Consider the following 57,671-nt stretch of genomic DNA (forward strand, 5'->3'; position numbering starts at 1 on the left):
GGAGTCCTCGCTCGCGTACACCAGGTCGGCGGCCAGCGCGATGCCGACGCCGACGCCCGCCGCGGCGCCCCGGATGCGACGTGATCACCGGGACCGGCGCGCCTACGATGGCGCGCACCAGCCGGTTCGCCGCGTCCATGACCATGTCCGAGGTGATGCCGCGTTGCGCCTCGTCCGCGCTCGCCGACAGATCGGCACCGGTGCAGAAATCGCCGCCCTCCCCGGTGAGTACTATCGCCCGCACCGCGCGGTCCTCGGCCGCCGCGCGGAAGGTATCGCCGAGCGCGACCATGGTGTCGTAGTCGATGGCGTTCTTCCGCTTCGGGTTGGTGATCGTGACCCGGAGCACCTTGCCGGCCTGGACCGCCGTGAACTTGGCGGCGGCGGGGGCGGCTGGGGCCGCGGAATCGTTGTTGCTCATGTTCGCTCCTACGCTGCAATTCGGCGGACGCCAGGCCGTGAATAGTGGTTAACTTTGCGAATTGTGGTTAACTTAGGTTCCAGTGTCGGGCGCTGTCAACCAGCGCCGCCGGAGAACGGAGAGGTGCATGGTCGCGGATCGCAGCGAGGTCGACCTCGCTCCCGCGCGGCCCGAACCGGGCAGCAGGACCGGCGCCGAGGGCGCGCCGTCGGTGCGCCGGCGTCCGAAGGACCGCAAAGTCCAGATCATCCGGGCGGCCGCGCGCGCGTTCAGCGAACGCGGGTACTACCCGGTGGGCGTGGACGAGATCGCCGCGGAGGTCGGCATCTCCGGTCCCGCCCTCTACCGGCACTTCACGAACAAGTACGCGCTGTTGGTCGCGGCCGCCGAGGAGGGCGCGCGGCACCTGCTGACCGTCGCCGAGTCGGCCGACGACATCCGGCTGGACCCGGTGCGGCGCGCGGACGCGCTGATCCGCGCGATCAGTGAGCACACCGTCGAGATCCGCCGCGAGGCCGGCCTCTACCGCTGGGAACGGCGCTATCTCGAGCGCGATGACCGGATCCGGATCAGGAAGATCTACGACGACCTGAACAACACCCTCGCGGCGCCGATCGCGCTGCTGCGACCCGAGGCCCCGCCCGCGGACGTGGCGATGCTGGCCGCGGGCGTGCTCAGCGCGATCGCCAGCATCGCCGCGCACCGCACCGCGCTGTCCAGCGCTCGGCTGCTTCCGCTGCTGCACCAGATGTCCTGGGCCATCCTGCGCACCGAACTGCCTCCCGCCCCGGTCGAACCGGATCCCGGCCCGCCCGTGCGCGGCATCCCGGTCACCTCCAAGCGCGAACAGCTGCTCACCGAGGCCATCCGGATCTTCGGGCGGCAGGGCTACCACGAGGCGAGCATCGAGGAGATCGGCGCCGCCGTCGGCATCAACGCCTCCAGCGTGTATCGGTACTTCGCGAGCAAGGCCGACCTGCTCGCCGCGGCGTTCCATCGCACCGGCGATCGGCTGGCCATCGCGATCACCGAGGCGCTGGCCGAGGCGACGAGCCGGCCCGACGCCGCGCGGCGCGTGGCCGACCGCTACGCCAGATTGAGTTTCGCCATGCCGGAGATCATGGCGGTCTACTACGCCGAGTTCGGCAACCTGCCGCAGTCCGAGCAGCACAAGCTACGCGCCATTCAGCGGCAGAACGTGCTGGAGTGGGCCAACCTGCTCGACGGCGACTCGGTGGAGGCGCGCTTCCGTGTGCACGCCGCCATCAGTCAGGTGATCGATGTGGGCAGGCTGATCCGATTCGATTCCCGCCCCGCGCAATTGGCCCGGGTCACCGCGCTCATGGACGCGGTACTGCTCGACTAGCCGTCCGCGTCAGGGACGGCGGCCGTGCCGGATCCGGAAGATCGCCCTGGCCACGCGGAGATGGCGCGGATGCCGATCGAACGTGGACAGGTTCACCGGCGCCTGGTAGCGCTTGCGGGTGATGGCCAGGGTCCGGCTGAACTCCCGCAATCCCTGGTCGCCGTGGCTGTGGCCCTGGCCGTATTCGCCCACTCCCCCGAAGGGCAGTGCGGGAATGCCCGCGTAGGCGGTCGAGGAGTTGATGGTCACCACCCCGGCGCGCAGTTGCTCGGCGAACGCCTCGATCTCGTGCACGTCCCTGGTGAACACCGACACCGCGACATCGGTGCCCACCGCGTTGATCCGCTCGGCGGCTTCCTCCATGCTCGCCACCTTGTTCACGATGAGCACCGGGCCGATGCCCTCGCCCGTGATCGCGATGCTCTCCTCCGGCACCTCGGCCAGCACGATCGGCTCGATGTAGGGGTCGCGGATCGAGTCCAGACCGCCGACCACCGCGCGGCCGCCGCGGGCCACCGCGTCGCGCACCTGCCTGCGCACCACGTCGACCTGCGACTCCATGATCATCGGGCCGTAGGACGCCTTCCGGTCCGCACCCGGCCGCAGCTTGCGGGCCTGCTCCGCGACCAGGTCGAGGAAGCGGTCGTAGACCGACTGGGCGACGTAGGCCCGCTGGATGCCGGTGGCGTTCTGCCCGGCGTTGGCCATCGCGCCGAACACGGCGGCCTCGGCGGCGTCGTCCAGTTTGGCGTCGACGTGCACGACCATGCTGCCCTTGCCGCTGCGCTCCACCACGACCGGCGTCATGGTCTGCGCGCACACCGAGATCACCTCGCGCGCGTCCGCCTCCGAACCGGCGTAGGCGATCTTGTCGACCTTCGCCCGGCACAGCGCCGTACCGGTGGCGTTGTCTCCCGTGACCACTTGCAGCACCGGTTGGTTCGGCGCGAGCCGCGACCAGCTGTCGGCCAGCCACACGCCGACGCCGGTGGTCAGTTCGTGCGGCTTGAACACCACGGCGTTGCCCGCCGCCATCGCGTAGGCGATCGAGCCCATCGGGGTGAACACGGGGTTGTTCCACGGGCCGAGCACGCCGACCACGCCGAGCGGCAGATAGCCGACCGAGGCCCGCTGGTTGCGGGTGAGCCAGCTGGAACCGATGCGCCGTCGGTCCAGCGCGCGTCCTGCGTTGCGCGCGGCCCAGTCCAGGTTCTCCACCGCGAGCATCACCTCGATCGCGGCGTCCGCCTCCGGCTTCCCGGTTTCCTCGCACAGGAGGGAGACCAATTCGCCGGAGCGCCGGGCGATTTCGCGTTTCCAGTCCAGCAGCCACCGCTTCCGGTTGCCGAAACCTAGCTCCGCCCACCATTTTTCGGCCGAGCGAGCCGCGCGCACCGCGCGATTCAGCTCGGCCGCACCCATTACGGCGTAGTTGCCCACGACCTCGCCGGTGCGCGGATCATAGGACGTCAGCACGTTCGTTCGGCCCGTTCCTCCCGGACGCGCCGCCAATCGTGGCTGCGCGGACTCGGCCATGATCACCTCTCGCAGTGTCGAAACCGGCGTGCGGACCACTGAACGGGCCCACAGCCGCGGACGAGTGAGTGTTTTCCCCCGCAAAGCAGACTATGGTCTGGCGCGGCGGGCCGACAAGGCTCGGCCGTCGGCTCGCGGCCGCACCGGATCGCGCTCACCAGCGTGGATCCCTTGCGCGGCCGACGGGCAGCGAGAAATGTGAGTAAGGACACAATGGGCGCGCGCTGCTGCGGGTACCACGCGCGACGCGAAGCCCCGCGCGATCGGGCCGGTAACATCACGCCGAGCGCGACGGATCACCAATCCGAGCGTGCGCCTGCGCTCGGGCGACCTGGTCGCCGCACCGGCCGATAGTGGAGAGTTGATGCCGAGTTCCAACCAAGCAGATTCGCATGCGGGTGACCCAGCGGTCCGGGCAACGGACGTCCGCAAGTCGTTCGGCGATGTGCATGCACTGCAAGGCGTCAGCTTCGTCGCCGAACGCGCCTCCGTCCTCGGCATCCTCGGCCCCAACGGCGCGGGCAAGACGACCATGGTGAAGGTGCTCTCCACGCTGCTGCGCCCCGACTCCGGCACCGCCGTCGTCGCCGGGTACGACGTGCTGAAGGACCCGGCCGGCGTGCGCCGCTCGATCATGATGACCGGTCAGTACGCGGCGCTGGACGAGAACCTCTCCGGGCGGGAGAACCTCGAGCTGTTCGGCAGGCTGATGGGCTTGGGCAAGACCGCGGCCCGCAAGCGTGCCGACACCTTGCTGGAGGAATTCGACTTGGTGAGCGCGGGCCGCCGCGCCGTGCGCCACTACTCGGGCGGCATGCGCCGCCGCGTCGACATCGCGTGCGGACTGGTGGTGCGCCCCGAGGTGGTGTTCCTGGACGAACCGACCACCGGCCTCGACCCGCGCAGCAGGCAGGGCGTCTGGGACCTGGTGACCGCGCTGAAGACGCAGGGCATCACGGTGCTGCTGACCACGCAGTACCTGGAGGAGGCCGACGTCCTCAGCGACAACATCATCGTGATCGACAAGGGCACGGTCATCGCCGAGGGCACCGCCGACGAACTCAAGGAGAAGACCGGCGGCAGCTACTGCGAGGTCGTTCCGCTGGATCCGAAGAAGCTGCGCACCGCCGCGTACGCGCTGGGCGATCTGGTGCCGTCCGCGGTAATGGCCGACCTGAACGGCGGCGACCGCCTGTCCATCCCGGCGCCGGAGGGCGCCGCCACGCTGACCGAGGCGCTGCGCAGGCTCGACAGCGCCGGCGTCGACCTGGCCGACATCGCGCTGCGCCGCCCCTCGCTCGACGACGTGTTCCTGTCCATCACCGGCCACTCGGGCGGCCACGCGTGACCGCTGCCACAGCCCCGGAGCACGTCCAGGCCGATGTGAGGTTGTTCGCCGAACTCCCCGCGGCGCGGCTGTCGTCGTTCGCCCAGTGGCGCGCGCTGACCGGCCGCATCGTCCGCACCATGGCGACCAAGGGCGAGCTGATCGTCGCGATGATCACGCCGCTGATCTTCACCCTCGGTTTCTACCTGCCGCTGCGCTACGTGATGAAGATCCAGGGCGTCGACTACGCCCAGTACGTCATGCCGATCATCGTGTTGCAGACCATGGCCTTCACCATGATGTCCAACGCGCAACTGGCCGCCTTCGAGGCCATGACCGGCCTGAGCACCCGCCTGCAAACCATGCCGATCGGGATCCTGGTGCCCTTCACCTCCCGCATCTGCGCCGGTCTGGTCCGGTCGGTCACCTCGCTCACCGCGGCGGTGCTGTTCGGGCATCTGATCGGCTTCCGCTTCGTCGCGGGCGTCGGCCAGGCCGTGCTGTTCTGCGCGTTCTCCCTCGCGGTCGGCACGGTGCTCGCGATCGGCGCCGACGGGCTCGGCAGTCTGACCAAGAGTCCGGAATCGCTGAGCCAGGCGCTGACCCTGCCGACGCTGATCTTCGGCATGCTCTCCTGCGGGTTCGTGCCGGAACGCAACTTCCCGGAGTGGATTCGCCCGTTCGTGCGCAATCAGCCGATCTCCCAGTTCTCCTTCGCCTTGCGCGATATGGCGGCCGACGGGGTGACCTGGCAGGTGCTGTGGGTTCCGCTGGTGTGGTTGATCGGGCTGGCGGCGGCTTTCGTCCCGCTGGCGATCTGGGCGAGTGTGAGGCGGTCATGAGTTCGGTGGAATCGACCGTGGAGCGCACCGCCGACCGGGCCGAGGAGCCCGAGTCCCGCGCGACCGAACCGCTGCCCGTCGTCCGGGCGCGGCCGGAAGGGTCGCTGGTCACCTGGGTGGCGCAGAGCCTGATCCAGTGCAAGCGACTGCTGCTGGTCTGGGCGCGTGATCCGGCGACGACCATCCAGACGCTGGTGTATCCCGCGCTGACCTTGGTGATGTTCTACATCGTGCTGAACAAGCCCGTCTCCGGAGCCACCGGCATGCCCGCCGTGTACGGCACGGTCCCGCTGTTGACCTTGGTCGCGGCGATGTCCGGTGCGGTGGTCAGCGCCCTCGGATTCAAGACCGAGAAGATGACCGGGCTGCTCGGCCGGTTCTGGACGATGCCGGTGCACCGTGCGGCCGGATTCACCGGACGCCTGCTCGCCGAGGCCATCCGCGTCCTGGTGACCACGGCATTCGTCGTGGCGGTCGGCCTGCTGCTCGGTTTCCGGTTCGGTCAGGGGCCGGTCGCTGCGCTGGCGCTGATCGGCATCCCGGTGCTGTTCGGAGTCGCGTTCGCCGTGCTGGTCACCGCACTGGCCACCGTGTCCGAGGGCGTGATGCTGGTGAACATCATCGGCATGATCAGCACGCTGCTGATGTTCTTCAACTCGGGGTTCGTCCCGGTCTTCGCCTACCCGGTCTGGTTGCAGGACGTGGTGGCGAATCAGCCGATGAGTTGCGCGATCGACGCGATGCGTGGGTTGTCCTACGGCGGGGCGGTGGCCGAGCCGCTGCTCCAGACGCTCGCCTGGACGATCGGGATGATCGTCGTCTTCGCCTACCCCGCGGTCAGGGGATACCGGCGGGCCGCGGAGACGGGGCCCTAGCCACCGGTGTACCGCCCGCCGGCCCGGTCACCGGGTCCGGCGCTCGGCCTCTTCCCGCGGTTCGGCGAAGTCGTAGTCCAGCCAGCGGTCCCGATTCCGCCAGCCGACCAGGTCGTAGCGCCAACGGAACGGCCAGGTGTGCGCGACCGTGCCGAACAGCACCGCGCCCAGGGCGGCGTAGTCGTCGTGCGCGGTCAGCAGGGCGCGCTGCCCGCGCGGGGAGGCGCTGAAGAACGCGTCGAACATGGCGATGGACTGTTCGGTGGTGAGTCGGCCGAGGCCGTAGAGGCCGCGCATCCGCATCCAATACACCAGTCGCGCGCGCGGTGGCCAGAGCGCGGCGATCGGGTCGCGGCCCTGGCGCAGCGCGGTGATCGCGGTGTCGACCAGCGCCAGTGAGTCGGCGACGCTGTAGCCCGTGCACGGGTGCATCATGCCGCCGCGTGAACCGAATGGGATCGCGCGCGCCGCGCCGCGCCGTGGCGGCGGCTGGTCGAGCGGATAGTGCGCCGCCTCGCTCGGTTCGGCGCCGGTGAGCCGGATGCCGTGCGCGGCGAGCCGTTGGAGCGTGCGTTTGCGCAGTTCGTGCTGCGGCATGCCGCCCCGCAGGCCGAGGCTGGTCTCCTCGAAGATCACCGTTCCATCGCCGAGCGGCACCGCGTAGAGGAACGACGGCGGCTCCTGCGGCCCCGCGCCGTTCTCCGGCCGCCAATCCAGCAGCAAGCCCTCGCCCTCGCCGATCATCGGCGCGGCCGTCTCGGCGTCGACGAAGATGCCGTGCGCGCTCGCGGCCCGGCGGCGGCCGAGCGTGGGCAGCCCACGGGTGTCGAACACCGCGCTCGCCCGGTGCACCGTGCCGTCGGCGAGCTCGACCTCGCGCGCGTCCACCCGGGTGGCGCGGCCCGCGACGACCGTCGCGTCGTCGAGCGGAAGCGCCGCGTGCAAGCCCGGCTTGGACAGCACGCAGTAGGGCCGGTCGATGCGATGCTCGGTCTTCGTCCAGACCGTGGGCGCGGGAATGGTGGTCGCGATGACCGTGGACGGCAGCCACTCCGGCAGCTCGTCGACCCAGCAGGAGAAGGTGGGCGGCCACAACCGATCGGGGCGGGGGTCGATCGCGGTCACCGACAATCCGGCGCGCATGGCGCGGTGCGCGAGTGCCCGCCCGGTGGGGCCGAGCCCGACCACGCACACATCGACTTCCCGGCCCGCGCTGACACCCATACCGGCATTCAATCCGCTCGGCCGATGCGAGCGCAACTATTCGCGGCGTGCGAGACCGAGTAATTCGGGTCTCGCATTTTCCGGATCGAGCCGAGCCGGTGGGAATCGCGTTTTCGCGCATGCCCCCAGAATCGGTGGCCCAGCAACTTCAGTCGTGAATCGGCTCGACGCGCACCATAGCCTGGGCTCGGAACGCGACGCGTTCCGGTATTCGGGATAAGGGGAGTCATGAGAGGAAGCCACCTCCGCCGGCTGGTGTTGCCGGCGGCCGTCGTCGGCGCTGTCGCATCGGCAATGGTTTCGGTGTCGGCGCAAGCGACGCCCGCGAAGTCTTCCATCGTTTCCGTGCAGGAGCACGATGCGCGGAACCTGACATTGACGGTGCATTCCGCCGCCATGGATCTCGATATCCCGGTGGAAGTGCAGCGCGCCGCGGACACGAGTGTTCCCCGGCCCGTGTTGTATCTGCTGCTCGGTGCGGCCGGTGGCGTCGACGGCTCCACTTGGGCCACGAAGACCGATGCGATGCAATTCCTCGCGGACAAGAACGTGCACGCGGTCACGCCGATCGGCGGCATGTTCAGTTATTACGCGGACTGGCAGAAGGACGACGCCAGGCTGGGACGCCAGAAGTGGAAGACCTTCCTGAGCGGCGAACTGCCTCCGCTGATCGACTCGTACCTCGGGACCAGCGGGCGCAATGCCCTCGCGGGGTTCTCGATGTCGGGGACCACGACCCTCGCGCTCGCCGCGACCACGGGTGATCTGTTCTCCAGCGTGGCCGCCTACAGCGGTTGCGCGCAGACCAGCGATCCGGTCGGCCGCGAGTTCGTCCGGCTGACGGTCGAGGAATGGGGTCTCGCGGAAATGGACAACATGTGGGGACCCGCGGGCGACCAGCAATGGGTGGCCAACGATCCATACGTGCAGGCCGAGGGTCTGCGCGGAAAATCCATCTACATCGCCAGTGGGAATGGCATGCCCGGCGTCTACGACCAGTACGGCGGAAAATATTCGCTGAACGGTCCGTGGGGTTTCGCCAATCAACTGGTGGTCGGCGGCGTCATCGAGGCGGCCACCAATTATTGCTCGCACAATATGAAAGACCGGCTGGAGGGCCTCGGCATTCCGGCGCGATACAACTTCCGCCCGGAAGGTACTCATTCCTGGGGCTATTGGGAGGACGCGCTGAAGGACTCGTGGCCGACTCTCGCCGGTCCATTGGGAATCTGATTCGTCGGGAAAAAGAGATGCCTATTCGCTCCCGGGCCGCGCGAGTCGTCGGTCTGCTGTTGGTCGCGGCCTGCGCGGCACTGTCGCACGCGCCGAGCGCGGGCGCCGCACCGGAGACACCGGCGCTGGACGGCGCCAACGATTGGTCGTGCACGCCCACCGGGGCACGGCCGGAGCCGGTGGTGCTCGTGCACGGCTCGGGCACCGATATCGGCCGCAGTTTCCCCCTGCTCGCGCCCGCCATCCGGGCCGAGGGGCATTGTGTTTTCGCCGCGAATCTCGGTGCCGCTCCGGGTGTGGTCGACGCGGTGAGCGGGCAGACCGGCTCCAGTTCCACCGGCATCGGGCCGATCGGCGCGGCATTGCTGGGTCGGGCGGTCTACGGCGTGGCCGACATCGATCGGATGGCGGTCGAACTCGCCGAAGTCGTGCGGTCGGTGCGGGAGACCACGGGTGCGAGCCGGGTGGCGCTGGTCGGCCACTCCACCGGCGGCACCGTGATCCGGCAATACCTGCGCGCTCGCGGCGCGGAGGCGGTGTCGCGGGTGGTGACGCTCGGCACCCCGTACCGGGGCACGACCTGGGACGGACTGCGCGCGGGCTACCCGGATCTGGCCGCACTCGGCCTGGGCAACGCGCAGATCGCGGCCCAGGTCTTCGGAACTCCGGGGCAACAGCAGGTGGTCGGGTCACCGCTGCTGAACCGGCTGAACGCGGGAGGCGAGACCGTGCCCGGTGTCCGGTACACGGCCATCGCCTCCCGCGCCGACCGAGTGATCACGCCGCAGGACACCGCCGTGCTCGTCGCGCCCGCCGCCGCCGATCGCAACGTCTGGTTGCAGGACGGATGCCCTGGCGACACCGCCGACCACAGCGGCATGCTGGAAGACCCGCGCGCCGCCGCGGCCGTGCTCTCCGCACTCGCCGGAGACGAGCGAGCGTTGCCCTGCTGATCCAGACCCGGGCCGGACACGATCATTCGAGACGAAGATGGAGAACCGCGGTGGGTCTCGGCATTACCTGTAGGGGTCTGCGCCGCGAATTCGCGGGAGTCGTCGTGGTCGACGACGTGACATTCCGTGCTCCCGCGGGCCGAGTCACCGGCGTGGCCGGACCGAACGGCGCGGGAAAGACGACCCTGTTGTCGATGCTCGCCGGTCGATTGCGGCCGCACCGAGGACATTTGCGAGTGGAGGACGCCGATCCGAGCGTCGAACCATGGGTGGTCCGATCCAGGGTCGGCTGGGTTCCCGACGTGTACGAAGGCGCCGAGACCTGGTCGATCCGGGAAGTGGTGGAGTATTCCGCGAAAATCGCCGGTCACACCGGAGCCGCGGCCGGCGAATTGGTCGATCGGGCATTGCATCTCACACGTTTGACGGATTCGTCTTCGACGCCCGTTCTCCGTCTCTGCCGGAGCGAGAAGAAGTGGCTGGGGCTGGCGGTGGCGCTGGCCGCCGGTACCGCCGCGCTCGTGCTGGACAACCCGATGGCCGATTTGGACGACGAAGGTCGGCGCTATCTGTCCGGAACGCTGCGAGCCCTGGCCCAGCAGGGTATGACGATCGTCGTTTCGGCTTGTGCCGAAGAGGACCTCGCCGGATGCGCGGAGGAGATTCTGCGCATCGATCACGGTCGGGTCGTCGCTACCGCGTGACGGCTCGATCCCGGCGCATTCGCGGCTTTCGCGCGCCGACCGCGGGCTCGTGGCTACTTGGGCGTGACCCAGGTGGTGATATCGGCGTGCACGACCTCCAGGCCGTGCTTGTCGTAGATCGATACCGGCACCACGATCTCGCGGCCCTCGATGATGGTCGCGAAATCCGGGAGTTCCGGCAGCTTCGCGACGGCCCGCAGCGCGGTCTCGGCTTTGGCCAGGTACCGCACGTTCATCGCCTTGGGAATCCACCGGTGCGTCGAAGGCACCGTCGCCTCGCTGAGCATGCCCATGGCGACCTCGGCCAGATTGCACGCCGCGATGGCGTGAAAAGTGCCCAGATGATTGTGGATTCCGAACCACTTCGGCGAGGTCACCTCGCACAGCCCCGGTTCGAGCCGGACCACGTTCGGCAACACGGTGCCGAAGTAGGGCACCCGGGCCACCATCCCGAGCGAGAACAGGGCGTGCCCCAGCCGGTTGTCGGGCAGCTTCTTCCACCCGCGGTAGGTCGCGGTTTCGTTCGCCATACGCGTATCTTACTCAAAAGTAAGTTTCTCGACACCCCACCGATTTGAAGTGACTCCCGGGGGTCGTGCATACTGTTCGGGTTGCCCTGCACCGGGCCATGTCTGTTTCCCAGTGAAGCGGGTGGTCGGGCGGGGCGAGCAGTACCCCATCATGTACCTCGCCGGGTTTCCGGCGTGGGTACGTCCGGGACAGTGTTCCAGGTCTGAGACGCAGTGCGATCCGAGGCCGAGGAATGAGCGGACGGGCGACACGCCCGACCGCGTGGACCGGAGAACCATGACAGATGAACAGCGGCGAGATCGGGCGTGCCCGGTCATGAGTCTCCACTGAGACGTCTTCGTGTGTTCGGGCTGTGCAAATGAGGGTGGTCCAGTGGACCGGCGTAGCCGGCTTCCGGATCACGAAGGAAAGCGGAGAAAAGGACACTTAGCGTGGCGGGACAAAAGATCCGCATCAGGCTCAAGGCCTATGACCACGAGGCGATCGACGCATCGGCGCGCAAGATCGTGGAGACGGTGACCCGCACCGGGGCACGCGTCGTCGGCCCGGTGCCGTTGCCGACCGAGAAGAACGTGTACTGCGTCATCCGTTCGCCGCACAAGTACAAGGACTCGCGCGAACACTTCGAGATGCGTACGCACAAGCGCCTCATCGACATCCTCGACCCGACGCCGAAGACGGTGGACGCGCTCATGCGCATCGACCTGCCGGCCAGCGTCGACGTCAACATTCAGTGACGGGGACTCGAGACATGACTGACAACAAGAACAGGCCGGCCGCCGGCATCCTGGGCACCAAGCTCGGCATGACCCAGGTCTTCGACGACAAGAACCGCGTCGTTCCCGTGACCGTCATCAAGGCCGGGCCGAACGTCGTCACCCAGATCCGCACCGAGGAGCGCGACGGCTACAGCGCCGTCCAGGTCGCTTTCGGTGCCATCGACCCGCGCAAGGTGAACAAGCCGGTCTCCGGCCAGTTCGCCAAGGCAGGCGTCACCCCGCGCCGCCATGTCGCCGAGATCCGCGTCGCGGACGCCACCACCTTCGAGGTCGGCCAGGAGATCAGCGCCGACGTGTTCGAAGAGGGCAGCTACGTCGACGTCACCGGCACCAGCAAGGGCAAGGGCTTCGCGGGCACCATGAAGCGCCACGGCTTCCGTGGCCAGGGCGCCTCGCACGGTGCGCAGGCCGTGCACCGTCGTCCGGGTTCGATCGGTGGCTGCGCCACCCCCGGACGCGTGTTCAAGGGCATGCGCATGTCGGGCCGGATGGGTAACGACCGGGTCACCACGCAGAACCTCTCGGTGCACAAGGTCGACGCCGAGAACGGCCTGCTGCTGATCAAGGGAGCGATCCCGGGTCGCAAGGGCGGCGTCGTGATCGTCAAGAGCGCCGTGAAGGGTGGTGCGCACGCATGACCAGCCTCGAGAAGAAGGCCAACCTGACGCTGCCGGTCAAGGAGATCGGCGGCAAGACCAACGGCACCGTCGATCTCCCCGCGGAGATCTTCGACGTGACCGCCAACATCGCGCTGATGCACCAGGTCGTCGTGGCCCAGCAGGCCGCGGCCCGCCAGGGCACGCATGCGACCAAGACGCGTGGCCAGGTCTCCGGTGGTGGCAAGAAGCCGTACCGGCAGAAGGGCACCGGCCGCGCCCGCCAGGGTTCGACCCGCGCGCCGCAGTTCGCCGGTGGTGGCACCGTGCACGGCCCGCAGCCGCGCGACTACACCCAGCGCCTGCCCAAGAAGATGAAGGCCGCCGCCCTGCGTGGCGCCCTGTCCGATCGGGCTCGCAACGAGCGCATCCACGTGATCACCGAACTGGTGGCCGGCCAGACCCCGTCCACCAAGACCGCCAAGAGCTTCCTGGCCGAGTTGTCGGACCGCAAGAAGTTCCTGGTCGTGGTGGGCCGCGAGGACGTCGCCGCGTGGAAGAGCCTGGCGAACCTGCAGAACGTGCACCCGATCGCCCCCGACCAGCTCAATACCTACGACGTCCTCAACAGTGACGAAGTGGTGTTCAGCGTCGAGGCGCTCAACGCGTTCGTGCACGGCCCGGCCGAGGCTGCACAGGAGGAGAGCAAGTGACCACCATCGCCGACCCCCGCGACATTCTGCTGGCGCCGGTCATCTCCGAGAAGTCCTACGGACTGATCGAGGAAGGCACCTACACCTTCCTGGTGCACCCGGACTCGAACAAGACGCAGATCAAGATCGCCGTGGAGAAGGTCTTCGGTGTGAAGGTGACCAGCGTCAACACCGCCAACCGTCAGGGCAAGCGCAAGCGGACCCGCTTCGGTTACGGCAAGCGCAAGAACACCAAGCGCGCGCTCGTGACCATCTCGGCCGACAGCAAGCCCATCGAGATCTTCGGAGGCCCGGTCGCGTAAGCGCTCGGGAATCCAGAAAGTAGAGAAGAACTCATGGCAATCCGTAAGTACAAGCCGACTACGCCGGGCCGTCGTGGCGCCAGCGTCTCGGACTTCGCCGAGATCACCAGGTCGACCCCGGAGAAGTCGCTGCTGCGCCCGCTGTCCAAGTCCGGCGGCCGCAACGCCCACGGCCGGATCACCACCCGGCACCGCGGTGGCGGGCACAAGCGGGCCTACCGTCTGATCGACTTCCGTCGTTTGGACAAGGACGGCATCCCGGCCAAGGTCGCGCACATCGAGTACGACCCGAACCGCACCGCGAATATCGCGCTGCTGCACTTCGTGGACGGCGAGAAGCGCTACATCATCGCCCCCAAGGGCGTGACGCAGGGCACCCGCATCGAGTCCGGCCCGACGGCCGACATCAAGCCGGGCAACAACCTGCCGCTGCGCAACATCCCGACCGGTACCACCATCCACGCGGTGGAGCTGCGTCCGGGCGGCGGCGCCAAGCTGGCCCGCTCGGCCGGCATGAGCATCCAGCTGCTCGGTAAGGAAGGCCCCTACGCCACGCTGCGTATGCCCTCCGGTGAGATCCGCCGCGTCGACGTGCGCTGCCGCGCCACCGTCGGCGAGGTCGGCAATGCCGAGCAGTCGAACATCAACTGGGGTAAGGCCGGCCGTATGCGCTGGAAGGGTCGCCGCCCCACGGTCCGTGGTGTCGTCATGAACCCGGTCGACCACCCGCATGGTGGTGGTGAGGGCAAGACCTCCGGTGGTCGCCACCCGGTCTCGCCGTGGGGTCAGCCGGAAGGCCGCACCCGCAAGCCCAACCGTCCGAGCGACAAGCTCATCGTCCGCCGTCGCAAGACCGGCAAGAAGCGCTGAAGGAGGAGGTAAGAAATGCCACGCAGCCTCAAGAAAGGCCCGTTTGTCGACGACCACCTCCTCGCGAAGGTGGACGTGCAGAACGAGAAGGGCACCAAGCAGGTCATCAAGACCTGGTCGCGTCGTTCGACCATCATCCCCGATTTCATCGGGCACACGTTCGCGGTGCACGACGGCCGCAAGCACGTGCCGGTGTTCGTCTCGGACAACATGGTCGGGCACAAGCTCGGTGAGTTCGCGCCGACCAGGACGTTCAAGAGCCACGTCAAGGAAGACCGGAAGAGCAAGCGGCGATGACGACGACCGAGACTCAGAACCCGACTGCGCGCGCGACCGCCAAGCACGTTCGCGTGACCCCGATGAAGGCACGCCGTGTCGTGGACCTGGTCCGCGGCAAGCGCGTCGAGGACGCCCTCGCCCTGCTGAAGTTCGCGCCCCAGGCCGCGAGCGAGCCGGTCGCCAAGGTCGTCGCCAGTGCCGCCGCCAACGCCGAGAACAACCTCGGCCTGAACCCGGCCACGCTGGTCATCTCGACCGCCTACGTCGATGAGGGTACGACCCTGAAGCGGTTCCAGCCGCGTGCCCAGGGCCGTGCGTTCCGCATCCGCAAGCGCACCAGCCACATCACCATCGAGGTCGAGAGCATCCCCACCGCCGGTGGATCCACTCGTAACCGCCGGAAGGGAGGGGCAAAGTAAATGGGACAGAAGATCAATCCCCACGGCTTCCGCCTCGGTATCACCACCGACTGGAAGTCGCGCTGGTACGCGGACAAGCAGTACGCGGACTACGTGAAGGAAGACGTCGCGATCCGCAAGCTCCTGGCCACCGGCATGGAGCGGGCGGGCATCTCCAAGGTCGAGATCGAGCGCACCCGTGACCGCGTTCGGGTGGACATCCACACCGCGCGTCCCGGCATCGTGATCGGCCGCCGCGGCGCCGAGGCCGACCGCATCCGCGCCGAGCTGGAGAAGCTCACCGGCAAGCAGGTGCAGCTGAACATCCTCGAGGTCAAGAACCCCGAGTCGGATGCGCAGCTGGTCGCCCAGGCCGTCGCGGAGCAGCTGTCCAACCGTGTGGCGTTCCGTCGCGCGATGCGCAAGGCCATCCAGTCGGCCATGCGTTCGCCGAACGTCAAGGGCATCCGTGTGCAGTGCTCGGGCCGCCTCGGTGGCGCCGAGATGTCGCGCTCGGAGTTCTACCGCGAGGGTCGGGTGCCGCTGCACACGCTGCGCGCCGACATCGACTACGGCCTCTACGAGGCCAAGACCACCTTCGGTCGCATCGGCGTGAAGGTCTGGATCTACAAGGGCGACATCGTCGGTGGCAAGCGTGAGCTCGCCGCCGCTGCCGCCGCGCCCGAGCGTCCGCGCCGGGAGCGGCCGAGCCGTCCGCGTCGGTCCGGTTCCGCAGGCACCACCGCGACCAGCACCGAGGCCGGGCGCGCCGCCACCGCGGTGGCCGACGCGCCGGCAGAGACACAGGAGGGCTGACGCATGCTGATGCCTCGCAAGGTGAAGCACCGCAAGCAGCATCACCCGGGTCGTTCCGGCATGGCCAAGGGCGGCACCTCGGTGGCGTTCGGCGAGTTCGGCATCCAGGCGCTGGAGCCGGCGTACGTCACCAACCGGCAGATCGAGTCGGCGCGTATCGCGATGACTCGCCACATCCGCCGTGGCGGCAAGATCTGGATCAACATCTACCCGGATCGCCCGCTGACCAAGAAGCCCGCCGAGACCCGCATGGGTTCCGGTAAGGGTTCGCCGGAGTGGTGGGTCGCGAACGTCAAGCCCGGTCGCGTGATGTTCGAGATGAGCTACCCGAACGAGGAGACCGCTCGTGAGGCCCTGCGCCGCGCGATGCACAAGCTCCCGATGAAGTGCAGGATCGTGACCAGGGAGGAGCAGTTCTGATGGCTACCGGAACACCGGCCGCAGAGCTCCGCGAGCTCACCGAAGAGGAGTTGGTGGCCAAGCTGCGCGACTCCAAGGAAGAGCTGTTCAACCTGCGCTTCCAGATGGCGACGGGTCAGCTGGACAACAACCGTCGTCTGCGCGTCGTCCGTCACGAGATCGCGCGCATCTACACGGTCATGCGTGAGCGCGAGCTCGGTCTGGCCACCGGACCCGCTGGCAAGGGAGATGCCGCATGAGCGACAAAGTAGAAGGGCAGCGCGGCACCCGCAAGGTGCGTGTCGGCTACGTTGTCTCGGACAAGATGAACAAGACGATCGTCGTCGAGCTGGAAGACCGCCACCGGCACCCGCTCTACGGCAAGATCATTCGCACCACCTCGAAGGTGAAGGCGCACGACGAGAACGAGATCGCCGGCATCGGCGACCGCGTTCAGCTGATGGAGACCCGTCCGCTGTCGGCCACCAAGCGCTGGCGCCTGGTCGAGGTCCTGGAGAGGGCCAAGTAAGCCTTTCCACGGCGTGAAACCCGAAGGCCCGCTTCCTGTTCCGGGAGGCGGGCCTTCGCCGTATCCGGGCATGTCCGGATTTCACGGAAGCGCGATGGAGTACCCATCGATGGGTACTGTCGTGGTTGTGTTGTGTGCGGCGATCGAGCGCGCCGCAAGCAGGCTCGTAGCCTGACCGATACGGCGAGCGAAGGCCGATGTGGAGGTGTGCGCGGTGGCATATGGGACTCGACCCGGCCGGCCCGATGACCGAGCGCCGCTGCGGGAGCATCTGCTCAGGACGCGGATCGCGGGGGATGTCGCGACGCCTCGGGAGGGGAATCTCTCGAATTATCGCAAGATGGTGGACAAAGATCCGGGGTACCAGTTCGGCCTGACGCTGAAGGATTGGACGTTCGGCGAAACCCTGGAGATGATGGCGCGTCTGTGCGGGGTCGACCCGGACCCACGTCATCGGCGGGGTCCCGACACCATCGACGTCGACCTCACCCTGGACGCGCTCGACGCGATGGGGGCGCGGATCGGCCAGGCGGCCCGCCGTCGGGAAACCGTGATCCTGGCGACCGGGCATCCCCACACGCTCTTGGGCGTCTATCGTGCCGTCGAGGATGCGTTGCGTGCCGCGGGATGCGTGGTGCTCGCGCCCGCCGCCGGATGGTCCTACCGGGTCACTACCCGTTTCGGACCGCAGAATCGCGAAATCATCTACACCTCGGGTGTTGCCGCGCTCGGCACCGACGGCAGGCTGGAACACACGCATGACCCGCACCCGATGCGGGCGATGCTCCGGGAGTTGCGCGACACCGAGCCCGACCACTGGCCCGACCTGGTCGTCGCCGACCACGGGTGGGCCGGTGCGGCGGGGGAAGCGGGCATCGAAACCGTCGGTTTCGCCGACAGCAACGATCCCGCCCTGTTCGCCGGACACGCCGAGGGAAAGATCGCCGTCACGGTGCCCCTCGACGACGGCATCCGCCCCGACCACTACCAGCCGTTGACCACCTACCTGCTCGACCGGGCGGGTCTGGGCCGGTGACGTCAGCGTGAATTCCGCCGTTCGTGGTCGGAGATGTCGCGGACTATGCTCTCGAGCTCGGAATGCCTCGGATACCAGCCTAATTCGGCCGCCGCCTTGGCGGGGTCGCTGATCAATGCGGCCGGTTCGGGCGCCGGTGGACGATGGATCAGCTGGATTCGACGGCCGGTCTGCTGTTCGACGGCGGCGACGACGTCGAGGACGCTGCTGCCCCGCCCACTGCCGATGAGGTACCGCTCGAACCCGCCCGGCGGTGTTTGCTCGAGGCACGCGGCGAAAGCGGCTGCGGCATCGTCGATGTGCAGGTAATCGCGTACCGCGCTGCCGTCGCCGTTCACCTCCAATGCCGAACCGTTCAGGGCGGCGGCGAACGTGCGGGGAATCAGGCGCGTGGGGTCCGGGTCGGCGCCGCCTGCCACGTTCATCAAACGCAGTACGGCAGCCGACAAGCGTCCAGTGCCCGCCTGTGCGTGGAGCGCCCACTCGGCGGCCAGTTTGCTTGCCGCGTACGGGTGCGGCGGTGCGTCGGGCAGATTCTCCGTCATCGGTTGAATCTCCGGAGTCCCGTATATCGAGCCGGTCGAGGCGAAGACGATCCGCGATACTCCGGCCGCGGACATGGCCTCCAGTAATGCGACCGTCCCGCCCGTATTGACGCGAAAGTACCGCAAGGGTTCGGTTATCGACTCGCGCGCGCGAGTGAGCCCGGCGAGATGACACACCGCCTCCGCGCCCTCCAGCGCCTCGCGCAGTGCGGCGTCATCCATCAGGTCGGCGACTCGCGCCGCCGTCCGCGAGGGCGAAACGCGCTTGCGAACCATCGCGATCGGCTCGTGCCCGGCTCTGCTCAGCAGGCGAACGACCGCCCGGCCGAGATAGCCGTTCGCTCCTGTGACGAGAACGCGCACCACACGATCTTGTCATCGACCAGAACTAGCTATTGATATGAACCGGCCCGCATGATCGTCATCGCAGACACCTCGGGCATCCTCGCGCTTTTCAATCGTTCGGATCCTGAGCATTTCGCGGTGCGCCGAGCCGCAGATTCAGCGAGCGCCATTGTCGTCACTCTGCTGGCGCTGACCGAGGTGCATCATGTTGCAAGTGCTCGCGCCGGACGCAAGGTGGCCGATGGCATCCTCGGTTTGATAGCTGACCGAGTGGCGTCGACGCGGATCGTCATCTCAGGCGTCGATGCGGCACAGTTGCATACTGCGGTCGATGTCCGTGGAAAATACGGCAACCTGAATCTCGACCTGGTGGGTGCGGTGTGTGTGGCTCTGGCCGACGAGTTCGATACCGACACCATCCTCACGCTCGACCGCCGCGACTTCCGAACCTTGCGTCCGCTCGGTCGCTACTCGGCGTTCCGGATATTGCCGGACGATTGGCGGCCCGCTACCTAGATGTGCCACATGTTCGGCGACAGTGCGACTCCCGGTGCTGGACAACGTCCTGACCGCGGGTTCGGCGATTTGCGCGGGTAATGAACGTCGGGCGAGCGCGGTTGGCTGCGGGGGCTTTGTTCGTTCGCGGCGATGAAATTCTGCTTGTGCACAAGACGTATGGCGATGGGTGGGATCTGCCGGGCGGGTATGTGGAGCCGGGGGAGGCACCGGCGGCGGCCTGTCGGCGGGAGGTCGGTGAGGAACTCGGGATCGACCGGGTCGCTCGTCGGCTGCTGGTACACGATTGGGCGCCGAATCCTGGTGAGGGTGACAAGGTCCTGTACGTCTTCGATTGCGGCGAACTCGGCGCCGATGAGCGAGCGATCCGCTTGCAGGAATCGGAACTCGACGCCTGGCGGTGGGTGGCGATCGCCGACGTCGGTGCGGTCGTGATCCCGCGCTTGGCGCGGCGCGTGCGGCAGGCGCACCTGGCGCACATCGATGGCTTGCCTCGCTACCTCGAACACGGCCGTCCGCTCGGGCCGGTCGATTAGCTGCGCGCGGCCTCGGCGCGTTGGTGAACCAGGGCTTGCGCTATACGTATACATCTACTTATAGTGAGATGGCGGCTCGGTCAGTCTGGAAACGTGGATTTCGCGCTCGGAGAGGCGGATTCGGAACGGGCCGACCTGCGGTAGACGCATGCCTGGATGCGCACTGATCTATGAAACGGGGAACATCATGACGACCGATCCGAACGACCTGAGCGGGGCAGGCACTGTCGAGGAGCGGGAATCCGGCGTCACCATCGTGAAAGCGCCCACCGAACCGGGTGACCTCCGCCAGATCGTGTTGCGGGTGGGTCCGGGCGGCGGGCGCAGGCAGCGGTTCGTCGGCAGGCTGCTCGGTGAGTCGCGGGAGTACGACAAGGCCGGGATGAACGTGGTGCGCGTCTACGTGAGCCGTAAAGGCAAGTACGTGGTGCACCGGCGGGAATCGAACTGGCGCGAAATGTTCGGCGCGATCGACTGGACGGACTGGAAGAATTGGCGCGAGCTGCTGGGGGTCGGCGGCGGTGAGCGCGAATGGGGTGACTACACGGTGGAGATCGTGGATTCGCCCGCTGAACTGGACGGCCGGATTCCGGAGCACATCTACCGGACGGTCGTCGATATCGCCGAGAACCCGACCTCGCAAGACCTTCAGATCTGAGACACCGCCGCTTTCGGCGAATCCGGAAAGGATTTCTTCGCAGATGTTCGCACGACTGGGGGCCGTGGTCGTCCACAATCCGTGGAAGGTGATCGGCCTGTGGCTGCTGCTCACCATCGCGGTGGTGGCCGCGGCGCCGGAACTCAAATCAACGACAGACCAATCCGCCTTCCTGCCTTCCCATTACGAGTCCATTCAGGCATTGGAGCTACAGCAGAAAGCTTTCCCGGACAGCTCAGCCCCCGCGGCGATCATCGTGTTCGCCCGCGAGGACGGCACGCCGTTGACCGACGCGGACGCGGCTTCGGTCGTGTCGATCGGCAACGACCTGCGCAACGCGCAGATCAAGGACGTCATCGGCATGCAACCGACGCCGCCGTCGGAGAACCGCCTGATCCAGATCATCGCGGTGCAGATGACGAAGGTGACCAACCCGAACGACACCACCCAAGGCGAAGCGGTCAAGGCGCTGCGAGCGAAGCTGAAGGAGCGCGTCGGCGACACCGAACTGAAGGCGGGTATCACCGGCCAGGCGGCGCAGGTGCTGGACCAGCGCGAATCCGGCGACAAGGGCATGGCCATCATCGGCATCGCCACCGTCGTGCTGATCCTGGTGCTGTTGCTGATCATCTTCCGCAGCCCGGTGATCGCGTTGCTCCCGATCGTCGTGATCGGGGCGGTCTCCAGCATGGTCAACGGATTGATCGCCGTGGTGGCCAAGGCCTTCGACTTGGAGATCGACGCATCGATCAGTGCCATCCTGGTGGTCGTGCTGTTCGGTGTCGGCACCGACTACATCCTGTTTCTGATGTTCCGCTACCGCGAACGGCTGCGGGCGGGCGAGGATCCGAAGACCGCCATGGTCAGCGCCGTCACCCGGGTGGGTGAGGCGATCACGTCCGCGGCCGGCGCGGTGATCATCGCGTTCATGGCGCTGGTGCTGTCCACGCTCGGCATGTTCCGCGCCATGGGCCCGGCACTGGCGATCGCGGTGGCGATCGCGCTGGCGGCGGGGCTGACGCTGGTTCCCGCGGTGGTCTCGCTGCTGGGCACCAAGGTGTTCTGGCCGTCCAAGGCGTGGCGCACCGAACCGAAGGGCGCGCGGTTCACCGCCGTCGGCAACGCGCTCGGTCGCCGGCCCGCTGTGTTCGCCGTGGCCTCCGGCGGTGTGTTGGTGGTGCTGGGGATCTTCGCCCTCGGCTTCCACCCGACCTTCGATCTCAGCTCCGGATCGACCTCGGAGGCGTCGGAATCCGTCGTCTACAGCAAGGAATTGGTCAAGGGATTGCCCGCCGGGACGACCCAGCCTTCGGATGTCCTGTTGCGATCCGACGGTGCGTTGACCACCGAGCAGCTCACCGCCTACCGCAACGAGTTGGCCGGTGTGCCCGGTGTGGGACAGGTGGCCGAGCCGAAGTTGTCCGCGGACAAGACGATCGCCGACTTCGCGGTGACGCTGAATGCCGCGCCGGAGTCGGATGCCGCGCTGGACACCGTCAAGGGGCGGCTGCGCGACACCGCGCACTCCGCTGCGCCCGCAGGTACGACCGCCGCGGTCGGTGGTTTGACCTCGGTGTTCGTCGATTTCCAGGACGCGATGGCGCGGGATTACGCGATCGTCTTCCCGGTGGCGGCGATCCTGATCATGATCGTGCTCGGGTTGTTGCTGCGCAGTCTGGTCGCTCCGTGGTATCTGATGGCCTCGGTGTTCCTCGGCTTCGCCGCAACGCTCGGCGCCGCGGTGCTGGTCTTCCAGCATTTCCGGGGCGAGACCGGCCTGATCTTCACCCTGCCGGTGATCATGTACCTGTTCGTGGTCGCGCTGGGCACCGACTACAACATCCTCATGGTCGCCCGGCTGCGGGAAGAGGCGCGCGAGGGCAACGAGCCGAAACAGGCCGCGGCACTGGCTCTGCGGCACACCGGCCCCACCATCGCGGCGGCCGGCGTGATCCTGGCGGGAACGTTCGCGTCGATGATGCTGGCGGGTAACAACGTCCTCGCGCAGATGGGCTTCGCCATCTCGGTGGGTATCGCGATCGCGGCCTTCGTCATGGCCATGTTCTTCACACCCGCGCTGACGGCGATCATCGGGCACAAGGCGTGGTGGCCGGGTCATGGTGATCAGAAACCCGAAGGTTCGGGAACCGGCGCGCGCGTCGTGGAACCCGCCGTCGGCGTGAGCCGATCGGAATAGGAGCCGCTGGGCCCGGGTGCTCGACCCGGAACAGAGCTGTGCACCCGGATCCACCGGGTGCACAGCTTTTTCGGGCGAGGAACGGTGCCAGGTTGTCGGAGGAACTCGCTCGCGACTCCGGCGGGCCGAAGCGACCGGCCGACGGGCGGCGCTCAGCCGATGGCCGCGTAGGGGCGGTGGACTTTGAGCGCCGAGTCCAGCACGCGAGTGACCGCGGAGCGGGAGACACCCAGTTCGTTCGCGATGGCGGGGGTCGAACCGCCCTGATCGGCGAGCGTCAGGATCTCCCTGACCTCCTCGATCGGCAGGGCGGACAGGCGCCGGTCGGTGATGGCCCGCGCGATCGCGGAGATCTCGTCGTCGTCGGTGGCGGCTTCCTCCGGCTCGGTGGGGAATTCGTCGTCCTCGTCGTCGGCATCGAGGATCGGCATCGGTTCGACGCGCGGGTGCGTGGGCTGGGGGGTTTCCTCGAGGGCCAGTTGTTCACTCTCCGCGTCGGCGGAGCGGTCGTTCTGCTCGGCGGACGTCGACTTTCCGCGCTTCGCCGCGCGCGGGGCGGTGGCGTTCGGATGCACCTGTGCGGCAGTGCCGGCGGTCGTGGCGGGCGGCGTGCGGGTGGCTTCGGTGGAGCCCGGGTGCCGGGCCGCGTCGTCGCCACGAGGTGCGCGCTCGATCGAATGTTCGCTCGGATGAGGGTTCACGTGCGGTGATGTCGCGGTATTCGTCCGTGCCGACCGCTCATCGAAACCGAAGCCGTCGTGCAGATCATCGAGCGAGATCTGCTGGGCCGCAGCGGACTGCGCGGGTTCCAGACGCGGCTTCCCGCTGCCGGGCGCAGACGCTCGCGCTCCGCTGATCGCGGCGTGCTCGGCAGCGACCGGGAAGGACTGTGCCGCTTCCGGGTCGGCCGCTCGGCTCATGGGTCCGTCGGTGCGGACATCCGAGACGCGATCGTCGATCGACGCGACCGGCTCGGATGAGGGCGCCTCTTGGCCACTGACAACAGACGCCGTCGCACTCCCGTCGGCAGCGTGGGTGCCCAGGTGGTCTTCCGCGGCGAGGGACGCGGTGTGCCTGTCGATCGGAAGAGGGTGCGGACTGATGTCGGTGGTGTGACCGTTGGTGGTCGGACGAACGTTGTGCCCATTGCCTGCGGGAGCGGCAACGGTATGGCCGTTGATGCCGTGGACGCCGGTGATCGGCCCGTGGGGAGCATCGCCGGTCGCGAGGAACTCGGCGGTGTGGCCGTTGAGAGTGGGCCGAACCGGATCACCGTTGGCCCGCAACTGCTGCACGTTGGTCTCGGCCGGGGAGCCAACGGCGTGGTTGTCGTCGGCCTGCGGGGAGTGTGCATTGTCGTTGGCAGGGGCGGCAGCGATGTCGGCGGCCGGTCGAACGGTGTATCCGTTGATCTGCGGGGGGTGTGCGTTGCTGTCGCCGGGGCGCTCGACGTTGCGGCCGTTGGCCTTTGGAGTACTGGGGGCCTGCTCGGGAGCGGCTTGGCCGGTGGTGGCGGGGAACCCGACTGTGTGGCTGTTGGTGGTCGGGTGGAGTGTGTGCCCGTTGATCTGCGGAGGATGGGCGTTGCCGTCGTCCGGGGGCGCGGCGGTGTGGCTGTTGGTGTTCGGGTGAACGGTGTGTCCGTTGATCTGCGGGGAATGGGCACTGCCGTCGGCGGTGTGGCCGTTGGTGGCCGGGCGAACGGTATGTCCGTTTATCTGTGGAAGGTGTGCGGTCCCGTCGACCGGGGTCTCGCAGTCGACCCGCCGGATGGATCGGCCGTTCAGGGAGAGGTCATGGCCGTTGACGGTGGTCTCGACCGGGAGACCGTTCGGAGCCTGCGGAAGTGTGGTTCCGTTCGGCCGGAAGCCGACCGTATGGCCGCTGGTCGAACGCTCGTCGGCCGGGCCGGAAGTGGAGTAGCTCTCACGCGTCTCGCCATTCTCAGGGTTCGCCGCAGCGAACTGGGCGTGATCGACTGACGAGCGACCGAGTGGACGGCCGTCGACCGACGCGATGCGGGTGTGGCCGTTGGTCAGCGAAAGGACGGCGTGGCCATTGGTGTAGTGAGTGTCGGTCGAGCCCGAGGCCTCGTCGGAGGCGACTTCTTCGTCGCCATCCTCACGACTCACCGCAGCGAGGAAGGCGTGGTCGGCGTCTGACGCGCCGGGCACGGTCGTCGGCCTCGTGGACTCGTCCTGCGTGTCGCGCCGCATGCCGGCCGATACGCCCGGAATCGGGCGGTGAGCGTAGGTTTCACTCCCGGGACGGCTTGTCGCCGCCCCGTCGAGCGAGTGATATCCATCGGCTTCCGGCATGCCCGGTTGCGCATCGAGACGGATCATCCGCCGGTCACCTTCGATCACCGGCGCGCCGTCGATCAGCACCGCGTACCGCGCGGCCACCCAGGCGTGCAGCCAGATCACGACGCCGACCATCACCGGCGCGATCGCGTACTCGGCGGCGCGGCCGAGGTCGCCCGCGGCGAGGTGCGGTCCGGTGTTGAGCGCGACGGTGGTGCCGAGCAGCGCCGCCTCGAAGAAGAGCACCTTGCCGCGCGCCAGCTCGCGGCCCCACCGCGCCGCGGTCGTGGCCGCGACCATGATGGTGATGATCGGGATCGAGATCATCGCCTCGATGCCGTAGCTCAACCAGTACAGCGGATCGGACATGTCGCCGCTGGGCACCAGATTGTGCTGCACGTTGACTCCGGCCCACACCATGCCGAGGACGACTACCGAGATCAAGGCGCGCGACGACCACTCCGCCCGCCGGTAGAGCTGCGCCAGGCGCGCGTCCTCGCTGGAGGCCCGCCGCCGCGCCGCCAGCGCGCGCCGGTGCCAGCGGTCGTCGGCTTCCTCCGAGCGGCGCAATGCCGCCGCCGACTTCCGATCACGCTGCTCGGCGGCCAGCTCCGCCTCGATTTCCCGGCGCCGCTGCTTGCGCCGCTGCGCACGAATCCATTCCGCGAGTTCGCGCTCCGCGGTGATCTCGCGTTCGGACAGCACTTCCAACAGCGCCGGATCCAATTGCAGGGGCAATTTGCCGCGCGCGGTCTCGACTTGCTGTGCCAGCGCGGCAATCTCGGAACTACCGTTCGAGGGTTCGTCGGGCATCGCGAGCCTTCCCAAGAGCAGGTGTCATGTCGGGTGGTGGAGACATGAGTGCTCGAACATATGTGTGATCGGAGTGAGACTAAACCGACCTCTGCTCGTGGTCAATGTGGCGGTCGCCGGACCGAAGGCGACACGCCGAACAGGCGAAATTCGTGGCCCGGCTCGAAAATCCGGATGAGCGGCGGATTCATCGGTACTGTCCGCGTGTCGAAACTCCGTTCGAATCATCGCATGACAAACGCGTGAAATTCTCCGCTACCACGTTCCCGCACACCTATGCCTCAGCCGAACGCCGACCCACCCAGCCAACCGCGCCCGCGTCGTGGAAACGTAGCGACACCAAGCCCGCGTCGTTCGCGTCCGAAATGGTTGCCGTGCTCGTACCGAACGTGCCTGAACCGATCACCTGATCCTGCGCAAGCCACTGTCCGTATCTTCCACACTCCCGCGCCCAGCGCACCGCAACTCCCGGTTTCGAGCGAAGCGAGACCGAGCATGCGCCGTTCGCGGCCAAGAGGGGGCCGCGAACACCCAGCGCCGCAGGCGCTGGAAAACGATTCAGCTCAGCTCAGCGTGGTGTGCCACACGATGGCGGCCGCCAAGGCTCCCGCGCCGTTGACCGACCAGTGCAGGGCGATCGGAGCGAGCAGGCTTCCACTGCGTTGGCGCAGCCAGGTGAACACCACGCCCGCCGCGGCTGTCGCGAGGACGGCGAGCAGGATCCCGATGACCTGTCCGGCGACGCCGCCGCCGACGACTCCGCTCAGACCGCGGTTGCCCGAGGTGAGACCGAAGGAGGACGCGATATGCCAGAGACCGAACAAGAGCGAGCCCGCCGCGAAGACGCCTCGCGCACCGTAGGCGCGTAGCAGTGTGCCGTGCAGCACGCCGCGGAAGGCCAGCTCCTCCGGTATCACGGTTTGTAGCGGGATGACGATCATCGAGGCGATCAGCGCGCCGGAGACGGTCGCGTAGCGATCGGCCAGGAAGAAGGGCCGGGTCAGCGGTAGCGCCGCCCCGATCGCCACGACCGCGAGGACCAGCGCCACCGCGGCGAGCGCGTAGCGCGAACCGCGCCGCCAGTGCCGGGGCGAAAGGCCCAGTTCCGACCAGCCGAGACCGCGCCTGCGCACCAGCGCGAGCAGTGCGAGCGCCGCGACCGGCACCGTCACGATGCTCGCCCACGCGGTGGTGAAGTGCGCGATCAGATTGGTGCCCGCCAGGACGATCACTACGACGGCGACGTCCACGTAGGCGTGCACTTCGTGGCGTGGGCGGGGCGGTGCTGCTAGAGCCGGCTCAGACATCGCGGCCAAGTCTACAAATCGATGCCTGCCAGCCGGTCCACCCCTGTGGATCGGTCCAGGCCTGCAAGGTGCGCGTGGTCTCGAAGCGGCGCGCCTCGCGAGTGATCGGATCGGTGAACTCGAGCGAGGCGGCGAGCAACTGGAGCGGCCTGGTGAAGTCGTCGACGGGCTTGTCGGTGAGCACCGGGTAGAAGTCGTCGCCGAGGATGGGAATGCCGAGGCTGTTCATATGCAGGCGCAGCTGGTGGGTCCGGCCGGTGTGCGGGCGCAGCCGGTAGCGGCCGAGGCCGTCGCGGTGCTCGAGCAGTTCGATCTCGGTTTCCGCGTTGGGTTCGCCCGGCACCTCCCGGGCGGCGAGCACCTGCTTCTCCTTGATGATCCTGCTGCGTACCACGCGGGGCAGTTCGAGACCGGGGTCGTACGGCGCGATCGCCTCGTACTCTTTGCGCACGGTGCGCTTGTGGAACATGGTCTGGTACGCGCCGCGGCGGGCGGGGTTGATCACGAACAACAGCAGGCCCGCCGTGACGCGGTCGAGCCGATGCGCCGGGATCAGGTCGGGGAGGTCCAACTCCCGGCGCAGCCGCACCAGCGCGGTCTGCAAGATGTGCTGACCACGCGGAATCGTGGCCAGGAAGTGCGGTTTGTCCACCACGAGCAGGTCGTCGTCGCGATGCACGACGGGGATGTCGAACGGGACCACCGTCTCCTCGGGCAGATCACGGTGGAACCAGACCGCGCCGCCGGGCACGTACGCCGCGTCGGGGGAGATCGGGCCGTCGAGGTCGACTATGCCGCCGGCGTGCAGCAGTTCGTCGATCCGCGTCGCGGGCACCCGGGGCAGGCGCTCCACCAGGTGGTCCCGGATGGTCGCCCAGTGACCCTGCTCCGGTAGTCGCAGCCGGGCCGGGTCCAAGCCGTGCCGCTTGGGCAACGGCGGTTGTTGCCGCCTTCTCATCGGTATCGACCCTAACCGCAGGCCGGATCCGGGATAACCGAGGCCGTGCCGCGCCGGGCGCTCAGTGGGCGCGGACCGCGATACCCGGGTAATCCAGCACCAAGCCGGACTTGTCGTAGTCCAGGGTGCAGGTGAAGTCGAACTCAGGGGCGTCGTAGTGGAACCGTGGTCCGTGCGCGCCGTCGGCGATGCGGACGTAGCGCTGTTCCAACCGGGCCACCGCGGCGCCGGAGGCGTACACGTACGCCGCTGGGGCGTCCGCGCCGTCGCCGATCTCCCATGCCGACCGGTGCACCGGGAGGGCGTTGGTCAGCGCGGAGGATTCCAAGTCCACGTCCAGGCAGCCGTCGAGCAGAGGCGCGGGCATGCCGTCCAGCAGCCAGGACCCCGCGCCGTCGGACTCCAGCACCAGCGTGTTCCAGCCCCCGGGTTTGCGCACGCCCACCTGGGCCCGGCACGTGCGCCATTCGGTGTCCAGCGCGATCCGGTAGTCCACCACCCATGCCGCGCCGTCCTCGACGGCCGTCGTGCAGCCGTCGATCAGCACGCCCAGTTCGGTGACCCGGAAATAGGCCACCTCGAATCCCTCGCGGGCGGTGCGGTGTCGCCACGCGGCGGTGGGCGGCGGCGGCTCGAACATCATGGGGGTCAGAATCCGCGCAGCCGGTCCGGGGTGACGCGCAGCACGACCGAGTACTCGGCATAGAACTGCTCGTCGGTCAGGCCGAGCGAGCGCAAGCCATCGGCGTACTTCTTCGTGAATGCGTCGATCTCATCCGCGCCGGGGCGTTGGTCGACCACGCGCGCCGTGCCGGTGAGCACGACGACGTCGCCGCCGTGCTCGGTGCTGTTGAGGTTCAGCGACACCCGGGGATTGCGCTGGATATTGCGCACCTTCGGCTGGCCGGGCTTGCTGAAGATCAGGAATCCGCCGTCACGCCACTGGAACCAGACGGGGTTCGGCTGCGGTGTGCCGGTGGGGCCGACGGTGGTCAGCCAGAGAACGGACTCGCGGTCGAGTCGTCCGGCGACTTTCGCGCCGAATTCGGTCTCGGTATCCACGACGGGGCTGGCGGATCGATCGGATGCCGTTGCGGTCATGGCAGGGTCAACACCTCGGCCGCCGGGACGATTCCGCTCCATGCACAAAAGCCGGTCCGGCGCGTGCGAGTTCATCGCCGTCCGCACCGGCGAGCCGAAGCACGAGCGTCGTGCGTCCATCGCGAACGCCACTACGGCGTTGCCCGCTCGTCGAGCACCATCAGCCGGGCCTCGACCAGCGTTCCGCGTGCGCGCCGCCGCACCCGGCACAATTCGACGCTGCAATCCAGGTGCACCTGCATGGCCGTGTGCGCTCGGCCCGCGGTCAGTTCGCCGGGGATCTTTCGCGTAATCGGACAGAACCGAGAAATTCGCCGTGCCATACATATTCGGTGCTCCTGCGCGTCGGATGGGTTCGCTTTCGGTTGAATTCAGCGATGCGCACGAGCTATCGGACCAGGATGCGCCGCCGTTCACGGAGGCTTCGCCCGGCGCGTCGGAAGTTCGAAAACCGTGAGTCCGGAACAGTTTTCGAACATTGACGAAATAGGTCGGCAAGGACCACAGCCGGTATGTCGTCGAGTGTCCGGCGCAATCCCGTTGCGCGATATGGGGCGCGGGATTTGCCGCACGAGACGGCGAGCCGGTCGAGCATGCGGGACGCGTGGCCGGATCTGGCAGGGGCTGAAGCGTCGAGCGCGAAGCGATGAGGACGTGCCGGACGAGGCAAGGTAACTTAGGCTAACCTTTCTTACTGGGCGTTCCTGTGTGAGGATGGGGCGATTCCAGTGACGGATGCCGCAAGGGTGAGAGACGAGGGTCCAGATGACGGTAGAGGTCGCGCCGCTGCCCGCGGCGCAGACGGGAAACCGGCCGCCGAAGACGGTGCTGAAAGAACGCAAGCAGCAAGAGGCGCGGGCCCGCAAGGAGATTCTCGCGCCCGTGCGCGGCCCGTTGACCGTCGCGAGCGTCATCATGGCCGTCGCGTCGGCGTGCGCGGTCGTGCCCTTCGTGCTGATCGTGGAGGTCTGCCGCGAACTGCTCCGAGACCAGGTGGACACCGATCGGGTGTGGCGAATGCTGACGATCGCGGTGCTGGTCCTCGTGGCCCGCGCCCTGCTCCAAGCCGCCGCGCTGACCTGGACGCATCTGGTCGACGCCGGATATCAGCTCACCGTGCGCCGGGCGCTGGCGGCCAAGCTGACCCGGGTGCCGCTGGGCTGGTTCGGCGAGCGCACGTCCGGTGAGGTGAAGAAATATCTGCAGGACGACGTGGAGGCCTTGCACTACCTGGTGGCGCACGCGCGGCTGGAGTTCGTCGGCGCGCTCACCGTTCCGCTGATCACCCTCGGCTATCTGTTCACCGTCGAATGGCGGCTCGCCGTGGTCCTGCTGCTGCCGGTCCTGGCGTACGCCGTGCTCTACAGCCGGATGATGGACCGGGACGGGCGGGACCGTTTCGTGGTCTACACGCGCTCCGAACAGGCCACCAAGCAGGCGACCATCGAATTCGTCGACGGCATCCAGGTGGTGCGCGCGTTCGGCCAGGCGGGCAAGGCGCACAGCGCGTTCCAGGACGCCGTCGAGCATCAGGCGCGTAGCGTGCACCGGCTGAAGATGCCGATCCTGAAGGTGCAGGCGGCCTCCGACATCGTCGTCACCCCGGTGTTCGTGATGCTGGTCGTGGTCTTCGGGGGATTGGCGGCAGTCGGCCTGGACTGGGTCGAGCCCCTGGATGTGCTGCCGTTCCTGTTGGTCGGGCTGGGGCTGGGCAGCTCGTTGCTCAGTCTCGGCTACGGCGCGCAGGCGCTGCGGGCGGCCGCGGTGGCCGCGCAGCGCCTGCACGATCTACAGCAAACCCCCGAACTGAGCACCGGGGCTCCGGAGGCCGCCGAACCGGCATCCGCGCCCGCGGGCCTGGTCCGGTTCGAAGGGGTCGGCTTCGGCTATCGCTCCGGCCACGACGTGCTGCACGACATAGACCTCGAACTCGCTCCCGGCACCATCACCGCGCTGGTCGGCCCGAGCGGATCGGGTAAGTCGACGCTGGCCAAACTGCTTCCGCGCTTCTACGACGTGGGATCGGGCCGAATCACCATCGGTGGCCGCGACGTCCGCGACTTCCCGAGCGAAGAGCTCTACCGCACGGTCGGATTCGTCTTCCAGGACGTGCGGTTGATTCGCGGCAGCATCCGGGAGAACCTGCGCCTGGCCCGGCCCGACGCCGACGACGCGGCGTTGCAGCGGGCTGCTCGCGCCGCGCAGATCCACGATCGCATCGTGGCGCTGCCGCGTGGCTACGACTCCGAACTCGGCGTCGACGCGACCCTGTCCGGCGGCGAGGCGCAGCGGCTTTCCATCGCTCGGGCCCTGCTCGCGGACACCCCCGTCCTCGTACTCGACGAAGCGACCGCCTTCGCGGACCCGGAATCCGAAGCGGCGGTGCAGGACGCGCTGGCTGTGCTGGTCGCGGGCCGCACGGTGCTGGTCATCGCGCACCGGTTGCACACCGTCACCGGGGTGGATCGAATCCTGGTGCTCGAACAGGGACGACTGGTCGAGCAGGGTGATCACGCGAGTCTCGTCACCGCGGGCGGCGCCTATCAGCGGCTGTGGGAGATCAATGAAGCGGCGCTGGGCCGGATCGCCCTCGTCGACAGTGCGGAGGGTGTCCGATGATTCGCAAGGTGCTGGGGTTGGTTCCGGATGAATTCGCCCACCTGACCCCGAAACTGTTCGCCGTCATCGTGGCGCAGGCCCTCAGTCAGGCCGTGGCGTATCTGCTGCTGGTTCCGGTGCTGACGGCGCTTTTCGACGACGGCCTCGGCCGCGCCTGGCTCTGGGCGCTCGGCATGCTCGCCGCCGTCGCGGGCGTGGTGGTGTTCGGTTATCTGCAGGCGGCGATCGGGTTGCGCGTCGGCATCGGCATGCAGCGCGGATTGCAGACTCGGCTCGGCGACCATCTGAACGCACTGCCCCTGGGCTGGTTCGAGACCCATGATGCCGGACCGCTGGGGCGGCTGATGGTCGACAACGTGCGTGAGCTGCAGGGCCTGGTCGCCTATCTGCTGGCCAGGATTCTCACCGGTGTCATCGTCCCGCTCGGGGTCGCGCTCGGCATGCTGATGGTCGACTGGCGCATCGCGCTGGCCATGCTGCTCGCCGCGCCGGTGCTCTACCTGGTGAACGGCCTGGCCAATCGCGCCTACACCAGCGCGGACCAGCGCATGCACGCGGCGGCGGCCGAAGCCGATTCGCGCGTCATCGAATTCGCTCAGGCCCAGCCGGTACTGCGCGCGTTCGGCGCGGTGGGCTCGGGAAACCGGGCGCTCGACGCCGCCCTGGCCGGGCAGCGCTCGGCGGGGTCGCGCATGGTGTTCGCCAGCGTGCCGGGGCTGATTCTGTTCGCCCTCTTCGTGCAGGCGGTTTTCCTGGTACTGGTGTACGTCGCGGTGGCGCGGGTGACCGACGGCGCCATCTCCGCCGCTGTCGCGATCGCGCTCATCGCGGTGAGTTCGCGGTTCATCGAACCGCTCAATCAAGCCGCGCAGCTGGGCGGCGCGCTGCGTTCGGCCGGTTCGGCCGCCGACCGCGTCACCGAGTTGCTCGACGAACCGGTGCTGCCGGAGGCGGAGGCACCGGTCACGCCGGGAACGCCTTCGGTGGTCTTCGACGACGTGAGTTTCGGATACCGCCCCGGTGAACCGGTGCTGTCGGGGGTGACCTTCAGCGTGCCCGCCGGCACCACCACGGCCATCGTCGGGCCGAGCGGCGCGGGCAAGACGACCTTGCTGCGCTTGGCCGCCCGCTTCTACGACGTGGATTCGGGCCGGGTGGTGGTGGGCGAGCACGACGTTCGTGATCAGCCGTCGGCGACGCTGCTCGATCAGCTGTCGCTGGTCTTCCAGAACGTGTACCTGTTCGATCGGTCGGTCGCCGACAACATCCGGATCGGCAAGCCGGAGGCCGATGACGCCGAGGTGCGTCGCGCGGCGGCCGCGGCCAGGGTCGACGAGATCGTCGAGCGTCTTCCCGACGGTTTCGACACCCGGGTCGGCGAGGGCGGCGCGGCGCTGTCCGGCGGTGAGCGCCAGCGCGTCTCGATCGCCAGGGCGCTGCTGAAGGACGCGCCGATCGTGCTGCTGGACGAGGTGACCAGTGCGCTGGATCCGCACAGCGAAGCGGTCGTGGTACGCGGGATGCACGAGATCACCAAGGACAAGACGGTGATTGTCGTAGCGCACCGCTTGGCCACCATCGCCCACGCCGACCAGATCCTGTTCGTGGACGGTGGACGGATCGTGGAGCGCGGTACGCACGCGGAACTGCTCGCCCTCGACGGTCGCTACGCCGCGTTCTGGAACGAGCGATCTCGCGCGGCGGGCTGGCATCTGGAACCTGTTGCCACCTAGCGGTTGTCGGGTAGACGAAAACGCCGCACCGCGCGGGGGAGCGGTGCGGCGTGGTCGGAGAAAGACGCTACTTCCAGTAGGCCTGGGATTTGATCGCGGTCTTGGGCAGATTGTGCGTCGTCTTGAAGCTCTTCACGATCGAGCGGGTGGTGTGCCCGTCGCAGGCGACCCAGGCGAAGGCGTCGGCCGCGCAGGTGAGTTCCTGGGCCGCTTCGCGCAGCAATCGGCCGTCATCGATGCGCTGCAACCACGTCACCCGGTGGTGCGGTTTGTTGCGCAGCGGGATCGTGGTGTCGGATTCGTGCTGCCACTCCAGCCAGACCCGCGCCGGGGTGTCGCCGATGGCGTCCAGCAGCGAGTTGATCGCGGGCAGCGAGGCGGTGTCGCCGAAGATGAGGTATTCGCCGGGGGTGGATTCCGGCAGTTGGAAATTCGAGCCGAGCACCGACACGTCGAGTTCGTCACCGACCGAGGCGTTCTGCGCCCAGCGGGCGGCCAGCCCATCGTGCAGCGCGAACTCGATGGCGAAGCGGTCACCGTCCGGGTCCGGGTCGACGAGGGTGTAGCCGCGCTGTTGCAGCTTGCCGCTCTCGTTGTCCGGGAACCAGCACCGAACCCACTGGGTGGGGTGAACCGGGTGATCGGCGAGTAGCCCGCCGGCGGTGAAGCCGAGTCGCACGTACTTGTCGGTGACGTGTTCGGTCGACGTGACGGTGAGCCGGTAGTCGTTCCCACCCCACGCCTTGACTAACAGACCGTTTAAGCCTTTGCCCATGGCACTAAGGTTAGCCTAACGAAAGTTGAATGTCGCGTGGTGCTTTCCGTAGCGCCGCCGAGGATCGCACCCCCGGGGCAGTGCCCGAGGGTGCGAGGGTTCGAGATCAGCAGGACAGCGCGAGCGCCGAGGCGAGGCTGCACTCCGCCTGGCGGGTCAGCTTCCAGTAGCCGTCGATCTGCTTCCACGAGACGTCGTAGGTGAAGTCCGGGTAACCCTCGGTGGTGACCAGCAATTGCGCATCGATCCGGTCGCCGGAGGTGGACGGGTTGACCACGCTGTAGCGCAGGCTCGGCGGAGCGGCCGCGAGCAGGCCCGCGATCTTGTCCATCGTCGCGACTCCCGCGTCGCCCGATTCCAGCTCCGCCGCCCGCGCGCTGCGCGAGGCGCCGGTGTTGATCGCCACGCGCAGTTTGGCGGTCAGCTCGCCCGCGCCGGGGGCCTGGGCGTGCAGGGGCGCGACCATGGGCGCCGCCACCGCGGGGGCGACGGTGGCCACCGTGCCGGCGAGCGCGGCCGCGAGCGCGAACGTCGTTGCGGCGAGCCGGGTAAGGGCCTTGTTCGAAGTCCTGGTCATTTGTTCATCCAATCGTTCGCGGGTGTGAGTATCACCGCTCTGGTCGGGTACGAGTGTGCAATATAAGGTAAGCCTATGCAAACATAATCCGGACGGGTTCTGGTTGTCGGCGCGGGAGTGAACCCGCGCACCCAGCGGGAAGCCGCGGGACGTCGGAGAGAGTGGAGAACCGGTGGAAACGCTTCTGGTGATCGGAGCCGGCCCGAAAGCCCTTGCGGTGGCCGCGAAAGCGCACGTGCTGCGCGAACTCGGCTTGCCGGCGCCTCGGGTCGTCGTCGTCGAGGCGCACGCGGTGGGCGGGAACTGGCTGCCGAGCGGCGGCTGGACCGACGGCAGGCACCGGCTGGGCACGAGCCCGGAGAAGGACGTGGGCTTCCCGTATCACTCGACCTGGGCGCGCGGGCGCAACCAGGAAATCAACACGGCCATGATGGCTTACAGCTGGACGTCGTTCCTGATCGAGCAGGGCACCTACGCGGAATGGATCGATCGAGGTCGTCCGAATCCGGCCCATAACGTCTGGGCCAAGTATCTGCAGTGGGTGGCGCGCCGGATCGATCTCGAACTCGTCTCCGGCACCGTGCGTTCCATCGCCGCCGCCGCCGACGGCTGGCTCGTCACCGCGACGGATCCCGACGGCGGCACGATCCGGCTGGACGCGACCGGGCTGATGATCACCGGCCCCGGCGTCAGCACCAAGGCACTCGCCGACCATCCGCGAGTGTTGAGCATCGCGCAATTCTGGGATCTGGCCGGGCGGCGCAGCCTGCCCGTCGCCTCCCGGGTCGCGGTGATCGGTGGCGGCGAGACGGCGGGATCGGCGTTGGACGAGCTGGTGCGCCACGGCATGCTGTCGATCTCGGTGATCTCGCCGATGGCGACGATCTACACCCGTGGCGAAAGCTATTTCGAGAACTCGCTGTTCAGCGATCCGGTCAAGTGGGCGGCATTGACCGTCCAGGAACGGCGCGACGTCATCCGCAGGACCGACCGCGGCGTCTTCTCGGTGCGGGTGCAGGAGAGCCTGCTCGGCGACAGCCGGGTGCATCACTTGCAGGGCCGTGCGGTTCGCGTCGCCGAGCAGGGTGACGGGGTGGCGCTGACGCTGCGCAACGAGCGGCGTCCGGATCAATCGCATACTTTCGACCTGGTCATCGATGCCACCGGCGGTCAGCCGCTGTGGTTCCTGAACCTTTTCGATCAGGACGCGGCGGACCTGCTGGAGCTGGCGGTCGGCGGCAGGCCCACCCAGGAGCGGATCGAGGTATCGATCGGCTACGACCTCGCGGTGTCGGGGATGGAGACCAAGCTCTACCTGCCCAACCTGGCGGCGGTCGCGCAGGGGCCCGGGTTCCCGAATCTCAGTTGCCTGGGCGAACTTTCCGATCGGGTGCTGCAACCGGTCACCCGGCGGTCCGGTGCGTACCTCACGGGCGCCGCCGCGCGGGCGCTCGGATGAGTGCCCACGCTGTCGGCGCCGCGCACCGCGCCTCACTGCCGCACAGTCGGGATGTCCGCCGGGGTGCGTGGCAGATAGTAGAGCCTGATGCGGCGGTCCGGACGGATGTCGAACTCGCCGAGGTCGGGAACGCCGAACCGCTCGGTCATGCGCCGCACCGCGACATTGCGGTGATCGGGTTCGACCAGGATGCGACGGCAGTTCGATTCCGCGAAGATCCCGGCCAGCAGACCGCTGACGAAGGCGAACATGATGCCTCGCCCGATCGCCTCCGGGTCGGCGGTGGCCAGGTGGAAGGCCACGTCATAGGGGTCGGCGTGGTAGATCCTGGCGATCTCGTCCTTGGCCGGGCGATACAACTCCAGGTAGGCGATGTCGCGACGGCCCAGTTCCGGCCTGCCCGCGGCGGCGAAGTCGTAGCCGACGATGCATGGGCGGGAATAGGTTCCGGCCAGCTGCGCGCGCAGATTCTGCCTGCGCAGTTCGACGGGCCACGGCTGCTCCCAGGACTCGATCAGATGCGGCCGGTTCATCCACTCGGTGAGCAGCTCGGCGTCGGCGCCGTCCGCGTCGACCGTCCGGATGTCGAACGGAGCGGGCAGGGCGGGCAGTGGCGGAGCGGGCACGGCCCGCAGTTCGTCGGAGATGTCGGTCAGCTCGCGCGCGATGACATAGGGCGTTTCAGTGGGGTTCATCGGTCGTCGAGCTCCGTTCGGTAGTGGCCCAGCTGGATGAATATAAGGTTATCCTATGCTAACCTCTCGTGGTCGGCGAGGCCCTGCCGTTCCCGGAGGACGGCGCGGGGCAGCGCGCCGCGGCCGAATCCATTTGTCCGCGGTGTCTTTTCGCTGATACCGCGTTATGTGTAGGAGCTGTTGGATGTCGAGAAAACCCGGGTGGATTCGGAAGTTCCACAAGCCCGCCGTGGAAACGCTGCCGCCCCTGGTGCTGTTCCCCCACGCAGGCAGTGGAGCCTCGACCTACCGCACCATGTCCAAGAGGCTCAGTGCGGATTTCGACGTCGTCCTCGTGCAATATCCGGGACGTCAGGACCGGGCCGCCGAACCGATGCCCGCCGGCCTTTCCGAACTCGCGGCCGGTGCGCTCGCCGAATTCCTCGAATCCCCGTATCACCGCGGTATTCCGATCACGGTATTCGGGCACAGCGTCGGCGCGATGGTGGCCTTCGAGTTCGTCCGTCAGGCCGAGGCCGCCGGGGTGCCGGTGGCGCTGCTCGGCGCGTCCAGCGCGGTGGCGCCCGCCTTGGTGGCCGACAGCGAACCACTGCCGACCGAGGAGGAGGCGCTGCTCGACCGGCTCGCGGCCCTGAACGGCACCGGCGCGGACGTTTTGGCCGATCGCGACATCATGCGGATGACGCTGCCCGCGCTGCGGGCCGACTATCGCGCCTTCGATGCCTACGTGTGCGGTCCGGAGGTGCGGGTCGGCGCGCGGATCGAGGTCATCGGCGGCGCCGACGACGACTTCGTCACCATCGCGGAACTGCGCCCATGGCTCGCGCACAGCGCTCGGGGCGGCTCGGTCACGCTCTTCGACGGCGGGCACTTCTATCTGTACGACCACATCGACGGCATCGCGGAATTGCTTTCCGCCGCGGCCGCCGACGCCGGACAGTCCGCTCTTTCCAGTTAGGTTCAGCATGTCAGGATCGGCTTCGGGGGACGAAGACCATATCGTCATCGTCGGAATCGGGGTCGAGGCCCCCGGCGGGATAAACAGTCCACAGGAATTCTGGTCGGCGCTCACCGACTCGAGGGAACTCATCGGGCCGCTGCCGCGCGACCGGGAATGGCCGATCGAACAGCTGCTCACCCTCGGCCGCAACGACGGCTGGACCGACGTTCGCGATGCGGGCGGGTTTCTCTCCGAAGCAACGGAATTCGACGCGGCGTTCTTCGGGATCACGCCGCGGGAAGCCGTCGCGATGGATCCGCAGCAACGCGTGGGATTGCGCGTCGCGTGGCGGGCGGTCGAGGACGCCGGACTGAATCCCGGCGCCGTCGACGGCGCCGAGGCGGGGTGCTGGATGGGCGTCACGCCGTTGGAGTACGGGCCGCGGATGGCGAGCGTCAGCGAGCACAGCGGCTACCGGATGACCGGCACCACGCTCGGCGCGGTGGCGGGCCGGATCTCGCACAGCCTGGGGCTGATCGGGCCTTCGATCAGCGTGGACACCTCCTGCGCGGCCGGTCTGACCGCCCTGCATCAGGCGGCGGCGGCGATCCGGGCGGGCGAATGCGACTGGGCCCTGGCGGGTGGCGTGTGCGTGATGGGTTCACCCGGCATGTTCGTCGAGTTCGCCAAGAACAACGCGCTGTCGACCGACGGCCACTGCCGCGCCTACTCCGCGGGGACCACCGGGACCCTGTGGGGCGAGGGCGCGGGCGTGGTTGTGCTGGAGACGGAATCGCGGGCCCGGCGGCTCGGTCATCGGATCTACGCGCGGCTGCTCGGCTCCCGGGTCAATCACAACGGCAAGGGCGCCCCGCTGGCCGTGCCCAGCGCCGACGCGCAGCAACGGCTGATCCGCGCGGCGCTCACCGCGGCCCGCGTCGCCCCGGAACACATCGGACTCGTCGAGGGGCACGGCACCGGCACGTCGGTGGGTGACCCCATCGAACTGACCGCGCTCATCCGGATGTACGGCGCGCCCGAGCGTGCGCGGGGCGCGCTGCTGGGATCGGTCAAGTCGAACATCGGTCACACGCAGGCGGCGGCGGGCATGCTCGGCCTGATCAAGATGCTGCTGTGCGGCGCGAACGGTCACGTCGTGCCGAGTCTGTGGGCGGAGAACCCGACCGACGCGGTCGACTGGGAGACCACGAGCCTGCGGCTGGCCACGAAATACGCACCATGGGAGCCGATCGATGGCGTCCGCTACGGAGCGGTGTCGGCATTCGGGGTGGCGGGGACCAACGCGCACGCGATCGTCGGGATGCCCGTTCTGGAGGAGGACAGTGATGCCTGAGTATCGGCTACCGGACGGCACCACCCCGGTCCTGTTCTCCTCGGACAGCGCCGCCGGGCTACGTGCCGAGGCCGCCGCGATCCTGGACTACTCCGGAACCCACCCGCGGGTGGACCCCGATCGACTGGCGAGCCATCTGTTCCGCACCAGGATCGCCCGCAGGTTTCGCGCGTTGGCCATGGTCACGACGCGCGAGGAGTTGCTCGACGCGTTGCGGTCGGTCGCGGCCGACGCCGCGCATCCCGCGGTGGTGACCTCCGGCGGCGCCGTCGCGGCACGCCGCGTCGGATTCGTCTTCCCCGGCCAGGGCAGCCAGCGCCCCGGCATGGGCAAGCCGTACTACGACTTCTCGCCCGCGTACCGGGCCGCCGTGGACGAGTGCGCGGCGGTGCACGAGGAGCGATACGGCCATGCGCGGCCGGTGCACTATCTGCTCGCGGCCGACGAGGAATACGGCGAAACGCTCTGGGAAGTGCAGCCCGCCAGGATGTTCCACCTGATCGGTTTGGCCGCCATGTGGCGGGCGGCGGGCGTGCGTCCCGCCGCCACCATCGGGCACAGCCAGGGTGAACTCGCCGCCTGCGTGGTCGCCGGTGCGCTGACGTTGCGCGATGCGGTGTCGATCGTCACGCACCGGGCCGAACTGCTGGAGCGGGACCTGTCGGACGGGTACGCGGTGGCCGTGCTCGGCGCCGACCGGGAGGAATGTGAGGAGCTGCTGGCCCGGAATTCGGGGTGGGCGGAGGTCTCCATCGTCAACTCGCCTCTTCTGATCGGCGTCTCCGGCCACGAGGCCGCCATCGCGGAACTCGTGGCGACCGCGACGGCCAAAGGGCTGTTCGCCAGGCAGATTCAGATGTCCTTCCCGTCGCACACCTCCGCGATGACGAGGTTGCGCGGCGAATTCCAGTCCGGGCTGGAGGAACTGAGCAGCAAGACCTTCGCGATCGGCGAGATCGCTTGCTACGGAGGCACGCTCGGGGCGGCGATCACCGACGAGTCGACGCATCACGATTACTGGTACTGGAACCTGCGCAACCGGGTCCGCTTCGATCGCGCGATCGCGGCGGCGGCCGAGAACGTGGACACCTTCATCGAGATCGCCGAGCATCCCACGTTGCAGCCGGCGTTGCGGGAGAATCTGGCCCACGTCGCGTCGGAGCCGGGGCGGGCCGCCCGTGAGTTCCGCATCGCCGGGACGTCCCTGCGCACCGCGAACGGGCTCGGTGAGTTCACCAGGAATCTGGCCGAGATCGCGGTGCACGACCTGCACTACGACTGGCAGGCACTGCGCACCGGATCGCAGGAGCGCCCGACGCTGCCGTTGCGTGACTTCCCCGCCACGGTGATGAATCAGAAGAGGCTGTGGGCGCCGTACCAATCGGGGGCCGAAGCGCCGGTCCCGGTCGCCGTGCCGCCCGTGCGGTTGCGCGAGGAGTGGACCAAGTTGTCCCGGATCGCGCTGGCCGCACCGCGGACCGTGCTGCTCGCCGATCACGACCCTCGCGCCGACGAACTCGCGGCGGCGATGCGCGCGCGGGCCCCGCGCCACGGCGCCGCCATCTCCGACACCGAGACCCCCGCCGACACCATGGTGCTGCTGCTGGCGCCGGCCGTGGCCGTGGACGAAGAAGGCGCGGTCGCGGAACTCGCCGAGTTCGCTCGCATCACCGAACAGTTGACCACGATCGCTCCGGGCGTCACCGAATGCTGGCTGGTGACAACCGGTGCGGAGGCCGCGACGCCGCAAGACGACCCGTGCCTCGCCCACTCGGCCGTGAGCGCCGCGTATCGCAGCCTGGGCCTGGACCATCTCGGCATCGCCTTCCGGCACCTCGACCTGCCGCCGGACGCCGCGTCGCTGAACCCGGCCGCGGTGGCCGACAAGATCTTCGAAGCCATCCATGTGCTCGGCGAGCCCGAACTCGCGCTGCGGAACGGGAAGTTGCACGCGAAGCGTCTCGTCCGCGCCGAGCCGGGCGGTGCGTCGACGCCTCCGGATCTGCGCGAGGTCTTGATTCTCGGTGGGACCGGACACGTCGGCCTCGAGTTCTGCGCGCAGTTCGTCCGCGACGGCGCGCGCCGGATCACCCTGGTGAACCGCACCGGGGAGACGAGCGCGCTCACCGAGCGGCTGCGGGCGATACGCGAACTCGGCCGAACCGAGATCGACGTGGTGGCCTGCGATATCACCGAAGCGGCCGCGGTGGCCGACCTGGCGCGGCGTTTCGCCGATCGTCCGGTGAGCGTGGTCGTGCACGCCGCGGTCCGGTACGTGTGGTCCCGGTTCGAATCGGACGCGGTCGCCGAGGCAGCCGCGGCGAAGGTGCTCGGACTCGCCGGGGTGCTGCGCTCGGTGCCATCGGCCGCCGACTGCACCGTCCTTTTGTGCTCCTCGTTCGTGGCCACGCTCGGTGGGCGCGACCAGGCGTTGTACGCGGCCACGAATCGCATGCTCGACAGCCTCGCCGTACGGCTGCGGGCGCAGGGCGGGGATTGCGTGTCGGTGCAATGGGGACTGTGGGGGTTGCCCGGTGCGGAACACGCCGCCGTGGAGGCGCGAATCCTCGGTGCGGGTTTGCAGCCGATGCCCGCCGCGCCCGCGATCGCGGCGGGTTTCGCCGATCGCACCGGCAACGGGATCGTGCTGTCCGCGGACTGGGAGCGGCTGCGTGAGACGGTCGAACTCGTGGGCCTGACAACGGTTTTCGCACCCGCCCTCCCGGCTCCCGAGCCTTCGGCGCCCGTCGCCACGCCGTCTACGCCGCCGTCACGGGCAGCCGAGCCGGAAGCGGACGTGACAGACGATCTCGCGGAGGTCATCCGGCGTGAACTCGGGCAAGTGATGCTCCTCGACGGTCCCGACCACATCGACGGCTCGGTCCCGCTGGTCGCGCTCGGCTTCGACTCGTTGCAGGCGGTCGATCTGCGCGCCCGGTTGAAGACGACGCTGCACCGCGAACTCCCGGTCGCGGCCATCCTGGGCGGCGCGTCCCTGGACGACGTCGTGCTGCTCATGTCCGAGAACCGAGGCTGATGGTGGCCGAGAACAAAGGCTCAGGAGGCCGCTTCATGTCGGAGAACACGCAGGCGCCCATGCCGGAGATCGAGGACGTGCTCGCGCTGAGCCCGTTGCAGGAGGGCTTGTTCTCACTGGCCAGGCTGGCCGGAGAAGGCGATCTGTACGCACTGCAATTCGTCTACGAGATCGCGGGGCCCGTCGATGTGGCGCTGTTGCGCCGCAGCGTCGAGACGATTCTGCGACGGCACGCGAACCTACGCGCGTCGTTCTGGGATCGCGACCTTCCCCGGCCGGTGCAGATCGTGCCCGTCACGGCGGAGCTGCCGTGGGCCGAACGCGCGATCGACCCGGCCGACGACCTCGACGCCGTCATCGCCGCCGAAACACGGGCGCCGTTCGACCTGGCCCGAGGCCCACTGCTGCGCGTGCTGCTGCTGCGGCTGCCCGACGACACCCGGCGTCTAGTCCTGACCGCGCACCACATCCTGCTGGACGGCTGGTCGCTCGGCGTCTTCTTCCGGGAACTGTTCGCCCTGTACCAGGCGGACGGCGCGGCGGACGCGCTACCCGCACCCCGGCCCTACCGGGACTACATCGGCTGGCTGTCCGCCCGCGACAACGAAACCGCGCTGCGCGCCTGGCGGGAATACCTCGGTGATCTCGATCCGCTGATCATCGCCGACCGCGGTGATTCCACGGTCAACACCATCGTGCCCACGATCGACACGCTGACGCTGGACGCGGCCGACACCAGCCGGTTGACCGCATGGGCGCGGGCGAACGCGCTGACGATGAACACCGTCGTGCAGTACGCCTGGTCGGTCGTGCTCGGCAGGCTGACCGACCGGAGCGACGTGGTCTTCGGCACCACCGTCTCGGGACGGCCGGACGAGCTGTCCGGTGTCGAGACCATGATCGGGTTGTTCATCAACACCGTCCCCGTGCGCGTGGCTATCGGCGCGGGCAATGTGGTGCGCGACTGCGCGCGGCTGCAACGCGAGGCGGCTCCGATGCGTGATCTCGCCTACGTCAGCCTGTCCGCGATTCAGCGGTCGGTGGGTTCCGGCACGCTGTTCGACACGCTGTTCGTGTACGAGAACGCGCCCATGTCCGATGTGCTGCGCCCCATCGAGGCGGCCGACGGCGTTCGGTTCCGGCCGATCACGTCGGAGAGCCTGACGCACTACCCGCTCGCGGTGACCTCGTTCCTGTACGAGGGGCAGCTGGTGGTGACGGTCGAGGCGGTGCGGGCGGCGTTGCGCACGCTGTCCGGTCCCGACGTCGCGGCGCGGTTGATCTCGGTGCTGCGGCAGTTACCCGAGATCGGCGAGCGCGGGCCCGACGCTCTGGACGTGCTGCTACCGGGCGAGAGCGCGCGGCCACCGGCCGCCACCGCCGAAGACGTGCGCGGCGCGACCATATGGGAGCTGTTCGCGCGCCAGGTGGCCGCCACACCGGACGCGCTCGCGCTCAGCGCCGAGCACGATCGGTACACCTACCGCGAGTTGTTCGATGCCGCAGTGGGTTCGGCGGGTGTCATCGCCGCCTACGGCGCCGGTCCGGAAGACGTCGTCGCCCTGGCCTTGCCGCGGTCGGCTCAGTCGATCGTGGCCATCCTCGCCGTGCTCGCCACCGGCGCGGCCTATGTGCCCGTCGACATCACGCTGCCCGCCACCCGCATCGAATCGATCGTGCGCCGATCCCGTCCTCGACTGATCCTGGTCGACGCCCGGGGCCTGCCCGCGCTCCACGAGATCGGGGACAGCCCGCGGATACTGCTGATGGACCAGCTCTCCGAGAATCTGCCTGCGTTCACACCCGCGCCCGGCCGCCGCCCGGACCAGTCCGCGTACCTGATCTTCACCTCCGGTTCCACCGGGGAACCCAAAGGCGTCGTGGGCACCCACTCCGCGCTGGCCGCGTACTTCGCCGACCACCGCGACCGGGTCTACCGGCCCGCCGTGGCGCGGCTCGGACGGCCGCTGCGGATCGCGCACGCCTGGTCGCTCAGCTTCGACGCCTCCTGGCAGCCTCTCATCGGACTGCTCGACGGACACGCCATCCACCTGTTCGACGCCGAGGAGATGCGCGACGCGCGACGTCTGGTCGACGGCATCATCCGGCACGGACTGGACATGATCGACACGACCCCCTCGATGTTCGCCCAGCTCGCCGCGGCCGGGCTGGTCGACGCGGGTGCCACGCCGCTGTCCGTGCTCGCGCTCGGCGGCGAGGCCATCGGCGTGCCGCTGTGGAAGCAGTTGTGCGCGCTGCCCGATACCGCCGTGCACAACTGCTACGGCCCCACCGAGACGACGGTGGAGGCGGTGGTCGCCGCGGTGGTCGACGGCGATGCCGAACCGGCCATCGGGGCACCGGTCACCGGGATGACCGGTTATGTCCTGGATTCGCGGCTGCGGCAGGCGCCGGTGGGCGTCGTGGGCGAGCTGTATCTCGCCGGCGCCCAGGTCGCGCGCGGTTATGTCGGCATGCCGGGAATCACCGCGGGCCGGTTCGTCGCCGACCCGCACCGCGCGGGCGAGCGGATGTATCGCACCGGTGATCTGGTGCGCCGCTTGCCCTCCGGCGATCTGGCCTACGTCGGCCGGGTAGACGACCAGGTGAAGATCCGCGGCTACCGGATCGAGATCGGCGATATCGAGACGGCCTTGCTCGCGCTGCCGGGTGTGCGGGCCGCCGCGGTGGTCGTGGTGCGCCGAGCGGGTGGTCCCGCCCTGGCCGCGTTCGCCGTGGGTGACGGTCTCGACGCGGTGGAGTTGCGCGCCGCGCTGACCGAGCGGCTGCCGAGTTACATGGTGCCGAACCGGATTCTGGTCGTCGAGCAGCTGCCGGTGACCAGCAACGGAAAGCTCGACGCGAAGCGGCTCGCGGTGCTCGCCGAGGATCGGGCCGCCGGTGCGGGAGCGGGGGCGGCCCCCGCGCGCACCGGCACCGAACGCAGGCTGTGCGCCGCGGTGGCCGAGCTGTCCGGCGGTCCCGTCCCCGGTATCGATGACGACCTGGTCGGCCTCGGCCTGGACAGCATCGTGGCGATCTCCCTGGTGAATCGACTACGGCGCGACGGCCTTTCGATCAGCCCGAAGACGGTCCTGAGCGCCTCGACGATCCGGGAGCTCGCCGCGCGAATCGACGCGGAAGCGGGCCGCGAACGGGCGTCGACCTCCGAGGGGTACGGCCCGGTCGGTCCGACGCCGATCGTGTCCTGGATGCACGAGTACGGGGGCTACCGCAGGCTCGCCCTGAGCAACCTGCTCGAGCTGCCCGACGGCATCGATCAGGACGGGCTCACCGCTGTGTTGCAGGCGTTGCTGGACGGCCACGACATGCTGCGGGCCCGTTTCGTCACCACATCGGAGGGCTACGAACTCCATACCCGCGCTCCGGGCAGCGTACGCGCGCAGGACATCCTGTCCCGGGTCGACGAAGGCGACGACTTCCACGCGACGCTGGCGGCTCGCGGCCATGCGGTCGCCGACGAGATCGATCCGTTCACCGGCGACCTGGTGCGCGCCGTGTGGTTCACCAGATCCGGCGCCCCTGACGTGCTACTGCTCACCATCCATCACCTGGCCGTCGACCCGGTCTCCTGGTACATCATCTCCGCCGACCTGGAGGCGTGCTGGGCGGAGGTCGCCGCGGGACGCACGCCGACCCCGGCCGTCGAGCACACCGGCTACCGGCAGTGGGCCCGGCTCTTGCGTGAACGGGTGGGCTCCGAGGCGGTTTCGGCTCAGCGCGACTACTGGACGCGCCAGGTCGCCGCACCGGATCCGGTGCTCGGCGCCCGGTTGCCCGACCCGACGTCCGACACCTGGGCTTCCTACCGGGTCCACCCGGTGCCGACCTCGGCCGAGACGAGCGCGGCGATCCTGGACAGCCTCGGCGGTGGCGCGGCCGGGGTGCGCGAATTCCTGCTGGCCGCATTGACGATGACGCTGGCGAGCTGGCGCGCGGAACACGGTCAGGACCCCGCCGCGGGCGCGTATGTCGCGCTGGAAGGCCACGGCCGGGAGGACGAGGTACTCGGCGCCGACGTCGACAGCGCGCACTCGGTGGGCTGGTTCACCAGCATCGTGCCCGCCCGGCTCGGCGCTGACGCCGAGAGCGTGGATGTGGCGACGGCACTGGCGGATCCGGTTCGTGCGGCCGCACTGCTCGAGCACGTCGCGGAGCACTTGGCCGAACTGCCGAACGGCGGTGTGGACTTCGGCGTGCTGCGCTACCTCGACCGAGCGCCCGAGCTGGCCGGCGCGCCGCAGCCGCAGGTGCTGTTCGACTACCTGGGCCGGTTCGACATGGCCGGCGCGGGGCGGCCATGGGCGCCGATCCCGGATCTGGCGTTGCACGAGTGTCTTCCGCTCGTCGCGGAGCCCGACTTCCCGCTCCGCTACGCGCTCGATGTCGTCTCGGCGGTGCGGACCACCGCCGACGGGCCGCAGCTGGTCACCATGCTCCGCTGGAGCGAGGCGGTGTTCACCGCCGCCGAGGTGGCCCGGCTCGCCGAGCTGTGGCACGACGCCGTCGCGGCGCTCGAGCGCGCCGTCTCCGTGGTGACCGTGGGCGCCGACTGACCGCGATCTCCCAGCCACTCAGCCCATTCGAATTCCCAGCCTGAAGGACCCCCATGTCAGACGAGATCCTCGAGCGGCGCAAGCGGCTGCTCCAGCAGCGACTGCGTGAACAGCAACTCGCGCCCGCCCAGGCGACACCCGAGCGCGGCAGGCGCCCCGGCGAACCGGCTCCGCTCTCGTCCGCGCAGCAGCGGATGTGGTTCCTGCAGACGGTCGCGCCGGAGGACACCACGCTCAATGTCTGCGTCGGCTACCGTCTCGACGGTCCGCTGGACACCGCGCGGCTGCGCGCCGCCTTCGACACCGTCGTCGCGCGGCACGAGATCCTGCGCACCACCTACCACGCAGGCGCGGACGGCGACCCGTATCAGATCGCGCACACCGATCTGGGAATCGCCTGGCAGCAGCACGATCTCACCGACCTGTCCGAGGAAGGGCGAGGCAGGCGGCTCGAAGTCCTGGCGAGGCGGGAATTCACGCGTCCGTTCGACCTCACCTCGGATTCTCCGCTGCGGGTGACGCTGGCGCGCACCGGCCCGGCCGAACACGTGCTGGTGCTCACGATCCACCACATCGGCTGGGACGACGATTCCTGGTCGGTCTTCTTCGCCGAGCTCAATGCCGCCTACCGCGGTGACGCACTGGCGGAGATCCGGTCGCAGTACGTCGACGTGTCGCTCGCCGAGCGGTCCGCCGACGACGACGCCGACCTGGCGTACTGGCGCGCCCGGCTGACTCCGCTGCCGGAACGACTCGAGTTGCCCGGGGCGCTCGGCGCGACCGCCGCCACGCGCAATGCCGACAAGTGCGTGCTGCCGTTGCCGCCCGAACTGCTCGACCGGGTCACCGAGGTCGCGCGCGAACGGTCGGCGACCCCGTTCATGGTGCTGCTGTCCGCCTTCCAGGCGCTGGTCAATCGGTACACGGCGGCGACGGACTTCCTCGTCGCGGTGCCGGTGACCGACCGCCGAGGCCGCGACGCCGAGGCACTGATCGGCTATTTCGGCAACACGCTGCTGTTGCGGGCCCGCATCGATCCGGCGCAGACGTTCGCCGGGCTGGTCGACGCGACGAGGGACGCCGCCCGCGACGCGTTCGCGCACCAAGGCGTCGGCGTCGAGCGGGTCGTCCGCGAGGTGAGCTCGGACCGCATCGCGGGCAGCGACGGCCTGGCCCAGCTGGTGCAGCTGAGCTTCAGCGTGCGCGGCGGGGCGAACGGCTTCGATCTCGCCGATGTCGGATCCATCGAGCTGCCGTGGGGAAGCGCGGTCGCGCAGGAGCCCCTCGGCCTGATGGTCGTCCTCGACGACGCGGGTGCGCGCGTGGAAGCCACCTATCTCGTCGACGAGCTGGACCGGTCGGTGGTGGATCAATTGCTGCGGCACTACCTGGCATTGCTCGCCGGCGCGGTGGGCGATCCGGGGCAACCGGTCCGCGCGATCGACATCCTCGGCGCCGCCGACCGCGCCGAGATCATCGCGGCGTCGCACGGTCCGCTCGTCGACGCACCGGCGACCACCTTGGTCGACCTGGTACGGCGGCAGGTGGCGGCGACCCCGGATCGCGTCGCGGTGGTATCCGACGACGCCGAACTCACCTACGCCGAGTTGAAACGGCGCGCGAACCGGCTGGCGCACTGGCTGATTCGCCGCGGTGCCGGCCCCGAGCAGCTCGTCGCGCTGCGCATGGCGAACTCCATCGAGTTCATCGTCGCGAGCCTCGCGGTGCTCGAGTCGGGCGCCGCGTACCTGCCGATCGATCCGGCCTATCCTCCGGATCGCATCGAATATCTGCTGTCCGACGCCCGTCCGACGCTGTCGTTCGACGCCGACGCGATCGCCGCGGCGATGACCGAGGCGGCGGCCCTGCCGGACACGGAACCGGCCGACGCCGACCGCACCGCACCGCTGCGCCCGTCGAACATCGCCTACGTCATCTACACCTCGGGCTCCACCGGCCAGCCCAAGGGCGTGCCCGTCCCGCACGACGCGATCGCCGACCACCTGGTGAATTTCGCGGCCGACTGGGACGCGAGCATCCCGGAGCGGGTCCTGCAGGCGACCTCGGTGAGCTTCGACGCTTCGCTGGCCGACATCTTCCTGCCGCTGATCGCCGGCGCGAGCATCGTGGTCCCGAAACCGAACGCCTACCGCGACATTCCCTATGTCGCCGAGCTGATCGCCCGGCACGGGATCACCGTGCTGCACATGGTGCCGTCGCTGCTGGCGACCTTCCTCATGCTGCCGGAGGCGAACGACTGGCGGGCGTTGCGGCACGTGCCGGTCGGCGGTGAGGCGCTGCCCGGCGAGATCGCCGACCGCTTCGCCGCGCAATTCGACGCCGATCTGCGCAACCACTACGGCCCCACCGAAGCCGTCGTGTGCTCGACCTCCATGCCGGTCGACGGGCCGCAGGGCACCAGGATCGTGCCGATCGGATTCCCGAACCGCAACGTCTACGTCTACCTGCTCGACGACTCGTTGCGGCTGGTGCCGCCGGGCGTGCTCGGGGAGATCTACCTCGGCGGCCGTCAGCTCGCACGCGGCTATCTGGACCGGCCCGCCCTGACCGCGGAGCGTTTCGTCGCCGATCCCTTCCTGCCCGGCGGCAGGCTGTACCGCACCGGTGACCTCGCCCGGCGCACCGCCGACGGCGAGATCGAATTCGTCGGCCGCGCCGACGAACAGGTGAAGGTGCGCGGGTTCCGGATCGAGCTCGGGGAGGTGGAGGCGGCGGTCGCCGACCACCCCGGCGTCGCGCAGTGCGTCGCGATCGTCACCGACCACGAGCGGCTCGGCCCCATCCTGGCCGCGTACCTGGTACCCGCGCCGGGAGCCGAGATCGACTTGCAGCAGGTGCGCGCGACGGTCGCGGCGACACTGCCCGAGCACATGGTCCCGGCGGCGTTCGCGGTGATCGATGAGGTGCCGCTGAGCGCGCACGGCAAGCTCGATCGCCGCGCGCTGCCGGAGCCCGTGCTGGCGAAGACCCACAGCTATCGCGAGCCCGAGTCACCCACCGAGATCCGGCTCGCCGCCCTGTACGGCGAGTTGTTCGACGCCGAGCGGGTGGGCGCCGACGACTCGTTCTTCGAACTCGGCGGCCACTCCCTGCTCGCGGCCCGGCTGGTCGCGCTGGTGCGTGACACCTTCGGGGTCGACATCGACGTGCGCGCGCCGTTCGACACCCCGACGGTCGCGGGACTCGCCGCGCATCTGGTCGCCCGGTATCACGACCAGTTCGGTGAGAACCTCGACGAGGTCACCCCCACCGGGCGCACAGCGGGCGACGACGCCGCGATGCCGACGAAACAAGCACGCCCCGAGCGGGTTCCGCTGTCGTACTCGCAGCGCGCGTTGTGGCTGCGCCGCAAGCTGGAGGGTCCGTTCGGCTGGGAGAACTTCCGGTTCGCCATCCGTTTCGACGGTGCGCTCGACGTCGACGCGCTCTCCGACGCCCTCGCCGACGTCGTGGGCCGCCACGAGTCGCTGCGCACGAGCTTCCCGGAACACGAGGGGACGCCGTATCAGCGGGTGGCCCCGGCCGGCCCGGTCGAGCTGCCGCACACTGCGCTCGACGGTGATCCGGACACGGTGGCGGCCCGGCTGGAGGAAGCTCTGGAAGCCGAGGCGAGCCACGTCTTCGACCTGGCGGCGGAATCGCTGGTCCGGTTGCGCCTGTTCGTCCTGGACGAGCGAACCCATGTGCTGTCGGTGCTGGCACATCACATGGTCACCGACCGGGAATCGTGCCGGGTGTTCATCGAGGATCTCACCGTCGCCTACCGGGCGCGGGTCGGCGGCGCCGCTCCGTCCTGGCCGGAGCTGACGCTGCAATTCGCCGATTTCGCGGTGTGGCAGCGCGATACCTTCGACCACGCACCCGGCCGCGACGATCTCAGTGAATACGGCCGTAGACAGCTCGACTATTGGCGCGGCGCCCTGGCGGGGCTGCCGGTGGAGATCGCGGTCGCGCACGACCGCCCGCGGCCCGCGCGGCTCGGCCACGCCGGTGTGAGCGCGACCCGCATCGTTCCCGCCGAGACGTGGCAGGCATTGCGATCGCTGGCCGAGACGTCCGGCGCGACGGAATTCATGCTGTGCCAGGCGGCGGCCGCGGTGCTGGTGCACACGCTCGGCGGTGGTGACGACGTGCCGATCGGCGCGACGGTCGCCAACCGGCCCGGACGATCGGTGGACCGGCTGATCGGGCTGTTCGCCGACATGATGGTGTTGCGCAACGACCTTTCGGGCGAACCGACGCTGCGCACCGTGCTCGAGCGGGTGCGCGAGTCCGCGCTCAGCGCCCTCGGCCATCAGGACGTGCCCTTCGAGCGGATCGTCGAGACGCTCAACCCGCCCCGGGTACTCGGCCGCAACCCGCTGTTCCAGGTGATCATGCAGTTCGGGCACACCGCGCCGACGGTCGATTTCGCCGCGCGCGGGGAGGCGACGCTGACTCCGCTCACGCCGCAGTACGACGCCGCGTTCATGGACTTCCACCTGGACTTCCTGGTGCAACCCGGCGGGGAGCTGCTGGTGCGGGTCGTGGTGAACTCCGAGCTCTACGACCCGGCCTCCGGCGAGGTCTTCGCCGACACGCTGGTGCGGGTCTTGTCCGCGTTCGCCACGAAACCCGATACAGCGGTCCGGGATTCGAACCTCGCGCCGGAGGGCTGGGACACCGCGCGCACCGTGGTGCGCTACTCGACCACGGAGGTCGCGGTCGGCGAGGCCGAACCAGGCCCGCCGCAAACCGAGACCGAGCGCACGCTGGCCGCGCTCCTGGAGGAATTGCTCGAGATCACCGACGTGGGCCGCACGGACGGATTCTTCGCGCTCGGCGGCGACAGCGTCATCGCGATCCAGTGGGCGGCGCGAGCGGGCGAGGCAGGCCTGGCGCTGACCCCGCAGATGATCTTCGAGTACTTCACCCTCCACGAGCTGGCGGCGGCGGTGGACGCGGCCACCGATCAGGCCGCGCAGGCGGCGCGGGTACCCGAGGAACATCGGTACGAGCCGATGTCGGCCTCGGGGCTGTCCGGGGACGCGTTGGCCATGCTGCGCGAATCCTGGTCCGCGCAACGATGATCCGAGAGAGCCGGTCGTGGTCGGCGGACCGCGACCGGCTCGCGATCGGCCCGCGGCGATTAGGATCTTCGGCGATGGATTCCGTGCCTGCGTGGTTCATGTTCCCGGTCATCCTGGCCGTCGCGGCTATCGCGGCCGGGCGATGGTTTCTCGTCGCGGACACCATCACCGATCGCATGATCAACCGGGCATGGGCGTGGAATGTCGGTGGCCTCGCGCTCTATGTCACCGTCAGCGCGGCGGGATTCCCCGTGCTCGGCCAGCGGCTGTTCCTGTGCTGCGGATTGCTGACCACCGCCGTCGTTCTGGTGCTCGCGCAACTGGTCGCGGGGGCGCGGCCCGAGGTGACGTTGCGACGGCAGCGGATCTACAACGCCGTCGCCGCCATCGCTTCGGCGGTGACGCTGGTGATTTCGCCCGCCGCCCGGGACGTGCTGCATGTCGGATTGGACGAGATCGTATGGACGCTGTCCGAGCTGCCCATGGCCGCCAGCGGGTATCTGGTGGCGCAGGCAAGTGTCCGGGAGTTGCGGACCGCGGCACATTCGGCGAAGGAGAAGCTGACTTATTCGGTTCTGCTGTGCCTCGCAGTGTATTGGGCGGTGGCGGCAGTCCTCACTGTCATCCGCGCGATAGGTGGTGTGCCGCCGAGCCATCCGGGGAATGTCTTGGCGGTCTGGTCGTTCTTCTGCCTGCTGGTCATCGCGACACTCACGGCGATACCACTGTTCACCGCCGTGTTGGTGCGCGCGGGGCTGGATCGGGCAGGCCGGCGTTGTCGCCGCCTGCATCCCCTGTGGTGTGACCTGACCGCCGCCGTCCCGGAAGTCGTCTTGAACCAGGAGGACAGCGGCGCGGCGTCACGGCTCTATCGGATGACGGTGGAGATCCAGGACGCCCTCTTGCATTTGAAGCCCTATATGCCGTTCCCGGCGCCGGAACGCGAGTCCGCCTCCGGTCCCGGTGCGGGTGATCATGCCCGTCGGATCGCCCATGCCATCCGGTCCAGAGCCGCCGGGCTCCGGCCGGTCGCGCAGACGGCCCCGTTCGCCGCGCTGCCATCCGGTAGCCGCGATCGTGCCCACGGTCTGCGGCAGCTGCTCGAATTGGCCCGGGAATGGCCGAAAGCGCGCGCCGATGTAGGTTAGGCAAACCTATTTAGGCTCGGCTAAGCTATGCCGCAGCAGTCTCGGTCCGCCGATCCGGCGGCAGACAAGGAGTGGCAGCGCGATGGAGTCGACACAGCGTCGGGCAGAAGGAATGGTGGACATCGGCCTGGAGGAGATCCGGGCCGCGGTGGCCGGTCAACTGGGGCTCACCGCCGCCGACATCGCCGATCACGACGACCTCATCCAACTCGGGCTCGACTCGATCCGCACGATGAAGCTCGCAGGCGGCTGGCGCAAGCGCGGCGCCGACATCAACTTCGCTCAGCTGGCCTCCAGTCCCACGGTGGCTTCGTGGCACGCTCTGCTGGACGCGAACGACGCCGCCGGGCGATCGGCAGAGCCGGTGCCGGTCGAGCTGGTGGCACCGATCGCGGCCGCCGACGACGAGTCGGCTCCGTTCCCGCTGGCCACCATGCAGCACGCGTACTGGATCGGCCGCTCCGACGAGCAAGAACTCGGCGGAGTCGCCGCGCACCTCTACGTCGAATTCGACGGCGGCCGCATCGATCCCGCGCGACTCGAGCGCGCGGTGGCCGAGCTTGTCGCCGCACATCCGATGCTGCGCACCAGATTCCTGCCGGATGGCACTCAGCAGACCATGACGGCCCCGGGCAAACCGGTGTTCGGCGTCGTCGACCTGCGCGATCGGTCGCCCGAGGAGACCGAGGCCGCCTTGACCGAGTTGCGCGAGCGCAAGACCCATCAGCGCCTCGACATAGAAGATGGCCAGGCCATCGACGTCACGCTCACCCTGCGCGACCCGGACCGCAGCAGGTTGCACCTGGATGTCGACATGCTCGCGGGCGACGCTATGAGCTACCGCGTGCTGATCTCCGATCTGGCCGAGCTGTACCACGGGGCGGCCGTGCCTGCCCCCGGCTATACCTACCGTCGCCACCGCACCGAGCATCGAGAGGACGTCACCGCTCGCGACCGCGACCGGCAGTGGTGGCAGCAGCGGCTGCCGGAATTGCCGGGCGCACCGGAGCTTCCCACCGTTCCGGTCAGCGAGCGCACCGACCCGAACCGCACCGTGCGCTACGACCACTGGCTGCCGCCGGAAGCCAAGCAGCGGTTGCTCGCCGCCGCGCACGAGCGCGGCATCACACCGGCGATGGCATTGGCGGCGGTGTTCGCCGAGACCATCGGCGGTTGGTCGGCGCAGAGTCGCTTCCTGCTGAATGTGCCGCTGTTCCACCGGGATCCGGTGCACCCCGACATCGACCGCGTGATCGGCGATTTCACCTCCTCGATCATGCTCGAGGTCGACGTCACCGAGAGCATGTCGGTCACCGACCGCGCCCGCGCGCTACAGCGGGGGATGCACGAAAGCGGCGCGCACACCGCCTATTCCGGGCTCGAGGTGTTGCGCGATCTGGGTAGGCAGCGCGGCGAGCCGGTGCTGGCCCCGGTCGTCTACACCAGTGCTCTGAATCTGGGCGAACTGTTCGCCGACAAGGTCACCGAAACCTTCGGTGAGCCGGTGTGGATTATTTCGCAGGGACCGCAGGTGCTGCTCGACGCGCAGGTCACCGAGGTCCGTGGCGGGCTGCTGTTGAACTGGGACGTGCGCGCGTCGGCCTTTCCCGAGGGCCTGATCGACGCCATGTTCGCCTGGTACTGCGCGGCCATCGGGCGGCTGGGGGAAGGCGCGGCAGGGTGGAACGCGGAGGCCGCCGTGCGGCTGCCGGTCGCCCAGGCCGAGGTCCGCGCCGCGGTCAACGCCACCGACGGCCCGGTCAGTGGGCGTTGTCTGCACCAGGGCTTCTTCGAGCACGCGGCGGCGAATCCCGGTGCACCCGCGGTGCTGTGGGGTCTCGGCGACGAGCAAGGGGTGTGGAACTACGGGGAATTGGCCGCCCGGGCGCTGGCCGTGGCGGGCGCCTTGCGTGCCGAGGGCGTGCAGCCCGGCGACGCGGTCGCGGTTCAGCTACCGAAGGGGCCGGACCAGGTCCTTGCTGTGCTCGGTGTGCTCGCGGCGGGGGCGACCTACGTCCCGATCGGTTTCGATCAGCCGGTCGGGCGACGCGCGGAGATCCTGCGCACCGGCGGCATCGCCGCGGCGCTGACGGTCGAGTGCGCGGACCTGGGGGCGCCGATCGCGTGTCTATCCATCGACGCGGCCGGCGACTACCCGCGGCCGCTGGCCGCGCCCGTCTACCCGCATACCGGCGAGATCGCCTACGTGCTCTTCACATCCGGATCGACCGGCGTGCCCAAGGGCGTCGAAATCCCGCATCGCGGCGCGATGAACACCATCGACGCGTTGAACGAATGGTTCGAGGTCGACAGCACAGGTCGCGCGCTCGGACTGTCCGCCCTGGAATTCGACCTCTCCGTCTACGACATCTTCGGCCTGTTCGCGACGGGCGGAGCGGTCGTGACCGTCGATCCGGAGCAACGCGCCGATCCGGCCACGTGGGTGGAACTGCTGCGCACGCATCGGGTGTCGATCCTCAACTGTGTGCCGAGCATGCTGGACATGATTCTGGAGATCGGCGGTGACCAGCTGGGCGATTCGCTGCGCGCGGTCGTCCTCGGCGGCGACTGGGTCGGCGCGGATCTGGCCCGCAGGCTCTCGGTCCAGGTGCCGGGTTGCCGCTTCGCCGGTCTGGGCGGCGCGACCGAGACCTCCATCCACACCACCATCTGCGAGGTGAAGGGCGAGCCGCCGGCGCACTGGGCGACCGTGCCGTTCGGCGTTCCGTTGCGCAATGTCAGGTGCCGAGTCGTCGGTCCCGCGGGCCGAGACTGCCCCGACTGGGTGCCCGGGGAACTGTGGGTCGGCGGTGTCTGCGTCGCCGCGGGCTACCGCAACGACCCGGAGCGGACCGCGGAGCGTTTCGTCGAGCACGACGGTATCCGCTGGTACCGGACCGGTGATCTGGCCAGGTACTGGCCCGACGGCACGATCGAATTCCTCGGTCGCGCCGACCATCAGGTGCAGATCCGCGGGTACCGGGTGGAGCTGGGCGAGGTGGAGAGCGCGCTGCGCACGGTGCCGGGCGTGCGGCACGCCGTCGCGGCGGTCGTCGGTGCGGGCGCGCCCAAGCTGGTCGCCGCCGTCGCGGGTGACGTGGCCGAGATCGGCGACATCACCGCGGCGGTCTCGGATCTGCTGCCCGGCTACATGGTCCCCGCTCGCGTCGAATTCCTGGCGCGGATGCCGTTGACCGCCAACGGTAAATTGGACCGCCGCGCCGTGGTCCGCATCCTCGAACCGGAGGCCGAGGAGGATCAGGCCACCGCCCCGCGCGACGACGTGGAGGCCGCGCTGGCCGATATCGTCGCGACCGTCCTGGGGATCGACGCGATCGGCGTGTACGACGACTTCTTCGGCCGGGGCGGCGATTCCGTGCTCGCCACCACCGTCATCGCCCGGGTACGCGAGTGGTTGCAAGCCGACCACGCACTGGTCGCGGACCTGTTCGCCACTCGTACCGTCGCCCGGTTCGCCGAGCGGCTACAGGAACGCGAAGGCAAGGACGGCAGGCTGCCCGCGGTCGCCCGGCTCTACCTCGAGGTGGCATCGATGACGGACGAGGAGATCCTCGCCCAGACGTAACGAGGGGCTCGGCTGCGCCGGGTCACGGTCCGACGAGCGGGCGGCGCGGCAAGTCGACCGCATTCCGGTCGCAGGCGCGCACGACCGTCGGTGGCGTGCACGCACGGACCTCAGGCGATGGTTCCTCGTGGCGGGACCGGAATGCTCCCGGCTCGAGGCGTGCTCGCCGAGCGTGCCGCGGCGACGGAACCACAGAACGGGCAGGCGCCTTCCGCTTGTGGGAACTCGGCGTCCTCCGTGTACGCGTCCGCGACGAGGAATCCGCACCAGTGCAGGTCGTCGGCGAACTGTGTTTTGACGGCGATCGGCACGTCGGCGTCGGCCGCGCCGAGCCCGTCGAGCAACGCCAGCAAGCGCGGGTCGTGGATGCGCAGATCGCACCACGCCCGCGGGTGCTCGAGCACGAAGCCTTCCGAGTCGCGATGCAGCACGGCGAATTTCGACAGCGTCGCCGACCAGGGGAGCGGCGTGCTCGGTCGCGGCGCGGACCGCGTGAACGGGCGGATGGTGTAGAGGTCGCGTCCGCCGTCCCGCACCGTGATCGACAGCCAGCCGTCGTCGGCGAGCCTGCCCATCAGTCCGGCGACATCGGCACCGCCCGTAGCCATCTCCGCCAGGGTCGCCGGTCCGCGGTTCAGTGTTTCCAGCGCCTGGAGCTGACCGGCGGTCAGGCCGGTCAGCTTCTCCTCGCGCGACGGATCGGTCAGCACCGCGCCCGCCGTACCGGTCGGGCAGGTGACGCCGGGCCGGAACGCGAATCTGGTCTGCTGTGAATATGTGGCGGCGGGCAAAGACCGAACCTCCGCTTGTGGGATCGAGCTGACCGGCGGGTCGCCTATTTCGCCGCGGCGGCGAAGGCGGGTTCCAGCTTGTCCAGGATGTAGGGCACCGAGAGCGCGGTGGGGGTGTTCACGGCGCTGATCTCCTGAGTGGTGAGGAAGACGACCGAGCCTTTTTCGACCGCGGGCAGGTCGGCGTATCCCGGTAGCTGCCGGTACTTCTCGTCGAGGCCCGGAGCATAGCCGGCCAGCAACAGATCGGCGGTCAGCTCGTCGACCCGTTCCGGTGACAGG

The 57,671-nt window shown here is 68.8% G+C and carries 48 protein-coding genes and 1 pseudogene (1 of these 49 running past the window's edge); 33 read left to right on the plus strand and 16 right to left on the minus strand.

Annotated elements, in window-relative coordinates; translation table 11 throughout:
• Positions 1–421, minus strand: a 421-nt coding sequence (locus ON29_RS04270; RefSeq protein ID WP_245548817.1) for an enoyl-CoA hydratase-related protein, incomplete at its 3' end; no start/stop codon positions are given.
• Between the two features lie 127 nt (positions 422–548).
• Here ON29_RS04270 and ON29_RS04275 point away from each other — a divergent pair.
• Entirely contained in the window at positions 549–1,787 is a 1,239-nt protein-coding gene (locus ON29_RS04275) for a TetR/AcrR family transcriptional regulator (protein ID WP_040864832.1), read from the plus strand.
• 9 nt (positions 1,788–1,796) lie between these two features.
• Here ON29_RS04275 and ON29_RS04280 read toward each other — a convergent pair whose 3' ends face one another.
• Complete coding sequence (locus ON29_RS04280) at positions 1,797–3,323, minus strand: aldehyde dehydrogenase family protein (protein WP_083863233.1); 1,527 nt, start codon at positions 3,321–3,323, stop codon at positions 1,797–1,799.
• 364 nt (positions 3,324–3,687) lie between these two features.
• On the opposite strand from ON29_RS04280, the gene ON29_RS04285 reads away from it, so the two are divergent.
• The 3 genes from ON29_RS04285 to ON29_RS04295 are packed head-to-tail and all read left to right on the plus strand — an operon-like array spanning position 3,688 to position 6,367.
• A complete protein-coding gene (locus ON29_RS04285) occupies positions 3,688–4,671 on the plus strand; it encodes an ATP-binding cassette domain-containing protein (RefSeq protein WP_040864878.1) in 984 nt (327 codons plus the stop codon).
• Positions 4,668–5,492 carry an ABC transporter permease gene (locus ON29_RS04290; RefSeq protein WP_040864833.1) on the plus strand — a complete coding sequence of 275 codons (825 nt, stop codon included), beginning with the start codon at positions 4,668–4,670 and terminating at the stop codon, positions 5,490–5,492. Before ON29_RS04285 ends, ON29_RS04290 begins: the two co-directional genes overlap by 4 nt.
• The gene (locus tag ON29_RS04295; protein ID WP_040864834.1) at positions 5,489–6,367 is read left to right on the plus strand and encodes an ABC transporter permease; all 879 of its coding nucleotides are present in this window, start codon (positions 5,489–5,491) and stop codon (positions 6,365–6,367) included. The genes ON29_RS04290 and ON29_RS04295 overlap by 4 nt, the downstream gene beginning before the upstream one ends.
• A gap of 27 nt (positions 6,368–6,394) precedes the next feature.
• Here ON29_RS04295 and ON29_RS04300 read toward each other — a convergent pair whose 3' ends face one another.
• Positions 6,395–7,591 carry a lycopene cyclase family protein gene (locus ON29_RS04300; protein WP_040864835.1) on the minus strand — a complete coding sequence of 399 codons (1,197 nt, stop codon included), beginning with the start codon at positions 7,589–7,591 and terminating at the stop codon, positions 6,395–6,397.
• A 228-nt stretch (positions 7,592–7,819) separates the two neighbouring features.
• On the opposite strand from ON29_RS04300, the gene ON29_RS04305 reads away from it, so the two are divergent.
• Genes ON29_RS04305 through ON29_RS04315 form a run of 3 tightly spaced genes read left to right on the plus strand, consistent with a single transcriptional unit; the run spans position 7,820 to position 10,481 of the window.
• Complete coding sequence (locus tag ON29_RS04305; RefSeq protein WP_040864836.1) at positions 7,820–8,824, plus strand: alpha/beta hydrolase; 1,005 nt, start codon at positions 7,820–7,822, stop codon at positions 8,822–8,824.
• Positions 8,825–8,841: 17 nt separating this feature from the next.
• The gene (locus tag ON29_RS04310; protein ID WP_051174853.1) at positions 8,842–9,777 is read left to right on the plus strand and encodes an alpha/beta fold hydrolase; all 936 of its coding nucleotides are present in this window, start codon (positions 8,842–8,844) and stop codon (positions 9,775–9,777) included.
• 50 nt (positions 9,778–9,827) lie between these two features.
• Positions 9,828–10,481 (plus strand): ATP-binding cassette domain-containing protein, encoded by a 654-nt coding sequence (locus ON29_RS04315; RefSeq protein WP_051174854.1) that lies wholly within the window; start codon positions 9,828–9,830, stop codon positions 10,479–10,481.
• Positions 10,482–10,534: 53 nt separating this feature from the next.
• On the opposite strand, the gene ON29_RS04320 is transcribed toward ON29_RS04315, so the two are convergent.
• Positions 10,535–11,011 (minus strand): hotdog fold domain-containing protein, encoded by a 477-nt coding sequence (locus ON29_RS04320; RefSeq protein ID WP_040864837.1) that lies wholly within the window; start codon positions 11,009–11,011, stop codon positions 10,535–10,537.
• Positions 11,012–11,443: 432 nt separating this feature from the next.
• Here ON29_RS04320 and rpsJ point away from each other — a divergent pair, with 432 nt between their 5' ends.
• From rpsJ to ON29_RS04380, 12 genes and pseudogenes are all read left to right on the plus strand, one after another.
• Positions 11,444–11,749, plus strand: a complete 306-nt coding sequence (rpsJ, locus tag ON29_RS04325) for a 30S ribosomal protein S10 (protein WP_003938093.1) — start codon at positions 11,444–11,446, stop codon at positions 11,747–11,749.
• Between the two features lie 14 nt (positions 11,750–11,763).
• Positions 11,764–12,429, plus strand: a complete 666-nt coding sequence (gene rplC / locus ON29_RS04330) for a 50S ribosomal protein L3 (protein WP_040864838.1) — start codon at positions 11,764–11,766, stop codon at positions 12,427–12,429.
• Complete coding sequence (rplD, locus tag ON29_RS04335) at positions 12,426–13,100, plus strand: 50S ribosomal protein L4 (RefSeq protein WP_040864839.1); 675 nt, start codon at positions 12,426–12,428, stop codon at positions 13,098–13,100. The genes rplC and rplD overlap by 4 nt, the downstream gene beginning before the upstream one ends.
• Entirely contained in the window at positions 13,097–13,402 is a 306-nt protein-coding gene (gene rplW / locus ON29_RS04340) for a 50S ribosomal protein L23 (RefSeq protein WP_011207266.1), read from the plus strand. Before rplD ends, rplW begins: the two co-directional genes overlap by 4 nt.
• A 33-nt stretch (positions 13,403–13,435) precedes the next feature.
• On the plus strand, positions 13,436–14,272 hold the full coding sequence (gene rplB / locus ON29_RS04345) for a 50S ribosomal protein L2 (protein ID WP_040864840.1): 837 nt from the start codon (positions 13,436–13,438) through the stop codon (positions 14,270–14,272).
• 15 nt (positions 14,273–14,287) lie between these two features.
• Complete coding sequence (rpsS, locus tag ON29_RS04350; RefSeq protein WP_039795442.1) at positions 14,288–14,569, plus strand: 30S ribosomal protein S19; 282 nt, start codon at positions 14,288–14,290, stop codon at positions 14,567–14,569.
• On the plus strand, positions 14,566–14,970 hold the full coding sequence (rplV, locus tag ON29_RS04355; protein WP_040864841.1) for a 50S ribosomal protein L22: 405 nt from the start codon (positions 14,566–14,568) through the stop codon (positions 14,968–14,970). Before rpsS ends, rplV begins: the two co-directional genes overlap by 4 nt.
• Positions 14,971–15,765 carry a 30S ribosomal protein S3 gene (rpsC, locus tag ON29_RS04360; RefSeq protein ID WP_040774085.1) on the plus strand — a complete coding sequence of 265 codons (795 nt, stop codon included), beginning with the start codon at positions 14,971–14,973 and terminating at the stop codon, positions 15,763–15,765.
• Between the two features lie 3 nt (positions 15,766–15,768).
• Positions 15,769–16,185, plus strand: a complete 417-nt coding sequence (gene rplP / locus ON29_RS04365; protein ID WP_040864842.1) for a 50S ribosomal protein L16 — start codon at positions 15,769–15,771, stop codon at positions 16,183–16,185.
• Positions 16,185–16,424, plus strand: coding sequence for a 50S ribosomal protein L29 (gene rpmC, locus ON29_RS04370; RefSeq protein WP_040864843.1), 240 nt, complete (start codon positions 16,185–16,187; stop codon positions 16,422–16,424). The genes rplP and rpmC overlap by 1 nt, the downstream gene beginning before the upstream one ends.
• Before the next feature lie 20 nt (positions 16,425–16,444).
• A pseudogene (rpsQ, locus tag ON29_RS04375) lies at positions 16,445–16,693 on the plus strand (30S ribosomal protein S17); the annotation flags it as partial.
• Between the two features lie 214 nt (positions 16,694–16,907).
• A complete protein-coding gene (locus ON29_RS04380) occupies positions 16,908–17,729 on the plus strand; it encodes a phosphatase (RefSeq protein ID WP_051174869.1) in 822 nt (273 codons plus the stop codon).
• Between the two features lie 2 nt (positions 17,730–17,731).
• On the opposite strand, the gene ON29_RS04385 is transcribed toward ON29_RS04380, so the two are convergent.
• On the minus strand, positions 17,732–18,637 hold the full coding sequence (locus ON29_RS04385; RefSeq protein ID WP_040864882.1) for an NAD-dependent epimerase/dehydratase family protein: 906 nt from the start codon (positions 18,635–18,637) through the stop codon (positions 17,732–17,734).
• 51 nt (positions 18,638–18,688) lie between these two features.
• Between ON29_RS04385 and ON29_RS04390 the strand changes: the two genes are divergently transcribed.
• The 4 genes from ON29_RS04390 to ON29_RS04405 all read left to right on the plus strand — a co-directional run bounded on the left by ON29_RS04390 (position 18,689) and on the right by ON29_RS04405 (position 22,526).
• Positions 18,689–19,135 carry a type II toxin-antitoxin system VapC family toxin gene (locus ON29_RS04390; protein ID WP_040864845.1) on the plus strand — a complete coding sequence of 149 codons (447 nt, stop codon included), beginning with the start codon at positions 18,689–18,691 and terminating at the stop codon, positions 19,133–19,135.
• Between the two features lie 80 nt (positions 19,136–19,215).
• A complete protein-coding gene (locus ON29_RS04395; protein ID WP_040864846.1) occupies positions 19,216–19,671 on the plus strand; it encodes an NUDIX domain-containing protein in 456 nt (151 codons plus the stop codon).
• Between the two features lie 187 nt (positions 19,672–19,858).
• Positions 19,859–20,329: an EXLDI protein gene (locus ON29_RS04400; RefSeq protein ID WP_157172648.1), complete on the plus strand. Its 471-nt coding sequence runs from the start codon at positions 19,859–19,861 to the stop codon at positions 20,327–20,329.
• Positions 20,330–20,372: 43 nt separating this feature from the next.
• A complete protein-coding gene (locus ON29_RS04405; RefSeq protein ID WP_051174857.1) occupies positions 20,373–22,526 on the plus strand; it encodes an MMPL family transporter in 2,154 nt (717 codons plus the stop codon).
• 152 nt (positions 22,527–22,678) lie between these two features.
• On the opposite strand, the gene ON29_RS33590 is transcribed toward ON29_RS04405, so the two are convergent.
• The 6 genes from ON29_RS33590 to ON29_RS04440 all read right to left on the minus strand — a co-directional run bounded on the left by ON29_RS33590 (position 22,679) and on the right by ON29_RS04440 (position 29,331).
• A complete protein-coding gene (locus ON29_RS33590) occupies positions 22,679–25,642 on the minus strand; it encodes a helix-turn-helix domain containing protein (protein WP_051174858.1) in 2,964 nt (987 codons plus the stop codon).
• A 563-nt stretch (positions 25,643–26,205) separates the two neighbouring features.
• Positions 26,206–26,949: a CPBP family intramembrane glutamic endopeptidase gene (locus ON29_RS04420; RefSeq protein WP_040864848.1), complete on the minus strand. Its 744-nt coding sequence runs from the start codon at positions 26,947–26,949 to the stop codon at positions 26,206–26,208.
• A complete protein-coding gene (locus tag ON29_RS04425) occupies positions 26,942–27,907 on the minus strand; it encodes an RluA family pseudouridine synthase (RefSeq protein WP_040864849.1) in 966 nt (321 codons plus the stop codon). Before ON29_RS04425 ends, ON29_RS04420 begins: the two co-directional genes overlap by 8 nt.
• A 61-nt stretch (positions 27,908–27,968) precedes the next feature.
• Complete coding sequence (locus ON29_RS04430; RefSeq protein ID WP_040864850.1) at positions 27,969–28,550, minus strand: putative glycolipid-binding domain-containing protein; 582 nt, start codon at positions 28,548–28,550, stop codon at positions 27,969–27,971.
• Positions 28,551–28,555: 5 nt separating this feature from the next.
• Entirely contained in the window at positions 28,556–29,008 is a 453-nt protein-coding gene (locus tag ON29_RS04435; RefSeq protein ID WP_040864886.1) for a TIGR03667 family PPOX class F420-dependent oxidoreductase, read from the minus strand.
• A gap of 131 nt (positions 29,009–29,139) precedes the next feature.
• Positions 29,140–29,331: a hypothetical protein gene (locus ON29_RS04440; RefSeq protein WP_051174859.1), complete on the minus strand. Its 192-nt coding sequence runs from the start codon at positions 29,329–29,331 to the stop codon at positions 29,140–29,142.
• Between the two features lie 442 nt (positions 29,332–29,773).
• On the opposite strand from ON29_RS04440, the gene ON29_RS04445 reads away from it, so the two are divergent.
• Entirely contained in the window at positions 29,774–31,627 is a 1,854-nt protein-coding gene (locus ON29_RS04445; RefSeq protein WP_040864851.1) for an ABC transporter ATP-binding protein, read from the plus strand.
• Positions 31,624–33,360, plus strand: coding sequence for an ABC transporter ATP-binding protein (locus ON29_RS04450; protein ID WP_040864852.1), 1,737 nt, complete (start codon positions 31,624–31,626; stop codon positions 33,358–33,360). The genes ON29_RS04445 and ON29_RS04450 overlap by 4 nt, the downstream gene beginning before the upstream one ends.
• A gap of 67 nt (positions 33,361–33,427) precedes the next feature.
• On the opposite strand, the gene ON29_RS04455 is transcribed toward ON29_RS04450, so the two are convergent.
• Complete coding sequence (locus ON29_RS04455) at positions 33,428–34,135, minus strand: siderophore-interacting protein (RefSeq protein WP_040864853.1); 708 nt, start codon at positions 34,133–34,135, stop codon at positions 33,428–33,430.
• Positions 34,136–34,241: 106 nt separating this feature from the next.
• Positions 34,242–34,712 (minus strand): MTB12 C-terminal domain-containing protein, encoded by a 471-nt coding sequence (locus ON29_RS04460; RefSeq protein ID WP_040864854.1) that lies wholly within the window; start codon positions 34,710–34,712, stop codon positions 34,242–34,244.
• Positions 34,713–34,884: 172 nt separating this feature from the next.
• On the opposite strand from ON29_RS04460, the gene ON29_RS04465 reads away from it, so the two are divergent.
• The gene (locus tag ON29_RS04465; protein WP_040864855.1) at positions 34,885–36,171 is read left to right on the plus strand and encodes a SidA/IucD/PvdA family monooxygenase; all 1,287 of its coding nucleotides are present in this window, start codon (positions 34,885–34,887) and stop codon (positions 36,169–36,171) included.
• 32 nt (positions 36,172–36,203) lie between these two features.
• On the opposite strand, the gene ON29_RS04470 is transcribed toward ON29_RS04465, so the two are convergent.
• Entirely contained in the window at positions 36,204–36,866 is a 663-nt protein-coding gene (locus ON29_RS04470; RefSeq protein ID WP_040864856.1) for a GNAT family N-acetyltransferase, read from the minus strand.
• A gap of 184 nt (positions 36,867–37,050) precedes the next feature.
• Here ON29_RS04470 and ON29_RS04475 point away from each other — a divergent pair, with 184 nt between their 5' ends.
• From ON29_RS04475 to ON29_RS04505, 7 genes are all read left to right on the plus strand, one after another.
• Positions 37,051–37,824, plus strand: a complete 774-nt coding sequence (locus ON29_RS04475; protein ID WP_040864857.1) for a thioesterase II family protein — start codon at positions 37,051–37,053, stop codon at positions 37,822–37,824.
• Between the two features lie 7 nt (positions 37,825–37,831).
• Positions 37,832–39,160 (plus strand): beta-ketoacyl [acyl carrier protein] synthase domain-containing protein, encoded by a 1,329-nt coding sequence (locus ON29_RS04480; RefSeq protein WP_040864858.1) that lies wholly within the window; start codon positions 37,832–37,834, stop codon positions 39,158–39,160.
• Positions 39,153–42,197, plus strand: coding sequence for a nocobactin polyketide synthase NbtC (nbtC, locus tag ON29_RS04485; RefSeq protein WP_051174860.1), 3,045 nt, complete (start codon positions 39,153–39,155; stop codon positions 42,195–42,197). Before ON29_RS04480 ends, nbtC begins: the two co-directional genes overlap by 8 nt.
• A 35-nt stretch (positions 42,198–42,232) precedes the next feature.
• Positions 42,233–46,774 (plus strand): non-ribosomal peptide synthetase, encoded by a 4,542-nt coding sequence (locus ON29_RS04490; RefSeq protein WP_040864889.1) that lies wholly within the window; start codon positions 42,233–42,235, stop codon positions 46,772–46,774.
• Positions 46,775–46,827: 53 nt separating this feature from the next.
• Positions 46,828–51,864, plus strand: coding sequence for a non-ribosomal peptide synthetase (locus ON29_RS04495; RefSeq protein ID WP_040864859.1), 5,037 nt, complete (start codon positions 46,828–46,830; stop codon positions 51,862–51,864).
• 74 nt (positions 51,865–51,938) lie between these two features.
• On the plus strand, positions 51,939–53,012 hold the full coding sequence (locus tag ON29_RS04500) for an MAB_1171c family putative transporter (RefSeq protein ID WP_040864860.1): 1,074 nt from the start codon (positions 51,939–51,941) through the stop codon (positions 53,010–53,012).
• A gap of 112 nt (positions 53,013–53,124) precedes the next feature.
• Positions 53,125–56,598 (plus strand): non-ribosomal peptide synthetase, encoded by a 3,474-nt coding sequence (locus tag ON29_RS04505; RefSeq protein WP_040864861.1) that lies wholly within the window; start codon positions 53,125–53,127, stop codon positions 56,596–56,598.
• Positions 56,599–56,708: 110 nt separating this feature from the next.
• Here ON29_RS04505 and ON29_RS04510 read toward each other — a convergent pair whose 3' ends face one another.
• On the minus strand, positions 56,709–57,389 hold the full coding sequence (locus ON29_RS04510) for a hypothetical protein (RefSeq protein ID WP_051174861.1): 681 nt from the start codon (positions 57,387–57,389) through the stop codon (positions 56,709–56,711).
• Positions 57,390–57,433: 44 nt separating this feature from the next.
• Positions 57,434–57,671 carry the end of an ABC transporter substrate-binding protein gene (locus ON29_RS04515; protein WP_051174862.1) on the minus strand. Its footprint extends 743 nt past the window's final position, so 238 of the gene's 981 nt are visible here — the last part of the coding sequence; the start codon falls outside the window, past its right edge — the gene reads right to left on this strand; it ends in the stop codon at positions 57,434–57,436.

The sequence above is a fragment of the Nocardia exalbida NBRC 100660 genome (assembly GCF_000308575.1).
Classification (GTDB): Bacteria; Actinomycetota; Actinomycetes; order Mycobacteriales; family Mycobacteriaceae; genus Nocardia; species Nocardia exalbida.

Coding starts and splice junctions, on each gene's coding strand:
- ON29_RS04455 (WP_040864853.1), bottom strand. CDS start 34,135: ATGGGCAAAGGCTTAAACGGTCTGTTAGTCAAGGCGTGGGGTGGGAAC.
- rpsS (WP_039795442.1), top strand. CDS start 14,288: ATGCCACGCAGCCTCAAGAAAGGCCCGTTTGTCGACGACCACCTCCTC.
- rpmC (WP_040864843.1), top strand. CDS start 16,185: ATGGCTACCGGAACACCGGCCGCAGAGCTCCGCGAGCTCACCGAAGAG.
- ON29_RS04440 (WP_051174859.1), bottom strand. CDS start 29,331: ATGGCACGGCGAATTTCTCGGTTCTGTCCGATTACGCGAAAGATCCCC.
- nbtC (WP_051174860.1), top strand. CDS start 39,153: ATGCCTGAGTATCGGCTACCGGACGGCACCACCCCGGTCCTGTTCTCC.
- rplB (WP_040864840.1), top strand. CDS start 13,436: ATGGCAATCCGTAAGTACAAGCCGACTACGCCGGGCCGTCGTGGCGCC.
- rpsC (WP_040774085.1), top strand. CDS start 14,971: ATGGGACAGAAGATCAATCCCCACGGCTTCCGCCTCGGTATCACCACC.
- ON29_RS04505 (WP_040864861.1), top strand. CDS start 53,125: ATGGTGGACATCGGCCTGGAGGAGATCCGGGCCGCGGTGGCCGGTCAA.
- ON29_RS04470 (WP_040864856.1), bottom strand. CDS start 36,866: ATGAACCCCACTGAAACGCCCTATGTCATCGCGCGCGAGCTGACCGAC.
- ON29_RS04295 (WP_040864834.1), top strand. CDS start 5,489: ATGAGTTCGGTGGAATCGACCGTGGAGCGCACCGCCGACCGGGCCGAG.
- rplV (WP_040864841.1), top strand. CDS start 14,566: ATGACGACGACCGAGACTCAGAACCCGACTGCGCGCGCGACCGCCAAG.
- ON29_RS04495 (WP_040864859.1), top strand. CDS start 46,828: ATGTCAGACGAGATCCTCGAGCGGCGCAAGCGGCTGCTCCAGCAGCGA.
- ON29_RS04475 (WP_040864857.1), top strand. CDS start 37,051: ATGTCGAGAAAACCCGGGTGGATTCGGAAGTTCCACAAGCCCGCCGTG.
- ON29_RS04275 (WP_040864832.1), top strand. CDS start 549: ATGGTCGCGGATCGCAGCGAGGTCGACCTCGCTCCCGCGCGGCCCGAA.
- rplP (WP_040864842.1), top strand. CDS start 15,769: ATGCTGATGCCTCGCAAGGTGAAGCACCGCAAGCAGCATCACCCGGGT.
- rplC (WP_040864838.1), top strand. CDS start 11,764: ATGACTGACAACAAGAACAGGCCGGCCGCCGGCATCCTGGGCACCAAG.
- ON29_RS04305 (WP_040864836.1), top strand. CDS start 7,820: ATGAGAGGAAGCCACCTCCGCCGGCTGGTGTTGCCGGCGGCCGTCGTC.
- ON29_RS04460 (WP_040864854.1), bottom strand. CDS start 34,712: ATGACCAGGACTTCGAACAAGGCCCTTACCCGGCTCGCCGCAACGACG.
- ON29_RS04400 (WP_157172648.1), top strand. CDS start 19,859: ATGACGACCGATCCGAACGACCTGAGCGGGGCAGGCACTGTCGAGGAG.
- ON29_RS04445 (WP_040864851.1), top strand. CDS start 29,774: ATGACGGTAGAGGTCGCGCCGCTGCCCGCGGCGCAGACGGGAAACCGG.
- ON29_RS04490 (WP_040864889.1), top strand. CDS start 42,233: ATGTCGGAGAACACGCAGGCGCCCATGCCGGAGATCGAGGACGTGCTC.
- ON29_RS04285 (WP_040864878.1), top strand. CDS start 3,688: ATGCCGAGTTCCAACCAAGCAGATTCGCATGCGGGTGACCCAGCGGTC.
- rplD (WP_040864839.1), top strand. CDS start 12,426: ATGACCAGCCTCGAGAAGAAGGCCAACCTGACGCTGCCGGTCAAGGAG.
- ON29_RS04280 (WP_083863233.1), bottom strand. CDS start 3,323: ATGGCCGAGTCCGCGCAGCCACGATTGGCGGCGCGTCCGGGAGGAACG.
- ON29_RS04420 (WP_040864848.1), bottom strand. CDS start 26,949: ATGTCTGAGCCGGCTCTAGCAGCACCGCCCCGCCCACGCCACGAAGTG.
- ON29_RS04310 (WP_051174853.1), top strand. CDS start 8,842: ATGCCTATTCGCTCCCGGGCCGCGCGAGTCGTCGGTCTGCTGTTGGTC.
- ON29_RS04480 (WP_040864858.1), top strand. CDS start 37,832: ATGTCAGGATCGGCTTCGGGGGACGAAGACCATATCGTCATCGTCGGA.
- ON29_RS04430 (WP_040864850.1), bottom strand. CDS start 28,550: ATGATGTTCGAGCCGCCGCCGCCCACCGCCGCGTGGCGACACCGCACC.
- ON29_RS04395 (WP_040864846.1), top strand. CDS start 19,216: ATGAACGTCGGGCGAGCGCGGTTGGCTGCGGGGGCTTTGTTCGTTCGC.
- ON29_RS33590 (WP_051174858.1), bottom strand. CDS start 25,642: ATGCCCGACGAACCCTCGAACGGTAGTTCCGAGATTGCCGCGCTGGCA.
- ON29_RS04425 (WP_040864849.1), bottom strand. CDS start 27,907: ATGAGAAGGCGGCAACAACCGCCGTTGCCCAAGCGGCACGGCTTGGAC.
- ON29_RS04320 (WP_040864837.1), bottom strand. CDS start 11,011: ATGGCGAACGAAACCGCGACCTACCGCGGGTGGAAGAAGCTGCCCGAC.
- ON29_RS04500 (WP_040864860.1), top strand. CDS start 51,939: ATGGATTCCGTGCCTGCGTGGTTCATGTTCCCGGTCATCCTGGCCGTC.
- ON29_RS04405 (WP_051174857.1), top strand. CDS start 20,373: ATGTTCGCACGACTGGGGGCCGTGGTCGTCCACAATCCGTGGAAGGTG.
- ON29_RS04450 (WP_040864852.1), top strand. CDS start 31,624: ATGATTCGCAAGGTGCTGGGGTTGGTTCCGGATGAATTCGCCCACCTG.
- ON29_RS04435 (WP_040864886.1), bottom strand. CDS start 29,008: ATGACCGCAACGGCATCCGATCGATCCGCCAGCCCCGTCGTGGATACC.
- ON29_RS04390 (WP_040864845.1), top strand. CDS start 18,689: ATGATCGTCATCGCAGACACCTCGGGCATCCTCGCGCTTTTCAATCGT.
- ON29_RS04300 (WP_040864835.1), bottom strand. CDS start 7,591: ATGGGTGTCAGCGCGGGCCGGGAAGTCGATGTGTGCGTGGTCGGGCTC.